This window comes from Fibrobacter sp. UWB13, from assembly GCF_900177805.1.
In the GTDB taxonomy this organism is placed as follows: domain Bacteria; phylum Fibrobacterota; class Fibrobacteria; order Fibrobacterales; family Fibrobacteraceae; genus Fibrobacter.
Map to the genome: position 1 here is coordinate 1 of NZ_FXAX01000001.1, position 57,267 is coordinate 57,267.

52 protein-coding genes (1 of these 52 only partly in view) are annotated in these 57,267 nt (G+C 48.3%); 25 read left to right on the forward strand and 27 right to left on the reverse strand.

All coding sequences use genetic code 11. From position 1 onward, the window contains the following. A partial coding sequence (locus B9Y77_RS00005; protein WP_085490002.1) for a glycoside hydrolase family 9 protein occupies positions 1 to 5,972 on the reverse strand: 5,972 nt, incomplete at its 3' end. Between the two features lie 212 nt (positions 5,973 to 6,184). Beyond that, positions 6,185 to 6,895: a hypothetical protein gene (locus B9Y77_RS00010; protein WP_073424651.1), complete on the reverse strand. Its 711-nt coding sequence runs from the start codon at positions 6,893 to 6,895 to the stop codon at positions 6,185 to 6,187. Positions 6,896 to 7,232: 337 nt separating this feature from the next. Here B9Y77_RS00010 and B9Y77_RS00015 point away from each other — a divergent pair, with 337 nt between their 5' ends. After that, positions 7,233 to 8,870: a fumarate hydratase gene (locus B9Y77_RS00015; RefSeq protein WP_085490003.1), complete on the forward strand. Its 1,638-nt coding sequence runs from the start codon at positions 7,233 to 7,235 to the stop codon at positions 8,868 to 8,870. Positions 8,871 to 9,165: 295 nt separating this feature from the next. On the opposite strand, the gene B9Y77_RS00020 is transcribed toward B9Y77_RS00015, so the two are convergent. Together B9Y77_RS00020 and B9Y77_RS00025 are read right to left on the reverse strand one after the other, a co-directional pair. Then, positions 9,166 to 10,896: an arabinofuranosidase catalytic domain-containing protein gene (locus B9Y77_RS00020; protein ID WP_085490004.1), complete on the reverse strand. Its 1,731-nt coding sequence runs from the start codon at positions 10,894 to 10,896 to the stop codon at positions 9,166 to 9,168. 113 nt (positions 10,897 to 11,009) lie between these two features. Beyond that, positions 11,010 to 11,561: a pseudouridine synthase gene (locus B9Y77_RS00025; RefSeq protein ID WP_085490005.1), complete on the reverse strand. Its 552-nt coding sequence runs from the start codon at positions 11,559 to 11,561 to the stop codon at positions 11,010 to 11,012. Positions 11,562 to 11,594: 33 nt separating this feature from the next. On the opposite strand from B9Y77_RS00025, the gene B9Y77_RS00030 reads away from it, so the two are divergent. Then, on the forward strand, positions 11,595 to 12,350 hold the full coding sequence (locus B9Y77_RS00030; RefSeq protein WP_085490006.1) for an acyl-[acyl-carrier-protein] thioesterase: 756 nt from the start codon (positions 11,595 to 11,597) through the stop codon (positions 12,348 to 12,350). A 39-nt stretch (positions 12,351 to 12,389) separates the two neighbouring features. Here B9Y77_RS00030 and B9Y77_RS00035 read toward each other — a convergent pair whose 3' ends face one another. After that, complete coding sequence (locus B9Y77_RS00035; protein WP_254899856.1) at positions 12,390 to 12,920, reverse strand: carbohydrate-binding family 9-like protein; 531 nt, start codon at positions 12,918 to 12,920, stop codon at positions 12,390 to 12,392. Positions 12,921 to 13,273: 353 nt separating this feature from the next. On the opposite strand from B9Y77_RS00035, the gene B9Y77_RS00040 reads away from it, so the two are divergent. From B9Y77_RS00040 to B9Y77_RS00050, 3 genes are all read left to right on the forward strand, one after another. Then, on the forward strand, positions 13,274 to 13,606 hold the full coding sequence (locus B9Y77_RS00040) for a SpoVG family protein (RefSeq protein ID WP_139829225.1): 333 nt from the start codon (positions 13,274 to 13,276) through the stop codon (positions 13,604 to 13,606). Between the two features lie 12 nt (positions 13,607 to 13,618). Continuing rightward, positions 13,619 to 15,148 (forward strand): YifB family Mg chelatase-like AAA ATPase, encoded by a 1,530-nt coding sequence (locus tag B9Y77_RS00045; RefSeq protein WP_073424645.1) that lies wholly within the window; start codon positions 13,619 to 13,621, stop codon positions 15,146 to 15,148. Between the two features lie 92 nt (positions 15,149 to 15,240). Continuing rightward, positions 15,241 to 15,531 (forward strand): GIY-YIG nuclease family protein, encoded by a 291-nt coding sequence (locus B9Y77_RS00050; RefSeq protein WP_073424715.1) that lies wholly within the window; start codon positions 15,241 to 15,243, stop codon positions 15,529 to 15,531. A gap of 55 nt (positions 15,532 to 15,586) precedes the next feature. Here B9Y77_RS00050 and folB read toward each other — a convergent pair whose 3' ends face one another. Together folB and B9Y77_RS00060 are read right to left on the reverse strand one after the other, a co-directional pair. Further along, positions 15,587 to 15,955, reverse strand: a complete 369-nt coding sequence (folB, locus tag B9Y77_RS00055; RefSeq protein ID WP_254899857.1) for a dihydroneopterin aldolase — start codon at positions 15,953 to 15,955, stop codon at positions 15,587 to 15,589. Further along, positions 15,949 to 16,998 (reverse strand): hypothetical protein, encoded by a 1,050-nt coding sequence (locus tag B9Y77_RS00060; protein ID WP_085490009.1) that lies wholly within the window; start codon positions 16,996 to 16,998, stop codon positions 15,949 to 15,951. Before B9Y77_RS00060 ends, folB begins: the two co-directional genes overlap by 7 nt. 518 nt (positions 16,999 to 17,516) lie before the next feature. Here B9Y77_RS00060 and pgk point away from each other — a divergent pair. Both pgk and B9Y77_RS00070 read left to right on the forward strand, forming a co-directional pair. Then, positions 17,517 to 18,773: a phosphoglycerate kinase gene (gene pgk, locus B9Y77_RS00065; protein WP_085490010.1), complete on the forward strand. Its 1,257-nt coding sequence runs from the start codon at positions 17,517 to 17,519 to the stop codon at positions 18,771 to 18,773. Positions 18,774 to 18,839: 66 nt separating this feature from the next. Next, entirely contained in the window at positions 18,840 to 19,316 is a 477-nt protein-coding gene (locus B9Y77_RS00070) for a hypothetical protein (RefSeq protein ID WP_085490011.1), read from the forward strand. Here the strand turns inward: B9Y77_RS00070 and B9Y77_RS00075 are convergent. Further along, the gene (locus B9Y77_RS00075) at positions 19,313 to 19,468 is read right to left on the reverse strand and encodes a hypothetical protein (RefSeq protein ID WP_173354134.1); all 156 of its coding nucleotides are present in this window, start codon (positions 19,466 to 19,468) and stop codon (positions 19,313 to 19,315) included. The genes B9Y77_RS00070 and B9Y77_RS00075 overlap by 4 nt on opposite strands. A gap of 128 nt (positions 19,469 to 19,596) precedes the next feature. Here B9Y77_RS00075 and B9Y77_RS00080 point away from each other — a divergent pair, with 128 nt between their 5' ends. After that, the gene (locus B9Y77_RS00080) at positions 19,597 to 19,944 is read left to right on the forward strand and encodes a hypothetical protein (RefSeq protein WP_254899858.1); all 348 of its coding nucleotides are present in this window, start codon (positions 19,597 to 19,599) and stop codon (positions 19,942 to 19,944) included. 98 nt (positions 19,945 to 20,042) lie between these two features. On the opposite strand, the gene B9Y77_RS00085 is transcribed toward B9Y77_RS00080, so the two are convergent. After that, positions 20,043 to 20,675 carry a hypothetical protein gene (locus B9Y77_RS00085; RefSeq protein ID WP_139829226.1) on the reverse strand — a complete coding sequence of 211 codons (633 nt, stop codon included), beginning with the start codon at positions 20,673 to 20,675 and terminating at the stop codon, positions 20,043 to 20,045. Between the two features lie 201 nt (positions 20,676 to 20,876). Here B9Y77_RS00085 and B9Y77_RS00090 point away from each other — a divergent pair, with 201 nt between their 5' ends. Next, entirely contained in the window at positions 20,877 to 23,576 is a 2,700-nt protein-coding gene (locus B9Y77_RS00090; RefSeq protein ID WP_254899859.1) for a fibro-slime domain-containing protein, read from the forward strand. Between the two features lie 117 nt (positions 23,577 to 23,693). Here the strand turns inward: B9Y77_RS00090 and B9Y77_RS00095 are convergent, their stop codons facing one another. The 10 genes from B9Y77_RS00095 to rpsP all read right to left on the reverse strand — a co-directional run bounded on the left by B9Y77_RS00095 (position 23,694) and on the right by rpsP (position 31,518). After that, entirely contained in the window at positions 23,694 to 25,106 is a 1,413-nt protein-coding gene (locus tag B9Y77_RS00095) for a radical SAM protein (protein ID WP_085490014.1), read from the reverse strand. After that, complete coding sequence (locus tag B9Y77_RS00100; protein WP_254899860.1) at positions 25,103 to 26,317, reverse strand: SpoIID/LytB domain-containing protein; 1,215 nt, start codon at positions 26,315 to 26,317, stop codon at positions 25,103 to 25,105. The genes B9Y77_RS00095 and B9Y77_RS00100 overlap by 4 nt, the downstream gene beginning before the upstream one ends. A 38-nt stretch (positions 26,318 to 26,355) precedes the next feature. Next, on the reverse strand, positions 26,356 to 26,895 hold the full coding sequence (gene def / locus B9Y77_RS00105) for a peptide deformylase (RefSeq protein WP_014547023.1): 540 nt from the start codon (positions 26,893 to 26,895) through the stop codon (positions 26,356 to 26,358). A gap of 2 nt (positions 26,896 to 26,897) precedes the next feature. Continuing rightward, positions 26,898 to 27,263 carry a preprotein translocase subunit YajC gene (gene yajC, locus B9Y77_RS00110; RefSeq protein WP_015732288.1) on the reverse strand — a complete coding sequence of 122 codons (366 nt, stop codon included), beginning with the start codon at positions 27,261 to 27,263 and terminating at the stop codon, positions 26,898 to 26,900. Positions 27,264 to 27,467: 204 nt separating this feature from the next. Next, a complete protein-coding gene (locus B9Y77_RS00115; RefSeq protein ID WP_085490016.1) occupies positions 27,468 to 28,367 on the reverse strand; it encodes a Crp/Fnr family transcriptional regulator in 900 nt (299 codons plus the stop codon). Beyond that, positions 28,364 to 29,272, reverse strand: a complete 909-nt coding sequence (locus tag B9Y77_RS00120; protein ID WP_085490017.1) for a Crp/Fnr family transcriptional regulator — start codon at positions 29,270 to 29,272, stop codon at positions 28,364 to 28,366. The genes B9Y77_RS00115 and B9Y77_RS00120 overlap by 4 nt, the downstream gene beginning before the upstream one ends. A 31-nt stretch (positions 29,273 to 29,303) precedes the next feature. Next, on the reverse strand, positions 29,304 to 29,651 hold the full coding sequence (gene rplS, locus B9Y77_RS00125) for a 50S ribosomal protein L19 (RefSeq protein ID WP_073424632.1): 348 nt from the start codon (positions 29,649 to 29,651) through the stop codon (positions 29,304 to 29,306). Positions 29,652 to 29,667: 16 nt separating this feature from the next. Continuing rightward, positions 29,668 to 30,372, reverse strand: a complete 705-nt coding sequence (trmD, locus tag B9Y77_RS00130; RefSeq protein WP_014547027.1) for a tRNA (guanosine(37)-N1)-methyltransferase TrmD — start codon at positions 30,370 to 30,372, stop codon at positions 29,668 to 29,670. Further along, a complete protein-coding gene (gene rimM, locus B9Y77_RS00135; protein WP_085490018.1) occupies positions 30,369 to 30,923 on the reverse strand; it encodes a ribosome maturation factor RimM in 555 nt (184 codons plus the stop codon). The genes trmD and rimM overlap by 4 nt, the downstream gene beginning before the upstream one ends. A gap of 181 nt (positions 30,924 to 31,104) precedes the next feature. Beyond that, the gene (gene rpsP, locus B9Y77_RS16280; protein WP_073424630.1) at positions 31,105 to 31,518 is read right to left on the reverse strand and encodes a 30S ribosomal protein S16; all 414 of its coding nucleotides are present in this window, start codon (positions 31,516 to 31,518) and stop codon (positions 31,105 to 31,107) included. A 323-nt stretch (positions 31,519 to 31,841) separates the two neighbouring features. Between rpsP and B9Y77_RS00145 the strand changes: the two genes are divergently transcribed. Further along, entirely contained in the window at positions 31,842 to 33,629 is a 1,788-nt protein-coding gene (locus B9Y77_RS00145; protein WP_254899861.1) for a GGDEF domain-containing protein, read from the forward strand. Positions 33,630 to 33,643: 14 nt separating this feature from the next. On the opposite strand, the gene ffh is transcribed toward B9Y77_RS00145, so the two are convergent. Next, on the reverse strand, positions 33,644 to 35,008 hold the full coding sequence (ffh, locus tag B9Y77_RS00150; RefSeq protein WP_014547033.1) for a signal recognition particle protein: 1,365 nt from the start codon (positions 35,006 to 35,008) through the stop codon (positions 33,644 to 33,646). Between the two features lie 728 nt (positions 35,009 to 35,736). Here ffh and B9Y77_RS00155 point away from each other — a divergent pair. From B9Y77_RS00155 to B9Y77_RS00175, 5 genes are all read left to right on the forward strand, one after another. Next, entirely contained in the window at positions 35,737 to 36,348 is a 612-nt protein-coding gene (locus tag B9Y77_RS00155) for a hypothetical protein (protein WP_014547035.1), read from the forward strand. Positions 36,349 to 36,416: 68 nt separating this feature from the next. Further along, a complete protein-coding gene (locus tag B9Y77_RS00160; protein WP_015732294.1) occupies positions 36,417 to 36,629 on the forward strand; it encodes a hypothetical protein in 213 nt (70 codons plus the stop codon). A gap of 101 nt (positions 36,630 to 36,730) precedes the next feature. Next, positions 36,731 to 36,925 (forward strand): hypothetical protein, encoded by a 195-nt coding sequence (locus B9Y77_RS00165; RefSeq protein ID WP_015732295.1) that lies wholly within the window; start codon positions 36,731 to 36,733, stop codon positions 36,923 to 36,925. A 261-nt stretch (positions 36,926 to 37,186) separates the two neighbouring features. Continuing rightward, a complete protein-coding gene (locus B9Y77_RS00170; protein ID WP_085490019.1) occupies positions 37,187 to 37,834 on the forward strand; it encodes a hypothetical protein in 648 nt (215 codons plus the stop codon). A gap of 585 nt (positions 37,835 to 38,419) precedes the next feature. Further along, positions 38,420 to 39,367 carry an Rpn family recombination-promoting nuclease/putative transposase gene (locus B9Y77_RS00175; protein WP_176221691.1) on the forward strand — a complete coding sequence of 316 codons (948 nt, stop codon included), beginning with the start codon at positions 38,420 to 38,422 and terminating at the stop codon, positions 39,365 to 39,367. Between the two features lie 71 nt (positions 39,368 to 39,438). On the opposite strand, the gene B9Y77_RS00180 is transcribed toward B9Y77_RS00175, so the two are convergent. Beyond that, positions 39,439 to 40,872: an alanine/glycine:cation symporter family protein gene (locus B9Y77_RS00180; RefSeq protein WP_085490021.1), complete on the reverse strand. Its 1,434-nt coding sequence runs from the start codon at positions 40,870 to 40,872 to the stop codon at positions 39,439 to 39,441. Between the two features lie 50 nt (positions 40,873 to 40,922). On the opposite strand from B9Y77_RS00180, the gene B9Y77_RS00185 reads away from it, so the two are divergent. From B9Y77_RS00185 to B9Y77_RS00210, 6 genes are all read left to right on the forward strand, one after another. Further along, positions 40,923 to 42,131, forward strand: a complete 1,209-nt coding sequence (locus tag B9Y77_RS00185; RefSeq protein ID WP_085490022.1) for a pyridoxal phosphate-dependent aminotransferase — start codon at positions 40,923 to 40,925, stop codon at positions 42,129 to 42,131. A gap of 163 nt (positions 42,132 to 42,294) precedes the next feature. After that, positions 42,295 to 43,623, forward strand: coding sequence for an alpha/beta fold hydrolase (locus B9Y77_RS00190; protein WP_085490023.1), 1,329 nt, complete (start codon positions 42,295 to 42,297; stop codon positions 43,621 to 43,623). 48 nt (positions 43,624 to 43,671) lie between these two features. Beyond that, positions 43,672 to 44,853, forward strand: a complete 1,182-nt coding sequence (locus tag B9Y77_RS00195; protein WP_254899862.1) for a hypothetical protein — start codon at positions 43,672 to 43,674, stop codon at positions 44,851 to 44,853. Positions 44,854 to 44,861: 8 nt separating this feature from the next. Beyond that, complete coding sequence (locus B9Y77_RS00200) at positions 44,862 to 45,206, forward strand: MetQ/NlpA family ABC transporter substrate-binding protein (RefSeq protein WP_014547040.1); 345 nt, start codon at positions 44,862 to 44,864, stop codon at positions 45,204 to 45,206. Between the two features lie 46 nt (positions 45,207 to 45,252). Further along, positions 45,253 to 46,668, forward strand: coding sequence for an MATE family efflux transporter (locus B9Y77_RS00205; protein ID WP_085490025.1), 1,416 nt, complete (start codon positions 45,253 to 45,255; stop codon positions 46,666 to 46,668). Between the two features lie 156 nt (positions 46,669 to 46,824). After that, entirely contained in the window at positions 46,825 to 48,246 is a 1,422-nt protein-coding gene (locus B9Y77_RS00210) for a glycoside hydrolase family 16 protein (protein WP_085490026.1), read from the forward strand. 3 nt (positions 48,247 to 48,249) lie between these two features. On the opposite strand, the gene B9Y77_RS00215 is transcribed toward B9Y77_RS00210, so the two are convergent. Then, a complete protein-coding gene (locus B9Y77_RS00215) occupies positions 48,250 to 49,020 on the reverse strand; it encodes a lysoplasmalogenase family protein (RefSeq protein WP_085490027.1) in 771 nt (256 codons plus the stop codon). 152 nt (positions 49,021 to 49,172) lie between these two features. On the opposite strand from B9Y77_RS00215, the gene B9Y77_RS00220 reads away from it, so the two are divergent. After that, positions 49,173 to 50,423: an alpha/beta hydrolase gene (locus B9Y77_RS00220; protein WP_254899863.1), complete on the forward strand. Its 1,251-nt coding sequence runs from the start codon at positions 49,173 to 49,175 to the stop codon at positions 50,421 to 50,423. A gap of 5 nt (positions 50,424 to 50,428) precedes the next feature. On the opposite strand, the gene B9Y77_RS00225 is transcribed toward B9Y77_RS00220, so the two are convergent. Next, on the reverse strand, positions 50,429 to 50,668 hold the full coding sequence (locus tag B9Y77_RS00225) for a DUF1653 domain-containing protein (protein ID WP_085490028.1): 240 nt from the start codon (positions 50,666 to 50,668) through the stop codon (positions 50,429 to 50,431). A 213-nt stretch (positions 50,669 to 50,881) separates the two neighbouring features. Here B9Y77_RS00225 and B9Y77_RS00230 point away from each other — a divergent pair, with 213 nt between their 5' ends. Further along, complete coding sequence (locus B9Y77_RS00230) at positions 50,882 to 51,868, forward strand: nucleotidyltransferase family protein (RefSeq protein ID WP_085490029.1); 987 nt, start codon at positions 50,882 to 50,884, stop codon at positions 51,866 to 51,868. 46 nt (positions 51,869 to 51,914) lie between these two features. Here B9Y77_RS00230 and B9Y77_RS00235 read toward each other — a convergent pair whose 3' ends face one another. The 4 genes from B9Y77_RS00235 to B9Y77_RS00250 form a co-directional block, all read right to left on the reverse strand. Continuing rightward, positions 51,915 to 53,849 carry a glycoside hydrolase family 44 protein gene (locus B9Y77_RS00235; RefSeq protein WP_085490030.1) on the reverse strand — a complete coding sequence of 645 codons (1,935 nt, stop codon included), beginning with the start codon at positions 53,847 to 53,849 and terminating at the stop codon, positions 51,915 to 51,917. Between the two features lie 136 nt (positions 53,850 to 53,985). Next, entirely contained in the window at positions 53,986 to 54,423 is a 438-nt protein-coding gene (locus B9Y77_RS00240; protein WP_085490031.1) for a DoxX family protein, read from the reverse strand. Between the two features lie 75 nt (positions 54,424 to 54,498). Beyond that, positions 54,499 to 54,945 carry a GNAT family N-acetyltransferase gene (locus tag B9Y77_RS00245; protein ID WP_085490032.1) on the reverse strand — a complete coding sequence of 149 codons (447 nt, stop codon included), beginning with the start codon at positions 54,943 to 54,945 and terminating at the stop codon, positions 54,499 to 54,501. A gap of 166 nt (positions 54,946 to 55,111) precedes the next feature. Continuing rightward, a complete protein-coding gene (locus B9Y77_RS00250; RefSeq protein WP_085490033.1) occupies positions 55,112 to 55,501 on the reverse strand; it encodes a hypothetical protein in 390 nt (129 codons plus the stop codon). 148 nt (positions 55,502 to 55,649) lie between these two features. Between B9Y77_RS00250 and B9Y77_RS16155 the strand changes: the two genes are divergently transcribed. Beyond that, the gene (locus B9Y77_RS16155; protein ID WP_254899864.1) at positions 55,650 to 55,772 is read left to right on the forward strand and encodes a hypothetical protein; all 123 of its coding nucleotides are present in this window, start codon (positions 55,650 to 55,652) and stop codon (positions 55,770 to 55,772) included. Between the two features lie 477 nt (positions 55,773 to 56,249). Beyond that, positions 56,250 to 57,267 carry the 5' portion of a PDDEXK nuclease domain-containing protein gene (locus B9Y77_RS00255; protein ID WP_085490034.1) on the forward strand. The gene runs 68 nt beyond the window's last position, so only the first 1,018 of its 1,086 coding nucleotides appear in the window; its start codon is at positions 56,250 to 56,252; the stop codon falls past the right edge of the window.

The window sequence follows — 57,267 nt, forward strand, 5'->3', positions numbered from 1 at the left end:
AATGCGTCGTTTGCGGTCGCTTCCGGCCTTCCGATGTAGGCGTTCTGCGAGGGTGTCGAGACCGGCTTGGAGAGCGTCACGTTGAAGCGGATGTTGTCATCGCCAGTGATACGGACGTAGGGATTGAACTTCGTCGGAGTGTTGTTGTTCTTGTCGACGTAGGCGGCGCCGAGTTCCTGCGGGACGAGGCGGATGCGGTCACCGGCATGGACGACATTGTCCTTCTCGTTGTAGATGAATGCTTGAGTTTTACCAGAACCTTGCGGTTCCTCGGACGGAATGTATTCGCCACGTTCACGCTGGATGTATTTGCCGTTGTGGTCCAGAATCGTCAAGGGTTCGGACATGTTGACGGTGAGCATGCCTTTGATCAATCGTGCCGTGGAAATGACCGGGGCGCACTTGTCATACAGTGTATAGGTCGTTTCGAAGAAACCGTTTGCAGCACCCTTGAGCGGGGAGACCGTTCCGTTACCGTCCTTTTCGCCGCTGGTAGCGCCATAGGGGTAAGCGTTGTCCGCCGGGATGGTAATTTCGACGATGCTATAGGTGTTGACGGAATCCTTCGTCGTGGAGTCGGGAAGCATGACTTTGAACGGTGCGGATACAGAGTCGCGGATGGTCCAGTAGGTTTCCTTCGGCTTGATGACTCCACCCGTGGTGTCTGCCGTTGTTTTGAATGTGCGCGTGATGCCTGGGTCACCCCAGACTGTCACGACGCTGTCGAACATGTCCTTCGTCTTGAGCTTTCTTTCGAACATCATGTAGACCACGTCCGGAATGCCGTCGCCTTCCTTGTCGATCATTTCGGCATGGTAGATAGGTACCGGGCGGGAAATGAGTGTTACAGGTACGGTCGGCTTGCAGCCAAACGGATCGATTGGGTTGAAACTTTGGTCGGTGATGGAATAGTTGTTGGTCGTTTTTACGGCAGCCTGTGCACCGATGGGTACGAGTGCACTGTTGGTATTCCCACTGATGATGAGCTGCCAGCTCTTGCCGTTGCTCGTGGTTGTTGCAGGTCCAACGAGAGTCGGAGAGCCTGTTGCTCCTGCGATGATAAGCGGCCATTCGTTCAAGGAAGAAAGGATGACTTCTTCCGAGAAGGCGACGAGGACTGTATCGTATTCGCTTTGGTCATCGTCTGCTTTCTCGAGAATTGAGACGCTTGTGAGCGTGGGGTGGATGCCGTCTGTTATTTTCGTGGTTTCTGCATTAGGCGTTCCTTGGTCGGTAATGTAAGTTGTGATTTTCCCGGAAGGGGAGGTGTTGGTCGGGATAAGACTTGTGTCGATGGGGATGATGACTTCGTTCATGTCCGCATATTTCGATGCTATGAGCGGGACTTTTACGGAATCAGCCATGCCCTCGATAAAGTACTTGATGCTGTCGAGCGTGTAACCTTCGGCAAGCTTGTTCGTGAAGATAATCTTCAGCTGGTCTGCCTTGTTGTCACAGTCGGTATCTTCGGCGAGAACCTTCTGTGGCGACGGAACCTTGGATATGGCGTAGAACGATTGCTTCGAAATATCGTCTTCGTCATTCGGGTCGGTGTAGACAACCTGGATGGTGTCGCCTGCGAAGAATGAAATCTCCGAAGTCTGGTTTCTTGTTTCCTTGGAATGGTTGACGGCGGTAATTGGACCTCCGATAAAGTGACCGGGGTTCGCTTCGTCTGCTTTCAAGGTTACAGCGAGCTTGTCGTTCTTCTTGTTGTTGATGATTTCGACATCGATAGTCTTTGTATTACTCTTGACTTTATCTTTGTCCATCACGTCAATGTAGAATGTCGTGCCTTCCGGATTGGCGGGACTTATAATTGGGTTGCCAGAGGCGTCCTTGATGACGAGCTGCGATTCTGTGGCATCGCCTTTGGAGAAGTTCACGTAGTAGGTTCTGTTCTCGAAGGCACAACCGCCGTTTTCTAAGCAGACATCGCACGTGGGGTCTGGTCCTGCGAACAGAGTAATGTCGACTTTCTTGCTCCCGATACTCATCTTGACTGGGATATCGAGCTCCCACATGTCTGTTGGAATATCATATTTGGCGATAATCTTCGTTCCGGATTCGTCCAAAAGCCACTTGTCAAGGCTTAAGCCGTCGTTGAATGCCATACCGCTAACTTTAACGCCATTTGCCCAAATTTTGGTTATGTATCCACCTTCGGAAACGTGCACCTTGCCGGTAACGTGGACGGTGCTGCTGGCTTGGTCAATATCGACATGGGAACCGTTGGAAACATTGAATGGTGGATCAAGTACCATGTTGATTTTGTAGTTCGCTCTTTTGGTCTGCATTTCCTTCTTGGACGGGCTGTAACCCCAGATAAATTCATCCTTGCGATAGACGGATACATACGGATTCACCGGAGCGGCATCAAAGTCTTTGTCTCCTTCGTCTTTTTCGATACACGGCATGCCGGGGTAATCCAGTTCTTCGCCGTTTGCGCGAGAGTGCGGCATCCAGCTCCAGTCTCCCGGATTTTCGTTCAAGGTGGGGGCGCCCGGAGTTTCGTTGGACGGGGCGTACCATTTGTTGCCGGAGTAGCAATAAAGTTTTTTATTCGGAGCTTCGTTCATCAAGTCCTTGTACGGAGGGTACGGACTGCGGTGATCAAATCTCACGTCAAAGCGCAGGCGGCTAGAACTCTTGATGACAGTGGAGCCAAGGTTTAGCGGGAAGTACCATTGCCAGGTTCCCGTAGCATCGTCGTAGGTGTCTTCGATTTTGACAGGATGGGCATCGCGCAGGAGTCTTGCGAGTTCCTCGATGGTTTCTTCAGGGCATGAGCCGCTGAAACCCGCTTCGTCGTAGTCGTTGCAAATGTCTGTGCCCATGCCGATATCGTTTTCGATTTCGTCGGTGCCGCGCATGTAGAGACGGATGGTTAAGCTATCAAATGCTCTTGATTCATTGTTGAAAATGTTGATGTTGACCATGGCCATATTGACTTGCCAAGGGTATTGATAAGTTTTTACGCTAAAGTCGTACCACGTGACGGGTGTCGTGAATTTTAGCGGCTTGCCGTCATCGTCAACATTGGCAAATGTGCCATTGCTTTCGACCATGAAATAGTAAGTCGTCTTTTCCTTGAGCCCGCCAATTTTTACGTAATGGAACTGGGTTGGAATGCCGGATACATCTGCGTTTCCTGCACCGGTATTGTAGGCGTATTCGGCTGCTGTGGAGTGCGGTTGGGTGTCCCAGTAAATTCTGGATTCGTATTCGCCGTTGGGAGTGTACCACATGATTTCGGCGCTGTCAGCAGAAACGTTACAGACGGTGACGTTGGTGATTTCTGCGCTTTCAACGGAACTTCGGGTCGTGAATGAATACGGCGTTTGTGTGCTGTCGACGAGATATTTAGTTTTTTCGTTTTCTGGCTTATAGGCGTTTGCTCCCGTAACGTAGAAGTAATAGGTGGTGCCAGGAGTCAAATTGCGGAGGATGATGTCGTGCTGGACGCTTTTGGTATCATCTGTTGCGGTAAGAGCGTATTCACCTTCTGTGGTGCCGTAATGAATTACAGCTGTACCGCGCACGGTGAGATTTACTGTTACGATGGCGGAGTCTGTGCTTTTGTGGCGAATTTCTACGCTTATGTCTGGCGCCTGGGTCATGTCGAATTTGTGGGCGACAAGGCTGACTGCGCCTAAGAACGTTGCCGAGGCGTCGATGCAAACTTCGGATTTTTCGTAGTCTTCCCAGCTCATTGTTTTGGGGACAAATGAGTTGGCTCCACCGGGTTTGATGCCTCCAAGGAAGGCGCCAGCGGGGACTTTATACGGGTAATGACTGCCGGGAACATTGGTTCCTTCGGGGTTTGATGCGCGGTGGTGCGGATGCGCGTCGTTCTTGTCTCCAACACCGTAGATAAACGAAATGTCCCATGGATTCACACCGAGCATGTAGTTCATTTGGTTGATGGCGAGCTGCTGCATTTCGTCGGTTTTCCAGTTGGGCGTGCCCATGTGCGGGAGCGTGATGCCCTGTGCTTCTATGCTTTTGGCGACATCGACGTATGCCATGACATCAAAAATGTTGCCTGCCTGGTAGCGGTTGTAAATCCATTCCCCCGAAGGAGATGCCATGTTGTACCAGTCGGCGTCATATATAACTTTGTTCGGTTTCCAGATGATGCTTCCCATGGGAAGTTCGATGGATGCATTTCCGGCACCTTCTGACATGTCGGAAACGTTGTAAATCAAGTTGGCGACGCAGTCTTCAACGGCGTTCAGCCATTCATCTTCGGTTAAACCGTATTGCGTAATAGCCTTGTTCTTGTCGGCGAGGATGAGCTTGTACAAAGCGTATAGGGCGAATGTGTAGCTGTTTGCCCAGCTAGTTGTCTTTACGTTTTTTAAAAAGCCCTTGTCGTTTGTGACGAACCAGCCACCTTCGAAACAGCCGGCGCAGTTTTCCATATATTCCTGAGTTGGAGCCGTTTCACCTTTGTCGCCAATTTTTACTCCTGACGGCACTAAGTTTCTGGTACGGATCATATCATCGGCGTATTGCTTGTCTCCGGTGGCGTAGAGAAGAGCTACTGAGGCGAGTGCCAGGTCGTCGTAAAATTCATTGTTGCCGTTATAGGCTTGACTGGACCAGCTTGCTGCAGATGTGTTGTTCTTAATAGGCTTGTCGCCGTCATAGGTGCTTTTGCCTTGAGCGATGGCTTTTGCCAGGCTGTACATCTTTTGGGCGACCATCAGGCAGCTGTCTGCAAATGCTTCGTATTCGGGATAATCCTTGAACATCTTGCCAAGAATGGCAAGGCCTGCGGCAGTTTCGCCGCCAATGTTCGAGCCTATTTCGCCTAAGCGGACCATTCTAGAACTTGGGCCACCACGGTCTGTTGCTGAAGGGGAGCCATCTACCGGAAGACCATCTTGGTTTTCCGGGCGTCCCCACCAGCCGTGATCAGATCCTTTCGCTCCAATGGAAAGAGCCATATCGTCGATAATGCCTTTTGCTCTTACGAAAGAACGGAGTACAAAATCGGCGCCGTGCTTAGCTTCGCGGAGCATGTCCGGGACACCGTCGTGTCCGCCTGCTCCGTGGTTGTATTTGTAATGGTCTACGTCCACATCTGGGTTTGTGGCTGCCATGACCGCTGCTACCATAAAGGCGTACATCTGGGTCTGGGATTCTTTCAGGTGGTCACCGCAGTCGTAGTAACCGCCTTCGAGAGTTCCTGCCATTGAGGCATCGTAATGGTTTCGAACTTCGGTTTTGTCGCCGACGGTTACTGCACCGGCGCCATCTTTAGTGTGGCTGGCGGGGTGAAACCAGGAATCTCCGTAACCGCTGCGGTTGATGCCGTAGAATTTGATGGTGGCGTCCTTGACCATGGTGTACACCTGGTCGGAAATGATGAACGTGCTAGAAATTTCGTTGCCGACTTTAATGCGGAGGCGGGTGTCGGTGGGGAGTCCCTGCGGAATGTTTCCGATCATGATGGTGCCGGATTGACCGGTAACATCCACTCTATAGCGCATCTGGTCGTTTGTGGCGGCGTTTGTGCCTGCGACAATGGTCCAGTCAGAGGAGGTTGTATGGCCTGATGACTTTAGCGTGCCGGTAATGGCAGGGCTAAAGGGCTTGCCGTTGACATCGACGATTTCAAAAGTCGATGCGGTTCCGATGTAGTAAAATTGGCGTTCCTTGTCGTTTTCGAGATAGCCCGCCTGGTTTACGCGGATGGGCGACATGTGGTAATTGATAGCATCGAGATAAGCCTGGTCTAGAGTATCAACGATAAAGGCGTTCGGTGCATAAAATGGAGTTGTCTTGATTTTGGGAATCGTGTTTCTTTTCTTGGTGACCGATGCATCATAATGATCAAAAACGGTCGTGTCCCATGTTAGCGGGAATGTTGGCCTGATCAGGTCATAAGGAGTGGGTTGCTCTTGTTGCGCGTTTGCAAATTGTACAACAACACACAGTATCAAAAGATACTTTATGATAGACATCTTTCCTCCCAAACATGTAAAAAGGCAAAAATGAATTTTGCTCTATTACTTTATCTACTTAAAAATGAAAATAAATTATTTGGGTGGAAATGACTTAAAATAAATTTATTTCTGTTCTCAAATTGTTCCTCGTTTTTGCAAAATTTGGGTACAAAAAAAGACCGCCTTTCGGGCGGTCTCTAAACTTTTGGGAAAGCGTTGAATCGCGCTTATTAGTCGTCCCCAGTGAAGATGATCACGAGAACAGATGCAATGAATGCTGCAGACACGGCGATGAATTCCCACGGATTGTCCATGACGGCGGACTTAGCGGTGCCGCTGGTTTCCTGAGCAACTTTCTGTTCTTCTTCAGCCTTTGCCTGAGCTTCTGCTTCAGCAGCCTTCTTTTCTTCTTCTGCCTTAGCGAGAGCGGCGGAGTCAACCGGAGCTTCTTCGGCCTTAGCTTCGAGAACTTCAGTAGCTTCAGCGGCCTGAGCCTTAGTGGTATCTACGACAGCCTGTGCCTGAGCCTGAGCGGAGTCGGCGGTTGCTGCTGCCTGAGCAGTTGCTGCCTGTGCGGCGTCAGCGGCCTGAGCCTGCGTTGCTGCGGCTGCTTCTGTTGCCTGTGCCTTAGCGGTGTCGGCTACTGCGGTTGCCTGAGCCTGAGCTGCGGCTGCAGTGTTTTCTGCAGTCTGGGCTGCTGCTGCCTTAGCGTCAGTTGCCTGAGCTTGAGCGGCTGTTGTTGCTTCTGCGGCCTGAGTCTGTGCAGCGGCTGTGGCTTCTGTAGCCTTAGCTTCTACTGCAGCAGGTGCTTCGGCTGCTTTTTCAACCTTAGCGGCGACGGCCTTCTTAGCCGTTGCTGCCTTGCTAACCTTCTTTGCTGCCGGAGCTGCAAAAACCATGGCTGCCGAAATCATCGTAGCAAGCAGAATCTTTTTCATCATTCAATCCTCTTATAAAATGAGTTTTTTTGTTTCGTTATCAAAAATAATACATCTTCTGTGATTTGGGTCATGGAAAAAGTAAAAAAGTTCAAAAAAAATGTGAAAAAGGGGGATGAATGGTCGGTTCTGGGGGATAAGTGGAACGAAATTGGGTGGCTTTTTCGACGGAAAGAATTATTTTTACAGCCGAAAGTAACGAAATATGGTTTTTAGTAGTTGGTCATTGGTTATTAGATATAATTGCGCCTTTGGCACCTAAATAAAACTAATGGCTATTGACCAATGACTGTGGACCTGTCCTTTAACTATCAACTGCGCCTCTGGCGCCCAAACTACTATGGCATTCAAATACGAAGCTACCGTCCAGCACGGTGAAGATACTACCGAATACGTAAGTCTCGGTAAAGATGGCGTTTCCGTCGCCGAATTCGAAGGCAAGAAGATCCTCAAGGTTTCTAAGGAAGCTTTGACAAAGATTGCTCAGGCTGCTTTCGAAGAAGTTGAATTCTGCCTCCGTCCGGCCCACACGGCTAAGGTCGCAAAGATCCTCCAGGATCCGGAAGCTTCGGATAACGACAAGTTTGTCGCTCTCACCATGCTCAAGAACGCATGCGTTGCCGCCAAGGGCATCCTCCCGTTCTGCCAGGATACCGGTACGGCTATTTGCGTTGCCCACAAGGGTCAGCAGGTTTGGACGGGCTTTGATGACGCCGAAGCTATTTCTGAAGGTGTCTACAACGCCTACACCACCAAGAACCTTCGTTACAGCCAGATTGCTCCCTTGACGATGTACGAAGAAAAGAACACCGGTTGCAACCTCCCGGCTCAGATTGATATCCACGCCGAAGAAGGTGCCGAAATGAAGTTCTTGTTCGTCGCCAAGGGCGGTGGTTCTGCTAACAAGACTTACTATTGGCCGATGACCAAGGCGCTCCTCAACCCGAAGTCCTTGGAAAAGTTCCTTGCCGAAAAGGTGAAAACTCTCGGTACTGCCGCTTGCCCTCCGTACCACCTTGCTATCGTGATTGGCGGTACCTCTGCCGAAATGAATACGCACATGGTGAAGCTCGCTAGCTGCGGCTACCTCGACGATATTCCGACTTCCGGTTCCGAAGGCGGCCGTATCTTCCGCGACCTCGAAATGGAAGAAAAGGTTCTGCACATTTGCCAAAAGACGGGCATTGGCGCCCAGTTCGGTGGCAAGTACCTCGTACACGATGTCCGTGTGATCCGCGCTCCGCGTCATGCTGCTAGCTGCCCGGTTTCTATCGGCGTGAGCTGCTCTGCTGACCGAAACATCAAGGCAAAGATTGACGAAAACGGCCTCTGGCTCGAAAAGATGGAACACCATCCGGAAAACTACATCCCGGCTGGCAACGCCGTGAACCTCGCTCCGGCAGTGGAAATCGACCTTGACCGCCCGATGAAGGAAGTGCTCGCCGACCTTACCAAGTATCCGGTGAAGACGCGCCTCAGCCTCAAGGGCACGATGATTGTGGCCCGCGACATGGCCCACGCAAAGATTGCCGAAATCTTCGACAAGCAGGAACGCGGCGAAGAACTCACCGACGAAGAAAAGACCGTGCTCAAGGTTGTGTCCGACCACCCGATTTACTACGCCGGCCCGGCCAAGACTCCGGCAGGCATGCCCACCGGTAGCTTCGGCCCGACGACGGCCAACCGCATGGACCCGTACGTGATGCGCTTCCAGAGCAAGGGTGCTTCGATGATCATGGTCGCTAAGGGCAACCGCAGCCAGGACGTGACTGACGCCTGCAAGAAGTACGGTGGATTCTTCCTCGGCTCTATCGGCGGCCCGGCAGCCATCCTCGCTGAACAGAACATTCTGTCCAACGACATCGTGGCATTCCCGGAACTCGGCATGGAAGCCATCCGCAAGATCACCATCAAGGACTTCCCGGCATTCATCCTCGTGGATGACAAGGGCAACAATTTCTTTGAAGGACTGATTTAAAAGATGTTGCCCTTGTGCCAAGCGGATGCGGCTCGTTTTGACGAGCCGTAGAAGCGCGGAGTATTTGGCGTCGTAAGTTCTTTAATGCGATAGCCAAATACGGAGTCTCATTGGGGCAACAACTTCTTCGAAGGCTTGATCTAGTCACCCATCGTGTCATCCTGAGCGAAGTCGATATACGAAACTTGGCAACTTGTTGCCTTAGTTGAGTTAGGTTCGAAGGAGCAGGATCTAAATAGAAACGCCCCGCAAGTTTGTGCTTGCGGGGTGCTTTTGTTTGGTTGTGAGGAGTGTGTTATTTCGTATTTGAAATTCGAATTGTTTTGCTATTGGTCTTGATGACGTAAATGCCACCTGGTAGATTTACACGAGCTTTATCCCAAATGTTTTGCATAGAGCTTTCGCTTGCTTGGAATGAGGTCACGCGGTTCCCAAGGACATCATAGACGGAGTAGGCTTGCGATGAATTTGTCCGAATGCTGAATTTAGGCAATGCCGTTTTTTCTTTGGCCGCAGCAATTTCAATCCAATCGAGATTAAAGTATGGCTTGTCGATTCTAATCTTGAGTACGTGTTCGCCCGCGGTAATTGCAGGTACGGTCGTTGTGACGGTTTCGAAGTTTTTCCAGTCACCGGTGTTGGGAACTGTGATTTTGGCGATATCTTTATCATCAACGAGTACGGAGAAGAATGTGCTATCGCTTGGCGACGAGACGCGTGCGGTAATGTCGAGCGAATCGTTCTTGGAAACTTTTACCGTATAACGCAACCAGTCGTTGGCGTAACCCCAACCGTAAATAATCGCATCGCCTGCACTGTCGAGACCTGCGTTGTCTTCGCGGTAGAGCGAGTTCTCGTTTTCAATGTCGGTGTCCAAGAATCCCTGACCGTTGCCGCCCTTGTCGTAGTTTTCCACTTCGATTTTTCCCGGGATGGTAAGCGTGTCTTTAAACGGTTCTATCGGCTCGGGCTTCTTGAGTTCAATTTTACTTCCATAACCGGCAGCGACAATGTTTGCTTGAACTTTATCGTCAATAGAATCTGGCGGGTTGCCGATTGTCATGCAGCCTTCGAAGAATGTTCCTGCACCGCCGTCGCTGCCGTCACCGCCGTTGCCGAGTACGATGGCGCCTTGCAATTTGCGCGGGCTGTAGCCTCTTTTGCGCGGGCCGTCCCACATGGTGTTGAGTTTTCCTTTTTGAGCACTGCCGCCTTTGAGCTTGAACGTCCCGTCGTTCGGGCCTTTGAGCATGGCGGTTACATAGTCTGCTTCAATAGAAAGTGCGTCCGGCCACGGTGTCGTATGGGTTTTACCCCATTGCCAACCAGCATCGTTTCCCTTGAATACGCCGTCTTCCAAGTCGGCGGCAACCCACGGACCGTTTCCTTGTCCTGGACCGCCCCAGTCCTTGTCGCTTCCGAAGTAGATGCATTCCATAGTTCCCGGGCCGTCATCGTTACCGGTCGTTTCTGCGTTTCCGTAGTTGAAACAGCACAAGTCGTTGTAATGCCTGCCATCAACCACCATGTACATGGATTCTTCTTCGTCTCCGGTGGCTACACCTTTGGTGTTGTTATTGCGGTAACCGGTAGCGGACCAAGCGTCGCGATAGAATCCGTAAGCCTTGCGCCCGCTGATGTATATCGGGGCTCTGTTGGCGTCCGCTTCCTTGGCGCCTTCTTTTAGCCAATAGACTGGTGGCGATTTTTTCAGGTCGTTCTTGTAGCTACTCTGGTCGTAAATGATTGAAATTGTGCATTTGGAACCTGCACAAAAGTCGTCTTGCACGGAGGATTTGACAAAGCCTCCCGGCTCTTCGACAGGAATGTCCTTGGTTTGCCCATCGGCTCTGCGGACTTGGTAGAGGTTCCCGCTGTAGCTGGAGTAGAGTGCACGTGTCAAGCTGTGTGCTGCGACGCATGGAGTTTTTGCCCTGGCGTAAATGTCGCACGGGCCTTCGTTAGCATAGACTGTTATGGCTGTAGCCGCTAACAAGGCTACAACCTTGATTGTTGTGTATCGCATCCAAATATCCCCCTTTGGTGATTACTATTAAGAAAATATCTCTTTGTAGGGGATAAATATTGGCTTTTAGAAATCTTCCATTGTCAATTTATCAAAGGCGAATAATCGGATGTTTAAATAACTTTGTCTGTGACGATGCGCCATTCGCCTGGCTTTAATTTGCCAAGCGGAATGTTTCCGATTTGCACGCGGACAAGGCGGAGCGTGGGGAAGCCTACGGCTGCAGTCATGTGACGGACTTGGCGGTTCTTGCCTTCAATGAGCGTGAGCTTTACCCAGCTAGTGGGAATGTTTGCGCGGAAACGTACCGGCGGATTGCGTTCCCAAATCCATTCCGGGGCTTCGACAATTTCAGCTTTGCAGGGCTTGGTGTGGTAGCCCTTGATGTCTACGCCTTTGGCGAGCTTACGGACGGCTTCTTCGGTGATTTGACCGTCCACTTGTGCTAAGTATGTGCGTGGGTGCTCGTATTTCGGGTCCAAAAGTTTTTTGATGAGCTTGCCGTTATCAGTCAGGAGCAAAGCGCCTTCGCTATCATGGTCGAGGCGACCTGCGGCGTACACTCCTGGCGGAAATCCGAAGCTATCGAGGGCGGGGTGGCCCGCTTCGGGGGTGAACTGGCTCAAAACACCAAAAGGCTTATTGAAAATAATAACGGTAGACATGCGCCCAAATGATAAAAAAATTATATTAAAACCATGATTGATATTTATACTTTGGCGAAAAATCCGCTCGTGTTCCAAAAGCCGAGAACAATAACTTCGGCTTATATTGATGTTTCTGGAAAGATGGGCCTTGCACAGACTGTGCTCATGGTCCAGGACAATATTACTGAAAATTTTGGCGCCATGAAAATGGATAATTTCGTGGTGAAAGAAAAGGGCGGCTTCTGGGTCGTTTACAAGGCAAAGTTCAAGTTCCTCAAGCGCCCGTATTGGCGCGATAAGGTTGTGACGACATCCTTCCCGGCAGATAACCAGTTGATTCGTTTGAACGAAAATACGGCGATTACCACGGTGGAAGGCGAACCGATTATTTTTGCAAAACAGGAAATGTGCTGCCTCAGTCTCGATCGCCATCGCCCGATGCGACTTTCTTCGGTGGACTTCCCGACGGAAGGTTTCCCGGAAGCGTTTATGACGGATGAATTCGACCGCTTTAACGTGAAGCCTGAAGAGTACGAAGAAGTTTATCAGCAAAAGGTGTTGCCGCAGCATATCGACATGTCGCACCACATGAACAATATCGAATATGTGAAGCTTGCATTGAACGTGTTTAGCGCTTCGGATTTGGAACTCTGCATTCCGTCAGAACTCGAGGTCCATTACTTGGGCGAATCCGAAGAAGGGCAGACGATGAGAGTCTTCCGTGCGGACCACAACGGTGCTACGTACATGCGAATTCTCGACGAAAATGATCGCGCCGTCTTCGAGATGAAACTCCGTATGATGTAATGGCGACTGTCATTCCGGCCTCTGTGCCGGAATCGCCTTTTATCCTAAAACTTGAAAGAACTCCGGACGGTGAAAGTCCGGTTTTTCTGTTTCTATGCGGAACGCGCTCAGGTAATGAGGCGTGTTTGCTTTGTCAGCGCACTTGTAGAGGTTTCCGCGGAGTGGCGCCTCAAATGCTTTGATTCCAAAAATTTCGGCAGGAATTTCAATCGACATTGTCCAGTAGACGGAATCGTCCTGGATGCTTGGCGCTGTTCCCGAACGCTTGATTTTTGCAATTGCTTCAAGCGAAAGCGTTTGTCTGTTATTGCGATCGGTGCCGCGGGCAGCAAGTACAAATCCTCGGCTTGTCGTTTCGAAGTTGAAATATTCGGCTGGGTTTGCTGGGTTCTGCAAAAAGATTTCCACGCAGGAATCTTCCCAGCTGCGTCCGTTGTCTTCCTGAACGGCGGCGCGGTAGCAGTCTACAGGTTCTTCAATGGTAAACTTGACGACGATGCAATTTGTCGTTTGCGAAAACTCGGCAGTGACCATCGGGTGGATGATACCCTGATTTGCCGTCCATTTCATATTCGGTTTTAATAGCATGGGTAGAAATTAGAAAAAGTTATTGGTAGTTAGTTATTGGTTATTAGTCAATAGTTGATTATTGAAACTAAAGATTTTCTAATGACTATTGACCTTATTTTATAGCTTTAATTTAATGTGGATAAAGTATTAAATTGATTAACTTATATGAATTAAAAAGACTGATTAATCAGTGATTAAATCGATTAATCACTTTTTTATTTGAATGAAAATGCCGAAATTTGCTTAAAAACGCCAATTTTGGTTTTGGCACGTCTTTTGCATAATGTGTTGTGTTCCGCAAAAATGCGAGTGCGTTCAATTGCGGTTTATCTTCAAAAAAATAGGAGGCCGATATGGCTGAAAAAACAGAAAAGAAAACCTCTGGTTTCCCTGCAATGTCCCCGGCATTTGATTGCCTTGCCGTGACGAATGTTCAAGTATTTCCGTTCAAGGAAGGTGCAAACCTTGGCCACATGAAGGGGCTTGCGACCATCGTGTTGAACGACCAAATCCAGATTCGCGGGCTCCGCGTGATGGATGGCGAAAATGGCATGTTTGTGGGCTACCCGATTGATACGTTCTACAAGGGCGAAGATTATCGTACTGTGTGTTTGCCGATTACGCGTCAGCTGCGTGAACACATTGAAAATTGCGTGCTTGAAAAGTATCAGGCTGCAGTAGCTTAAGGTAGGTGCAAGTTGTTTCGCAGAATCCGTTCTTATTGCTTGTTTGGAATAAAGGCTGTTCCTGTTAGTGTAGAAGTCGATGCCGCTCAAGGACTGCCTGGGTTTACTCTTGTTGGGCTTCCGGACAATGCGGTAAGGGAATCTCGAGAACGTGTTGTTTCGGCGATACGTTCCATCGGAAAAGTGGTGACCGGTTTTCGTACAACGGTAAACTTGTCACCTGCGGATCTGCGAAAGGAGGGGAGTGCGTTAGACCTTCCGCTGGCGATTGGCTTGCTTGTTTCAACGGGGGAGATTGAAGTCCCGCAGTTGGAACGTTATGTCTTTGTGGGCGAACTTTCATTGGATGGTTTGTTGAAGCCTGTCCGTGGTGTGTTATCCATTGCAATGAATTTGTCTACAGAACGTGGGTGTATTCTCGTTATTCCGCGCGGGAATGTGCAGGAGGCTTCGCTGGTGGAAGGTCTTCATTTTGTTTGTGCGGATTCACTTGGTGAATGTGTTGAAATCTTGGCGCGCAATTCCAGTCAGAATGTGAAAATTGCAAAAGGGATTGCCTCGTACCGAGTAGATGTTGATGATAAAGTCCCTGATTTTAAGAATGTGGTGGGGATGGAAGGCGTAAAGCGTGCGCTTGAAATTGCCGCTGCTGGTGCGCATAACTTTTTACTTGTTGGGTCTCCTGGTGCGGGCAAGACGCTTTGTGCGAAATGCTTGCCGGGAATTTTGCCCGAGATGACTGAACAGGAAATCTTGGAAACAACGCGAATTCATTCGTGTGCTCGTAGTGCAGGTGATTCTGATGAATTTAAACCTGTGCTTGCTAGACCGTTCCGTTCACCGCATCATTCAGCGTCGATGGTCTCGCTTGTGGGCGGCGGCACTAGGCTTTTGCCGGGCGAGGCGAGCTTGGCGCATAATGGGGTACTGTTTCTGGATGAACTGCCTGAGTTCAACCGGAGTGTCTTGGAAGCGTTACGCGAACCGATGGAAGAAGGAGAAATTTCGGTTAGCCGAGCAAGCGGTACTGTGGTGTGGCCTGCTCGATTTATGATGGGCGCTGCAATGAACCCGTGTCCGTGTGGCTATTCTATGGACCCGAAGCGTGAATGCACTTGCTTACCCGAGGCGCGCAAACGTTATCGCGAAAAAATTTCGGGTCCGCTATTGGACCGTATCGATATTCAAGTGAGCGTGCCGCCTGTAGATGCTGCGATGTTTGCGATAAAAGGGCGAGGGGAGTCTTCTGCTGATATTCGTAGGCGCGTATGTGCGGCACGTGCGATTCAGCGGGAACGCTTCCGTAATTTGACGTTTAAATCCAATGCCGAGATGTCATCGGAATACGCACGGAAATTTGCGGCGATGACGCCTGCTATAGAAAGTTTTGCGGTAAATGCAGCTGCTAAAATGGAATTGAGTGCGCGCGGATATTTTAGATTGTTAAAAGTCGCGCGCACGATTGCTGACTTGCGCGGCGCCTCCGCCGTTGATATTATGGATCTTTCCGAAGCCTTGCGCTACCGTGCCTTTAGAGGCTAGTGGCTAATTTGGAAATTTTTGTCATCCTCGACCCTTGAACGCGCAGCGCGAGAGGGGAGGGGATCCAAGAAGAATTTTATATGTCGATAAATATGCAAAAGAAAGGTTTTACATATATCTTATTCAATAAAAAGAATGGAACTCTTTATGTTGGAGTGACTTCTGATTTGAAAAAGCGGGTCTTAGAGCATAAGTCTAAAATCATTCCTGGATTCACGAAAAAATATAATGTGGATAAATTAGGTTATTTTGAAGAGCTAACATCAATTCGCTTTGCTATAGAAAGGGAGAAAAAATTAAAGCGATTGCATCGGTGCGATAAAATAAGATTAATTGAATCTGTTAATTCCGAATGGAAAGATCTTTTTGAATTGATGGCTTAGGAACACTGCTTTCTAGATCCCCTCCCTTCGGTCGAGGATGACGTATGACTTGAGTTTAATCCCTAATTATCTTCACGCTTGCTTCGGCGCCTAGACAGCCGGGGACGGCCTTAGGCTTTGCAACGGAGACTTCAACGGCGGTTGCTTTGGGGTAATGTTCCAAGACGTATTCTGCAGTCTTTACAACAAGCGTTTCTACTAGCTTGAAACAAGAAAGGCGGATGAACCCTTTAAGTTCTTCCGCCAGCTTTGCATAATCAATAGATTCGTTTAAATCTTCTGTTTCTGCAGCTTTGGCAAAGTCCAACCAAAGGGTCAGGTTCAAGATGATTGGTTGCTCATTTTCGCGTTCGTAGGGGAGTATGCCTACAATGCAATCAAATTGAACATCCTTGAGTCGGATTCGCCCTTGTTCCATTACCATGCGAACAATACGATAGCTGTTGTCAAGGTAAGTGCCGATACGCCAAACCAGATGTTACGAGCCATGGCGTAGGAATCCTTGGTGTCCTTGTTGGTCTGCATTCTCGTTTGGAGATTTGCATAGGTCCAGCCAGATTTCTGAGCAATGAATGCCGATGCGTCTGCTTTGTTCTTGTACCAGTCAACGCATTTTTCTTGGTTGGTTACACCGCTAATTGAGCTACAAGTTCTTTCGATCTTTTCACCGACAATGTTAGCGACACCTTCGAGATCCTTGTAAGCCTTGTCAGCTTCGCTAGACTTCATCTGCTTGAGGACACCGACAACAGCGCTTGTTGCTGCAACTGCAGAAAGTGCAACTGCACTCCAGAAGCGGACTTCGTCAGCAACACCGAAACGGTCGGTAACCTCCTGTGCGGCAGCGGATGCAGAGTAATCGCGAGCGTCTGCACGGGAGTTTGTGCGGCTCAGGTCGCCAGAAACATCGTAGCTGTTGTTGTTCTTTGCTGCAATGATGTCTTCGTCGCAAGAAACGTCGAATTCATCGCATTCCTGTTTGGGAGCAGAACTTGCGGAGGCGGACGGAGCTTCGCCCTTGAGTTCTGTTGCGATGCCGTTCACGAATGTGATTGCGGATGTGGCACCCGGAATGTAAACGTACTTGCCATCGAAGTAGACCTTTTCGGCGTCGTCACCCGGCTTCATGCCGCGGCGAACGTAAAGCTTGGACTTGATGACGTTCTTGTAAGAAACTGTGGAAGGAATGCTCAAAGCGGTCATGGAAGAAAGATCGCCGACTTGACCAATGTAAAGCTGATAAGCATTGAGTCCAGATTCCTGTGCGAACTTCTGACGGAGAACGACGTTTCCGGAAGGAACGGCGGCAGCTTCGTCAACAGAAGCGGTGCTCAGTTCGCCGCTAGAGGCAAAAACTTGATTGTCAGACATGACGGCATCTTTTGCCGTAAAATCAGCGATATCATAAACTCCAGCGAAAGCTGCTGCAGCGGAAAGGCATAGGGCCAATAAGAAAGAACGCTTCATCGTATCTACTCCGAATAATCCAATTTTTTTGGAAAAATATATAAAAAAAACACCGATAGTGAATTATATAATTTTTTTTCACGCGGAGAATCACAAATGCGATGAATAAATTATTGGTGTGATAAAATTATCAATTAATTGTACGGTTTAACGCTTTGTTTGTAAAAATCTGGTTACAAGAAATTCAATCGAAGAGATTGGACGGTTGTGGTCTTTAGTGTCGTTGTGACACTCCAAGAAGACTTTTCTAACAACTAATGTCTAGTAACTAGTGACTACTTTACTATATGGCGCTCCTTTGGAACGCATCTAGTACGGCTTGGTAATAAATTCGCGCAAGTACGATTTTGCTACTCTCGCCTTGTACACTTTTGCCGCTGCTCTCGCCTTTGACGCTCTTTGAGCGTCTTTTGCTGGGCTCAAAAATGAATCTGCAAGCAGCTTCGCTTTGTTCGCCCTACGCAAAAGTTACTATATTTTCCCCCGTAAATTTTTAACCCTAAAAAGAAGGTGCTATAATGGCAAAGCTTTCTATCGAAGATCTCGAACTCGCCGGCAAGCGCGTGTTCATCCGTGTTGACTTCAACGTTCCGCAGGACAAGGTGACTGGCGAAATCACCAACACCAAGCGTATCGAAGCCGCTCTCCCGACCATCCAGTACGCTCTCGATCATGGTGCAGCAGTCGTGCTCGCTTCCCACCTCGGCCGTCCGAATGGCGAAAAGAACATGAAGTACACGCTCGCTCCGGTTGCTAAGAAGCTCGAAGAACTCATCAAGAAGCCGGTGAAGTTCCTCTCCGACTGCGTGGGTCCGGAAGTTGAAGCTGCCTGCGCTGCTATCAAGCCGGGTGAAATCATCCTCCTCGAAAACCTCCGCTTCCACATCGAAGAAGAAGGCAAGCGCAAGATCAAGAACGCCGATGGCACCGAAACTAAGGAAAAGGCCGACAAGGAAGCCGTCAAGGCATTCCGCGCAAGCCTCACCAAGCTCGCTGACGTTTATGTGAACGACGCTTTCGGTACCGCTCACCGCGACCACTCTTCCATGACTGGTGTTGAACTCCCGCAGCGTGCCGCTGGTTTCCTCATGAACAAGGAACTCAAGGCTTTCGACCAGGTCCTCAACAATCCTCCGCGTCCGTTCCTCGCCATCCTCGGCGGTGCAAAGGTCGCTGACAAGATCCAGCTCATCAACAACCTCCTCGACAAGGCCGACAAGATCATCATCGGCGGTGGCATGGCTTTCACTTTCAAGAAGGTTCTCAACAACATCGAAATCGGTTCTTCTTTGTTTGACGAAGAAGGTGCCAAGCTCGTTCCGGATCTGATGGCTAAGGCTAAGGCTGCTGGCAAGGAAATCATCCTCCCGGTTGACTACATCGCTGCTGACAAGTTCGCTGCCGACGCTGCTACCAAGGCTGTCTCTGACGCAGAAGGCATTCCGGCTGGCTGGATGGGCCTCGATGTGGGCGCTGAATCCACCAAGCTCTTCGTTGACGCTATCAAGTCTGCAAAGACCATCGTTTGGAACGGTCCTGCAGGCGTGTTCGAATTCGAAGCCTTCGAAAAGGCTACCAAGGCTATGGCTGACGCTATCGTCGAAGCTACCGCTGCTGGTGCAATCACCGTGATCGGTGGTGGCGATACCGCTACGGCTGCCAAGAAGTACGGCGCTGACAAGAAGGTGACCCACACCTCTACGGGTGGTGGCGCATCTTTGGAACTCTTGGAAGGTAAAGTCCTCCCGGGTGTTGCAGTGCTTACTGACAAGTAATTCAAAATAAAATTTTGGATTTTAAAAGCTCCGCATTTTTGTGCGGAGTTTTTTATATTAATTCGCATGAAAATTATTTTGTTGTGTGTCGCGTTGTTGATGATGCCATGCTTGGCTGATGAACCGGCTACTGTTACGCCAGTTGATTCAGCGGCGTATTATCAGAAAATGTACGAGTACAACTTGGAAAAATATCACACCGATGTTTTTGTGAAAGATGTGATGTTTTGGACTTATATTGGGGGCATGATCGCGTCTGGTTGTATCTCTTTACCTGTGGCTTTGGGTGCGGGATCTCGCGGTGGAAAAATGTCTACCATGGAAATGGTTGGTATTATCGCTCCCTTAGCTATTATGGGAACGGCTGGGATTGGATATATAACCTTTGAAATCGCGACTTTAGTCCGTCGCAGTAAGTATGAAAAATACTACCAAAAGTGGGAAAATTCTAAAAATTCAAGCAATTCCATGCAGGTTGGGATTACTCCTCTGCTGAATTCTCTGGATGGGCGCTACGGCGCTGTTTTGGCGTTTTCGTTCTAGCCTTGTTCGCCTTGCTTGGGCTCGGCGGTTTCGTCGTGTTCCTCGATTTTACTGACTTTGGTGAACCAGTAGTCTTCGCTGTTGATGGAGCTCATGTTGCCGATGAGCTGGTCGAGGTCAAGATTTTGAATGTCGTTGTTTTCGTTAGGCATGTCTAGAATATATATATTTATAAGAAATGGTGATGCCGTCCCCATTCGCGGATCATGACCACATAAGCGCTAAAGCGCAAGTGGTCAAAGAACACGGAGGCCGGCATGACAATGTAAAAGGAGCTTTTATGTCGATTGCTGAATTTTCGAAGAAATTCCATGCGGATAAGCGCGGTAACTGTGCCATGGCTGTTGCTTATGGCTATGCGCGAGCAACGGGCAAGTCCGAAGAAGAGGCGGTGAAGGCTGCCGAAATGTTCCGTGCATTTGGTGGCGGAAAGGCTCCGGACGGTTTGTGCGGGGCGCTCTATGCTGCAAAAATGATGCAACCCGACCATGCCGAATCGATTGAAGATGTCTTTAAGCGCGGCGCTCAGGGCTTTACTAAGTGTAAGGAAATTCGCCCGAACAAGATTATTCCGTGCAATCTTTGCGTGGAACTGGCGGGCGAGGCGTTGGATTTTTTAGAAAAGTAACTGGATGCTTCGGGCGTTTGCCCTCAGCATGACGAGTTGTACATTGTGGGCGTTTGCCCTCTGCATGACGTTAAGGATTGTAGTCCACTTCCTACTGTCTACTTCCTACTGTCTACTAATCTCACGTTCAAGAGGTCTTCTTCCCAAGCGTCTTTGAGCTTGCGGAGGGCTTCGAGGGACTTGTCGTCGGCACCGCTTTCGTCTCGCTTTTGCATGAGCTGCTTGTAGCTTTCGGCGAGTTCGCTTGCATGCGGATAATTCGGGGCGAGTTTTGCGAGTTCGTCTAGTATGGTATTGTCAGAATACAGGCGGGCAATGCCTTCTAGGCTGCTTTCGATATATTTTTGCGTATTGTTTTCGCTTTTGAATGTATCGGCTTCTTGAAATTCGAGAGGTCTGATTTTGTCCATCCAGGCAGATTCTGCAATATAAAGCTCGTTGTCTTCGGCGATGGCGTCTTTACGACCGAAAATGGCTAACTGCGACTTGAGGAACGGACGGTAGCTTTCGATGTCGATTTCTATCGATGCGCGTTCGGCAAAATCGGCAAGATTTTTGAGGTTTGTTTCCGAAGGATTATTCAGGAGGCATTCCTTGAGCACCGCTAGCTGATCTTTGGCTGGGAGTCGCTTGAATGACTCAGAATGGCTTGTATTGGCGCGGATTCTCAAGCGCAAAATGCGCAAGAGCAAAAGCATCATGGCGATAAAAAAAATAATGGACCAATTCACGCGCGAAAAAATAGATAATCTGTTCAAAAAGAGCTTGTGAACGCTGTGTTTTTTTCGATATAATACGGTAATTGTTGAAATTTCTCAAGATTTTATGTTTTTACATATATTTTGCAATATTGCAAGACCTCTTTTCATTTTATTTGGTTTATATTTAGGTGGAATTGTTGTAACCTATCTTTAGGTGGAGATTGGAATATTATGAAATTTTATAGATGGATAACCCTCGGTGCTCTGTTTGGTTGTTCCGTTGTTGCTTTTGCCCAGACCCAGGATGTCCGTACGTTGGATATTGTGATTCGCGATTTTCAGCCGAATCACCCTGACTTTGAAAATTTCTCGGAAGAATCAGTTAATCATATTAACGAAATCTATAATTACAGGACCGCTACCGGCGCAGCCATGAATATGTTTGGCTACGACAATGCATGGTATGCCAATGCTCCTTATCACACTACTTGTGGTAACATGAATACATTCCGGGAGGGGATCGTGGGTGCCCAGATTGGTACCGATGGTCTTCCGATTCAGGCGAACTTGCTCTTGCCGGGTTATTTGCAAGGGACTTCTACTACTAGAACCGTGTTGGAATACGGTGAATGCTCCCAGAAAAACGGCAATATTACACTTCGTGGTTACAAGAATGCTGAAGAAAATGTCAGTGGCTACAAGTGCCCAGGTGGCGGTATGAACTGGAATAACCCGGTTATTTACACGCCGGGGATGGTAAAGCCGTATTTGATGTTTGTTCCTAAGGAAGAAGGCAAAATCGATATGCTTAACGATGTTGTCATCCTTAAGCAGAATGACCTTTGTGATAACTCCCTTTTTGACCAGTGGTTCCTTGATGTTCCTGGTCAGAATAAACGTGTCAATACGACGATGGATATCCCGAAGGATACGCAATCCAAGTATTACATTTATGACTATAACTACAATAATGGTGGTTATTCTCCGCTCGACAGTATTAACCCGCTTACGAGAGAATGGGTTGGTCCGAAGTCCTGTAATGCCTCTATTCAGCCGAATGGTGTGTGCGATCAGTTTGGTCCACAGACGCTCTCCATTTTCTGCCCGCCGTACAATTATCAGTATGCTAAAGATCAGGCAGACTTCTTGGGACAGAATACGGCTAAGCTCTGCACGGACTGGTTGAATCAGGGTGGTCCGCGTGCTGTGAACCCGACTGGAAATGGTTATAGTGCTGCATGGAATGCCGCTGCTATGAATGGTAGCCTCGGTATGCAGCATCTCCGTAACTACGCTTTCACTATGATGGGTTATGCAAGTTTCAAGTATAAGTCTTCTAACCAGCTCCCGACTCCGGAAGTGTTTGAATTCGCCGGTGACGATGACATGTGGATCTTTGTGGACGGTGTGCTTGTTGTGGACTTAGGTGGTACGCACTTGGCTGCTCCGGGTAAGGTCAATATCCAGACTTTGGCTATGAACAACCATGGTTGCCATGCTGGTGAACCGCTTGCCACTTATACCAACTGCTTGAATTCTAGTGACGTGTCTGGCTGGGCTGATGATACTTGGCATCATTTGCACTTCTTCTATGCTGACCGCCAGTCCGATGGTTCTAACATTTACATCCGTACGTCTCTTGCTGAACTCGCTCCGTCTCGCTATGGTCAGCCTTCTGTGAGCGATGTCGTTGTGAAGGTGGACGAAAACGGTGTGTCTCATAACAGCATGTATATGAACGTCCCGCTTGCTGACTCCAGCCTTGCCGCTATCCAGAACTCGGGTAATATGGGCATCCCGGCGATGGTGGTTTTGCGTGAAGTGACTGATGCAAATGGTGTGAAGCAGACTGTTGTCTATGGTTTCTATGTAACTTCGATGACGGGACCGATTGACAAGGGTGCTGATGGTCAGATGTACCAGTTTGAAGGTGTTGTGAAGGATGCTGCTGGCAATATTGTCGATGGCGGACTTTTGGGCGATGACCGCATTGCTTTCAACGTACCGTTTAGTCAGGGACTTAATGACGATGGCAACGGTGGTAACTATACGGATATCGAATGGTCTCAGTTGATGTTCTGGTCTCAGAAGGTGAATTTCTATGTGGCTTCTAGTTCTGGCAAGCACGTGGAAGGCTTTGATGAACGTGAAAAGTGGGGTAAGATTTCTTATACCGCTGTGGCTACGACGCCTGTGATTCCTGATGATCCGGCATATGACCGTCCGGACTTTACGGAAGAAGCTCAGAAGCTTTCGGATCTTGCAGAAAGCAATGATGGTACGATTCCGACAGACATGACTGCAGACCTCGTTTTGACTCCGATTCCGGCTGTCAGTGGTACCGACCCGCTGAAGTGGGCTAAGGATCATGCCGATGAAACTATGGCTTCTGGTGGCAAGGGCAATACAGTTGTTGCTAATGGCGTTGTTTATGGCGCTGGTCAGGCTACGAATTCGACTCTCTGCTATAATGATGGTTCTTCTAAGATTCCGGGCAAGAAGAGTAATGAATCTTGTTCTGAATGGCATTTCTCGACAACTCAGCCGTTCCAGGTAAATATTCGCGTGTTTGACCACTTGGGTCACTTTGTGAACCAGTACAACAAGCGCGTGACTAAGGAAGAATATGAAAAGGCTCTGGGTACAGGTAATCCGTCTGCTCCGAATGGCATGGAAGTTCCTGGTTGCTCCAATACAAAGCTCTATGGTGCATCGGGTGCCATGACTGCTACGATCAAGATGTATCCGGTGACGGATAAGGGGCGCTTGCTTGCAACGGGTCCGTACATTTACCAGATGACCGTTGTTAAGGAAGCCTACGAATACTGCTATCTGAGTAACGGTAATAACGCAACGGTGATGACGATGCCGTTCCAGCGTACTACTGAAACGACGAGACGTGGTTACCGTAGAACCGCTAAGAAGAAATAAGATGTCTTAGAGATTTTCAAGACTCCCTGTGGTGAATGCCACGGGGAGTTTTTTGTATAGTCAATGGTCAATAGTCTTTGGTTGTTAGAAAAACGCGCGAGAATTGCGCAGGAATGGCTAGAGAGGCTTCGCAATTAATGCGAAGGGTTCGGCATCGGTGATGCGGACGCGGAGCGTTTGCCCGGCAGGGAATGAGCCTTGTAATGCGACGGGGCGGTACGCCTCGTTGCGGGCAATAGTAGTCCCGGAACGGTAGCCTTGCTTTTCGGTAACGACGGTGCACTCGTCGCCAATCCATTCGCTGTTGTTCTCGATGGCGATTTGCTGGAACGCTTCGGCGAGAATCGCGGAACGCTCGTGCTTGACGGTGTCGGGGACTGCAAGGGGGGCGGGGGCGAGACGTTCTGAATTGCTAGCTTCGAGATGCGCGCTGTTTATTGTTGACTCAAGATGCGCGGCGACAGTGCCTGGGCGCGCGACAAAACGCGTGATGTTGCAGACGGTCGGGCGAGTTTCTTTCAAAAGCTTTAACGTGTCGTTGAAATCTGCGGTGGTTTCGCCGGGATAGCCGACGATAAGGTCGGTGCTGAGCGTGAACTTGCTGAATCGCTCGGTAAAGGCGTGGGCGAGGGTCGCGTAGTCGCGTGCGGTGTGACGTCGGTTCATCGCCTTGAGCACGTTTTCGCTGCCGCTCTGGACGGGAATGTGGATGAACTTGTAAATGCGATCATCCGTAAAGCAATCTAGTAGCGCCTCCTGATAGCTGAGGACATGGCGCGGATTGCCCATGCCGAGGCGGATGCGGTAATTGCCGTTCACGTGCGTGAGGATTCTCTGCGTGAGTTCGGCGAGATTCGTGCCGATGTCAAAACCGTAGCAGGCGCAATCTTGGCCGGTGAGCTGGATTTCTAGGCAACCGTCATCGACGAGCGCTTGGACTTGATCCACGATGGTTTGGGGTGCAAAGCTGTGGAGACGTCCTTTGACGAGATGCGTGCTGCAAAAGGCGCACGCGTCGAGACAGCCTTCTTCGATGTTTACTATGCCGACGAACGGGGATTCGCGAAGGACGTTGCGAGAGACTTTATTGCTGTCGGGAGTGCGCGCGTTTATCAGGCTTGAGGGGGATTGCGCGGGTTGGGGTGGTAATGCAGCCGAATCTTCAAGTTCTTTCAGGCTTGTAAATTGCACGTTCGGAACGGCGCGGAGAGCTTCTTCGCGGAAGTCCTTGGGGGCGCAACCCGTGATGTATATGGGAACGCCCGGAAATGTGCTCGCTGCTTTGCGCAGAAGTTTCATGGCGCCTGCATTGCCTTTAACCGTACAAACGTTCAGGTAGAATGCTTCGGGTTTTTCAGTGCTGAAGTCCGCGGGATTCGCGGCGCTTGTGGAATTCTCGGCTTTTGTGGAATGCGCCGGCTTCGCTTCCGGAAACTCGAACGTGACTTCGGATTTTTGGGAGAGAATGCGTGCAATCTTTTCACCGTCACCGAAATTTGCAGCACAGCCCTGGCTTAAAATGACTATCATCTCTTGAATTTTTCCAGCGTGATGCCGGGGTAATAGTGCGTTAAAATTTGGATGTAGCTTTGACCTGCCTGTGCGCGTGCGCGAGCGCCCATTTGGCAAAGTCCAACTCCATGCCCGAATCCCTTGCCTTTGAGAATCCAGTCATTACCGTTCTTGTGGATGCGGAAAAAGCTGGAGGGGAGGATTGTGCCTCCGCGCTTGAATAGCCAGCGGATTTTGTCTGCTTTTGCTGTGAATGAGCCGTTGTTCGTTTCGATGACGAGTGTGTGAATGCGACCGCTCTTGAGCGTGTCTTGAATGTGCATCGACTTGATGCTCGAAAAACTTGGGACGTTTGCTTTTGCTTCTTTTGCGTTTATCTGGAATAAATCGCGAAGTTCGTCTTCGGTAAATTCACGAGTCCATTCGGTGTAGTTGGATTCGCGGCACCACGGCGTTCCGTCGGGGCGGAGGTCGGGCTTGTTTTTGAGGTAGGGGTGGTCAGGGCGACCCCAGGTGGCAACGCCTTCGGTTTCGCCACCGCAAGTGGAATGGTAATAGGCGGTGATGAATTCTCCGTTGTATGTCATCACGACGCCATCGGTTTCGCGGACGGCTTTGTCTGTAAGTGCCGTGGCGCTGTGGAGACCTTTGTAGACTTGGTCGCGCGTGTCGGCGTAAACGTCAAAGCCTTGTGCGACTCGGCTGCCGTAGTGCTTGTACGCGTAGGTGCGTGCGGCAACGGCTTGGGCCTTGAGCGCTTCGAACTTGGATTCGTCGAGTTTGCCGATTTCGTAAGGAACGACGCCTCGCAAGTAATCTTCAATATCGATGACGTTGATGGCGTTTAGCTTGTTGCCATTGGCGGTGACGATAAATTCACCGTTGTAGCAGGCTTTATTGAGGCCTGCCTTGTCTGTTGCAATGGCGATGCAATCGCTTGCGGAAGATCCTGTGGCCTTGAAAACGCGTCGGTCAGCGGTCTGCTGGCGCTTTGATTTTGTCTTGATTTTGAGTTTGCCTTTAGAGGCCGTGATGTGCAGTTCTTCGTTCTTTTGACGGACGAAGATATTTGGCACACCGACAAAGACACCCACCTGGATAGGGCGGTTGAGTTCTTTGGCGATTTTTTGAGGAACGATGGTCTGCTCGGATACGCTATTTGCTTCGATTGGGCTATACTCAGAATTGCCGGCCGCAAGAGATGGGGTCGCCAAAGAGAGTGTCGTCAAAGCAACTGCTGAAAATATCCGGAGCAGGCCCATGGACCTTATTTCTTTTTGAGCTTCGCCTGGGTTTCTTTTGCCATCTTGCGGAGCTTGGACTGATTCATCGTGCGGTCCGACGTCGAGATCTTATCGACAAAGAGGTCGCCGTTGAGGTGGTCGCATTCGTGCTGGATACAGCGGGCGAACAGACCTTCGCAGTTATGAATTTCCTGGGCTTCGCCATTGATGTCAAAGAAACGAACTGTCACGCGGTCCGGACGGACAACGTTGCAGAAAATTTCCGGGAGGGAGAGGCAGCCTTCGTCATAATCGACGTTCTTGGCATCCGGTTCAGCTTCCCATTCAGGGTTGAACATGATGTACGGACGCGGTTCCTCTTCGTCTGGAATGGCGGTGTCGATGACCACGAGACGGATGTTCTTGCCAATCTGCGGAGCGGCAAGGCCGCAGCCCGGAGCATCGTACATGGTTTCGAGCATATCTTTTGCGAGCTGGCGGAGTTCCGGCGTGATTTCGGTGATGGGTTCGCACTTTTTGCGAAGCACCGGGTCACCGTAAATTCTGATGGGGAGAATGGCCATGATTACTTCTTTTCTTCGACCTTAGCGGAAGTGTCGTTGTTGATGACGCGGAGGATGGCTGCCTTTTCGAATTCGATGGTGGAGGTGCCAGTGCGGAGCGTGATGATGTTTTCTTCCATGCTAGCGATGGTGCCGATGATGCCTGCGGCGGTCATGACCTTGTCGCCCTTCTTGAGCTGCTTGCGCATTTCGTCCATCTGCTTCATTTCCTTCTGCTTCGGGCGGATGAAGAAGAGCCACATCACCACAAAGAGGAGGATGAGCGGGAGGAAGCTAGCGAGAGCGCCCGGCTGTTCCGGCTGAGCTGCTGCGTCCTGAGCGAAAGCGGCGATGGAGGAAAGAGTCACGAGAAGTGCAGAGAGTTTCATAATAAACCTTGTAAAAGGGTGAATGTGTTACGTAACAAAGATAGTAATTTGGATTTTAGAACTTAGAACTTAGAGCTTAGAATTGCTGGCAATAATCGATACTTGAATTTTTTTTTCGTTTTACAAGAAGGCGATTCTCGACTGTCATCCCGGACTTGTTCCGGGACGGGAATGACATACAGTCTATTGACTAATGACCGATGACTACTGACCAGTAATTAATTTCTTATCGAGCAATGGATAAATGCGGTTGAGTTCGAGCAGGTTTAGGAGCCTGTCGAAGTTGGCGCAATATTTTTCTTTGGGTAGCTCTTTGAGGAGCTGCTTTTGCAAAAGCGTTTCGAGGTTGCGCGGGGTGAGGCTCATCCCGTGCATAGTGCGCTTGGTCTGCGCAATCAAATCGCTGGTATTTACGGCAACGAGACCGTCGGACTGGAGCTCGCCTTTGTCGCAGGCAGCTTTCACGAATGCGGTGAGGATTGCCTGGTCGGTAAGCGAAAGAATGTTCGGCGATGTGCTCTTGTAAATGGCGCGATGGCGGAGCGTTTCGTAGAGAATCTTGATCAGCGGCTTGTTCTCTACCGATACGGATTCCGATTGCAGACGGACTAGCTTGAAGTCCTGTAAAATGATTAATAGTTTGTATGTACCGAACGCAGAAAGCTTTGAAAAATGAGCAATCTCGTGTTGTAGTGCATCTAAACTAATATTTTTTGCGGGCACCCTCGAAAGTACAAACAACAGCGACGGGAACGTTGTAATCAAGTCGCTCTTACGCTTGTTCTCTTGCGCAATGTGGTTGCGTTGCGTGAGGAATGCGAGGATGGACTTGAGCCAGATGGGCTGTTCCTTCATCGTGTCGTGCAAGGCGCTTTGCGGAATGACTTCGAGTTCGCAGTCTTCTTCGGCGCAGACCGTGTAATCCATGGGTTCGCCTGCGATGAGACTGAGTTCACCAAACGTGGATCCGGGACCCAAATTCAGAACTTGCGTGCCGTTTTGCTCGTCTTTAGAAGTCGCGGTAAGCGTACCGCTTTTGACGATGTAAAAGGAATGGGTGAGGTCGCCTTGCTGGCAGAGTTTTTCGCCTTCTCTCAAAATCATTTGACCGTCCCCTTGAGATTTGGCTCGTACTGCAATGATAATAAATAGTAATTTACTTTATCTGTATTAAGCGCAAAAAGATTGTTCTCTTTTTCGCTGAACCATTCAAATTGCTGCATCTGGAGCCAGTCTGCAACGCTGACTTCAAGGTGGTGTTCCTTGAATAAATTTATCCATGCAGAGCCGTCCATGGTCGTTTCGGGGGCGAGTGTCGATAGCCAGACGAGGCTTCTCTTTTGCTGGAGTGTGAGCTTGAACGGAAGCCACGGAAGTTCAAGTTCTTGCGTCTTGAGGTAATCCGCAAAAATTTCGAGAAGGCGCGGGTCCGGGACGGTAAGCGTTGAGCCGTTGGCTTGCTGGATAAGCATCTTGCGGCGGATCAGCGTCTTTAGAGCTTCGTTTGCTGCGGGGAACGGCGTCTTGGTAAGCCACGAGAATTCTTGCAACAGCAACTGCTTTTGCAAAATTTCGTCTTTGCTGTAGAATTTGCAGAAAGAGGCGAGGCTTTCGAGCGGATTTTCCGTCTTTGCTGCGCGGATGGACTCGTTGATGCGGCGCGTTTTGGCCGAAATCGCCTTGATAGCGGCCAAAAGCCAGACGGGGAGCGCCTTTAGCTCGGATTCCATGCACTCGTCATTGATAATGGTGATGGTGGAATCGGTGGTCGCCTGGAAAATATAGCGTACGGGTTCGCGTTCAAGCAGGGCGCCTACGCCTACGAGATTTCCGGGATGGATCTTGAAAACGACCTTGTTGTTCGCTTTAGGGTCGAGTGCGACAAGCTCACCTTCGTTCAAAAGGATGATTTTCTTGTCTTCGTCCTCTGGTGAGGATACAACAAAACCCGCCTTCACGCGGAGTCGCGTGGGCGGGATAAGTCTTGGTTGCGAATTCCCCGTAATCATCGGGAAATAACCGCCTTCGAAGTCCGGCTAATTAAGCCTGGCGTTCTTCGATACGTGCAGCCTTACCGCGGAGGTCGCGCATGTAGTAAATGCGAGCCTGGTGAACCTTACCGGAGCGTTCGACAACGATGGAGTCGATGCGCGGGGAGTTGACCGGGAAGATACGTTCGACAGCGACTGCACCGGACATCTTGCGGACCGTGATGGACTTGCCGATGCCAGAGTTCTTCTGCTGAATAACGACGCCCTTGAACGGCTGGATACGTTCCTTGGTACCTTCGATAACCTTGACGTTAACGGTAACGGTATCGCCAGCACGGAATTCCGGAAGGTCGGTCTTCAAATTTTCGTTTTGGATTGCTTCAATGTTCAGGGACATAATGTGTACCTCGTTATTATTTGTCGCCAAATGTAGTATTTATTTCAAGATTTTTAAAGATGTCGGGGCGTCTTTCTTGCGTTCTTTTTAACGATTCTTGACGTCTCCACTCTGAAATGTTCTTGTGATGACCGGAAAGTAGCACCTCAGGCACCTTTTTTCCTTCGAATTCTTCGGGGCGGGTGTAGACAGGCCAGCCCAAAACGCCTTGTGCGAAGGAGTCCGTTTCACCGGATTCCTTGTGGCCCAGAGCCCCGTCCAGCAGTCGCACTACGGCGTCCGTGACGAGCATCGCCGGAAGTTCGCCTCCGCTCACGACGAAGTCCCCGATGGAAATTTCCATGTCGACCTCGGTCTGGCGGATGCGGTCATCGATTCCCTTGTAGTGTCCGCAGACAAGTACAAGGTGGTTTTCTTGAGAGAGTTCTTTGGCAATCTTGTGTGTGAAGGGGACGCCATCTGCCGTGAGGTAGATGACTTTTCCGCCATCTTCCTTGACTCCCGTGCTGCGAATGGCCTTCGCAAGCGGTTCGGGACGGAGTACCATGCCCGGTTCGCCACCGTACGGAACATCGTCCACCTGCCCGTAGGCGTTGATGGCGAAGTCTCGCAGATAGACTGTATTGAACTCAAACAAGCCTTTTGCCTGTGCGCGGCCCATGATTGAACTTTTCATCGGCGCGAACATTTCGGGGAAGATGGTGATGCAGTCGATCTTCATCGTTCCTCCGGGCAAACGGATTTTAAATAGTCGCTATCACAAACAATGAACTTTTCTTCGTCGTTGATTTCCTTGACGCAATCGTCAATCCAAGGGGCGAGGATGGACTTGCTGCTGAATTCGGATTGTGCGGCAAGGTCGAACTTGATGAGGAACGCATCGACCGTCATCAGTTCTTGCACTTCGATGACTTCGCCGACGTCGCGACCGTCTTCGGTGTGGACGCGGAAACCTTCCAGGTCGTCAAGATAGTATTCGCCTTCGGGGAGCGGGAGACGTTCGGATTCGGGAATCATGACGTCGCCATTGACGAGCGGGGAGAGTGCTTCTGGAGTGTCGAAACCCTTGAATTTCAAAAGCCAGAGGTTGTTTGCCTGCTTGGCATCTTCGAGGGTGAGTTCCAAAACTTCGCCATTCCTCTTTTGAACGCGCACGTCTTTAAGGCTCTTGCAGCGAGTCAGGTCGTGGGTCAGGGGCATCGCTTTGATGTAGCCTTTGACGCCATGCGCACGCATGAGCTGGCAGACGGTGATGAATTCTTGAGAGTCCATTTTAGAAGAAAGACGAGAGGTATTGTTTGTGCTTGGTTATTAGTTGTTAGTCATTGGTCATTAGTTGAAGTTTGACACCTGCGGTGCGTTTTATAACTAAAAGCTAATGACTGTTGACTGCTGACTAGCAAGAAAAAAAAGTCCCGTGCATGCGGCACGAGACTCTTTATTAAAGGCGTAATTAAGCCTGTGCTTCTTCAGCGGCCGGAGCTTCAGCAGCTGCCTTGGCAGCCTTTTCAGCTTCGAGGCGAGCCTGAGCCTTCGGGCTCAACTTGCGCTGCTTGGACTTGATTTCGCGAGCGACCGGAGCCTTGCCTTCGATAGAGCGGTTGGCCTTGAGGTCGTGGAACAAGTCAGAAATGCCTGTCTTCTTGAGGAGAGACTTGACAGTGTCAGACGGCTGTGCACCGACGGAGAGCCACTTGAGGACCTTTTCCTGTTCGAAGCGGATTTCCGGCTGCTTGAGGTTCGGGTTGAAGAAACCGACCTGTTCGATAAAGCTATCGTCGCGAGCCTTGCGGTTGTCGATGACGACGATGCGGTAGATCGGGTTGTGACGCTTGCCGAAGCGGGCGAGACGAATAACAGTTGCCATTTTATACCTCTTTATGGGGTTTTTCCCGAAATTTCGGGGTTTTAGTTCTTTTGATGCCAAATATAGCAAACTTGCTTTTGTGTGTAAAGGACGGCAATGAAAAAAAATCCGTCCTTTTCTTATAAATTAATTTGTTGGGCGGTGCAAAAATCTATAAAAATGCCGAAATTCATTCAAAAACGCCAAATTTGAGCCGGCGGATTACCTATGTGTGATATACTTCAAACTTCTTACAATCTGTGGCTGAATTCCAGTTGTTTTTCGATTTTCTCCCCAAATAAAGAGTTATATTAAGTATGTATAGTGATTTGAGGGGCCATTCTATGGATATGCAATTGACTTTTGAAGATGTTGCATCTGCACTTTCACTTGATTACGAGTGCGTATTCTTTGTCGATAACGAGACTAATCAGTATGCTTTGTTTGCATTTCGAGGCAAGCATACCAAGCTAGAACTAACCGATACGCGAGATTTTTGGGCGGATACGAAGGTCAATATGGAAGCCGTCGTCTATCCCGAAGACAAACAGTCGTTCTCGGAGCATATCAACCGCGAAACGCTCTTGAAAGCGATTCAAGACGATAACGTTTTTAATTTCAAGTACCGTCTGCTGGTGGAAGGGGAACCCGTCTGGTTCCAGATGAAGGCTGTCCTTGGCCGTTCGCAGGGGCGGGAATATTTGATTATCGGTGTGAACAACATTGACAAGCAAGAACGTGAACGATTGGAACTAGAGCAGAAGGCGTCTAAGAGCAAGACTTATGGTCAGATTGTGATGGCGCTTGCCGAGCGCTTCGATGCTTTGTACATGGTGGACCTCACTACGGAACACTTTGTGCAGTACAGGAGCGAACGCGTGTTCGAGGAATTGAGCATTGCGCTTGAAGGCGATGATTTCTTCATCCAGTTGAAGAAGGATGCAAAACAAGTTATCTATAAGGATGATTTTGCGTTGCTCACGGAATCTCTCACGAGAGATAATTTGTTGAAAGAATTGGACGAGTATGGCGTCTTTACGCTGACGTATCGCCTGAATACGCCGAAAGGACCTGTGTATGTAAAGCTCATGGCGGTATATGCCGACAAACAGCATATTATTATCAGCGTTACCAATGTCGATGCGATGGTGCGTCGCGAGCAGGAACTCAAGAAACAGGCGACCAAGAGCGAACTCTACGGGCAAATTGTGATGGCGCTTGCTGAGCGCTATGATGCCTTGTACATGGTGGATTTGGTGACAGACCATTTTGCACAGTACAAGAGTGAACGCTTGTTCTGCGAGTTGAGCATTACGGTTGAAGGCGATGACTTCTTCAATCAGCTGAAGAAGGATGCCATGCAGGTCATCTATAGTGAAGATATTCCTTTGATTACTGCCGCTTTAGAGCGAGAAGCTTTCTTGCGTGAACTCGATGAACATGGTGTGTTCTCGATGACGTACCGACTGAATAGCCCCAATGGTCCGATGTACGTGAATTTGGTGGCTGTCTATGCCGACAAGAATCATGTCGTTATCAGCGTGACCAACGTGGATGCGCAGGTGCGCCGTGAACAGAAAATCAGGGAAGAGGCGAGTGCCAATTATGAAAAGGCTCGCCACGATGATTTGACCGGCATCAGGAACAAGAACGCTTACGGTGAATTTGAAAAGAAATTGGATCAGCAAATCAAGTGCGGTAAGGATATTGAATTTGCGATTGCTCTCTGTGACGTGAACGGTCTCAAGACTGTAAACGACACGCAGGGACACAAGACGGGTGATATATACATTAGGGATGCTGCTAAGCTTATTTGCGAAACCTTTAAGCATAGCCCCGTATTCCGCGTGGGCGGTGATGAATTTGTTGTAGTTTTGCGTGGGTCTGATTTCACTAACCGCGAAGAGCTTTCACAGCAATTTTATGAAACCGTAAAGCGCAATGCCGAAGAAGACAAGGTTATTGTGGCTTGCGGCATTTCCGTGTACGACAAGGCTCACGACAAAAATACAGCCGCAGTCTTTGAACGCGCCGACGCCATGATGTACAGGAACAAGATGTCCCTCAAGGGCGGGCGCGACGAAATCATCAACACGATTATCAGAACCATCGGCGCGAGAATGAATATCTAGCGCCGAGCGTTCGATTATCTCTTCTTTTTCTTGTTCTTGTCTTTGGGCGGGGTGTAGTTCGAACCGATTGTACCGCCGTTGTTCTGGCGCTTGGCGAAATCGCCGACCTTCTTGAACATTTCCTTCATGCTTTCGTACTGCTTGAGGACTGCGTTCACGCGGGCGGCATCCGTGCCAGAACCCTTTGCGATACGGGCCTTGCGGCTACCGTCAATAATCTGCGGCTTCTTGCGTTCCTTCGGCGTCATGGAACTGAGCACTGCTTCCACATAGACCAACTGCTTTTCGTCAATCTGGTCGAGCGGGAGCTTGTTGAGTCCCGGGATGAGGCTCAAAATGTCCTTGATGCGGCCGAGCTTCTTGATCGTGCGGAGCTGCTTCAAGAAGTCGTTCAAGTCGAACGTGTTGTTGAGAATCTTTTTCTTGAGGTCCTTCGCGTCCTTTTCATCGATGACCTGCTGTGCTTTTTCCACGAGGGATACCACGTCGCCCATGCCGAGGATTCGGCTTGCCATGCGGTCCGGGTGGAAAAGGTCGATTTCGTTCAGCTTTTCGCCAACACCGATAAAGCATATAGGCACGCCCGTCATCTTCTTGATGCTGAGCGCTGCACCGCCGCGGGTGTCGCCATCCATCTTCGAGAGGCAGACGCCCGTGAAGTTCAGACGGTTCCAGAAAGTCTCGGCGACATTCACTGCTTCCTGACCGATCATGGCGTCAGCGACGAACAAAATTTCGTCCGGATGAACCGCGTCGCGTGCCTTTTCGAGTTCCTGCATCAACTCTTCGTCAATCTGCAAACGGCCTGCGGTATCGTAAATCACGAGGTCAAAACCGTTGTCCTTAGCATACTGGTAGCCGTGCTTGATGATTTCGACCGGATTGCCCTGGCCTTCGTCGTAAACCGGAACGCCGATGGACTTGCCGAGCACCTGCAACTGCTTGATTGCGGCCGGACGGTAAACGTCAGCGGCAACGAGGAGCGGCTTCCTCTTCTTCTTGCTGCGCATCCAGAGAGCAATCTTGCCTGCGAAAGTCGTCTTACCCGAACCCTGCAGACCAACCATCATGATGCCCACCGGAGATGGTGCGGAAAGGTTGATTTCCTTAGTTTCGCCACCCATGACGGCCACAAGCTCGTCGTGGATAATCTTCACAATCTGCTGACCCGGGGTCACGGAATTGAGCACTTCGGCGCCCATGGACTTTTCCTTGACAGACTTCACAAAGTCGCGGGTCACGTTGAAGTTCACGTCGGCAGCGAGGAACGCGCGACGCACCTCACGCAGCGATTCCGCCACATTTTCTTCGGTAAGTTTGCCCTGCCCACGCAGGTTCTTGAGAGTATTTTCTAGAGAATCAGTCAGCTGTGAAAACATAGTGGGTCAAAGATAGTAATTAGAACTTAGAACTTAGAGCTTAGAACTTAGAAAAGTGTGTGAAAAAGCTTGTAATGGTGTCATTCTGAGCGGAGCCAGTAAGGCGAAGTCGAAGAATCTATAAAATTTAGGAATGTTGGTGAAAATGCTTGTAATGACGTCATCCTGAACGCGAAGCGTGAAGGATCCAGTAAATTTTATATGGGGAGGGAGAAGTCTCTCCCTCGCTTCAGCCTTGGCTTCCGCTACCTTCTCGAGCGGGCTTCAGACGCCAGCCCGCAACGCCTGGCTTACCCCGCCCACCCACCCTAAAATTCTTTTGAAAAATCCCACTTTAGAAGAAAAAATCACTCTTTTGTAAACTTTTTGTGCGTTTCGCTCTTTTTTAAGTTATCTTTTTAACGAAATAGAGTTTTTGCTCTTGTTCTCTAGTCGAAATCTGCAAATTTCAAAAGAACGAGGACAAGGCGAACGCTCACGCAGGCATGCCGCTTTAGCGGTATGTTTCAGTTTGCTATGCCGACTTATGAGTCGGTCTTTGGTCGTATGGCCAAGGGCAACAGCCCTTTGGGGGCGTGGGTCGTTTGCGTTTATCGTTCTTAGGCTTTGCAGAGCCCCGGCTAGATAAATGCAACGATCTGCGCCTTTTTTGTATTCTTGCATAAATAGACGAAGTTCTTTGTTGAACAGGGGCGAAACCCGAATGTTTAAAGGAAGGGGTTCAGCTAATGGAAAACGAAGAACTTGCCAAACGTCGCAATTTAGTCAAAAAAATCGGACGTTTTTTCGGTTGGTGTGATAGCAAAATTTTCAACATTCACTTACGTCTTGTAAAGGGTTTGTTGGACAAGGAAACGCAGGCTAGGGCCCAGGGCCTTATCGATGACAAGCTTCACTTCAAGACAATCGGAGCCTTTATCACGTGGCTTGTGGTATTTCCTTGTCATGCATCGAAATATTCCACACGCAAATTTAAGCAAGCGATTGTCCGAATAGCCATTTCTGCAATACTTGCTTTTTTGCCGATGATACTACTGTTAGCTTTTATTGATCAGGTCTGTCCATCTTACAAGGATTCATTTAAAGAAAATCTTCTCATCCTTCATGTCGTGATGACCGCCGTGATGTTTTTTTTCTTTGTGAAATTCGGGACAGTCTTGATAAGGATTGTCACAAGTTTGCTGATACTCGCGATTCTAATGGCTTCGTTCGCTTTCCTTTTAAGTGATGCGGCTCCCGAAACGAAATCAGTTATATTCATTGCATTTGAAGTGGTGATTGCGATATTCTTCCTGCTATGGAACTTTTGGCCGAAGAAAAAAACAAACGAGGATTCGTAACTTGTGCAACACTAAATGTATTTCGTTCAGTTATTAAAACTTCTCTTTTTACAAGGAACTTAGAATCTATGGATTACAATAACGAGGCTAAAGAAAATAGGCTAGAAGAGTTAAAAATTAACATTATCGCATATCAAGGAAAAATTGAAGAAGCTGAAAGAACTCATGCTGTGAACGAGTATACTCTTAGTGCATGGAAAAAAGAATTAAAGGCTTTTGAATCAGAAATGGATTCGTTGAAAAATTCTCCCGAAAACGAAATTACCCTTAATTTTGATTAATAAGGAATTTGATAAAACCATTTGCAAACGCAAAACGCACTGTGCCGGAACCCGCACGACATGGTGTGTAATAGAATGCGGGATGAAATAAGAGGTAAATTATGATAGCCACTGTTACTGAAGATGATGCAGATATCACAATTTGGGACGAAACTGGAAATTGGGTCGCGCACATTCATAAATATTCAGGTTACAAACTTGCTGGTTATACGTCAGCGACTGTATCTGTCAATATTCCTGGTGGTCAAACTTTAGTTTTCAATGAGAAGGGACAACACATAAAAACGATTGGATGACTTAAGAAAAAATAATGGTATTTTATACATCTGCGATTAGCGGCATATGAATATAAAATGGGTGTTCATATGTCGCTTTTAAGTTGATTTTCTTTTGGCAATTCCGTAGCCAAATGCGATATATGGATGGAGACTATCCATGACTCTAGAAGAACTTGAAAAGATAATTTTGCCACATACCACAAAAGAGATCGAATACGGCCAGTAGCAATACTTGTTCAATATCGATGCAAAACGGCATTATTCGTCAATGAGGACTACATGAAAAGAATACTTCTGTTATTACTCACACTTTCTGTCTTGACTTTTGCTGCCAAGCCTTCGGGCGTATGGCGCTTTGCCCGCACAAATTCTATGCAATCTACGGCTTGGAATCATCCGGGCGAACTTATTGACCTTGGCGATAGGCTGGTGTGCCATTATGTTGGGCAAATTAATTTTCCGCCTAACAGATATGGCAACTGTGATGATATACTCATATTGCATCTTGCCAAAGCTCAAGCTATGGAAGAAAACGGAAAAATTATTGGGCTATACTGTGCATACGATTGGTCATTCCCTGATATGGGAGGAAACTACCTGACCAATGATGTGTATCGTGATAATTGTCCAGATATCTTGGCTGCGGTGAATGGTGGATTCGACGTGATAGGTGAATACTGGTTCAAACCCATGGAAAACCAGACTATCTATTATGAGGACGGCAAACCGATCAAGCAGACTCTATCGAATACGCGGGAAACCTTGGACCGATTCGACAAACGCTATGAAAACCAAATTCGGTATCGCGATACATACGACTGGATTCAGTTGAAGCCCGGCTATGGGTGGGATCAGTGGGAGCGACCGGGGAGCGTGTATGAATCGGGACGAAAAACGAATGGAAAAGGTAAGGCGAAAAAGCGTTAGGGATTGTGACCCCTTGGGGCGAAGACTTGCGTGCTGTTCTCTTTGATGTTTACGGAAGCAAGGCTTCGTTTTAGGAGATTGGCAACGAGCGAAGCGAAGGTGACAAACCCTAAAATATAGCCCGACCCGCATGTATGCGGGGAACGCCCAAAAGAAAATTATGAATATAGCAGGCCGCGTGAACGACCTGCTTTTTCTATGGAAAGTGCGGCCCCTTGCACGCATAGTTTTGAAATGGTATATTCATGGTATAGATAGCACTTCGTCCTGCTGACAGCGTATTCGATCCGGGCAGGTTGTTTCACTATCTGCTTGACGCCGACCTCCCTTTGTTTCGCTTGGCAGGCGAAAATATTCGAGGCAGCATACACCCTATGGGGAAACTGGCCCCCTGGCGATCAACGTAGAGCACCGTCTGTCATAAGAAAAATATGGTAGACGTAAAGCCTTGTTGTTTAAGGTTTGCGAACGATTGCGTTGTGGCGATCGCTGTGTTCTACTGTCGTTGTTCTGGTTCTCGTTTGCAGATCACAACTGTTTAACCATTCAAAAAAGGACATCCCGTTTGGCGGGATGAATCAAAATATGGATTGTTCTCAGCACTATAAAATGCTCAAGGATATGGAAAAGGATCCGAAGAATCTTGCCAAGTATCAAAAAATGTACAAGTACGCTTATCTTTTAAGTGATGGCGTTTTCAAGATTGTATTCACGGAGGAAAAGTCGCATTCGCTTCTTATTTCGCTGTTGAATGCGATGCTTGACTTGCATGGTGGCGATGCCATCGGAGAAATCTCGCTGGAAATGCAGGAATTTCCGGGTATTTTCAATAAGAAAAACTGTATTGTCGATATCATTGGCACGACCAATGCTGGCGAAAAAGTTCTTGTTGAAATTCAACAGCAGAAGGACAAGTTTTTCAAGGATCGCGTGGAATACTATGTATCACGTGTTATTGAAAATCAGGTCCATAAAAGCGAAAAATTTGAATTGCCGCATATCTATTTTCTTGGGCTTTTGGATTTTGAACTTTTTCCGGAAGAAGAACATGAATACATCCATCATGTCGATGAAATGTGTCATGGCAAGAAGTTCTTCCCAAAGATTCAGAAGGTTTTCGTGGAGATCGAAAAGTTTTTTAAGCTCGAAAAGTTGGGATTTACCAAGGATGACGAATCTGATGCCGCTCAGTGGCTACGTGCTATCAGGGTTGTTATCAAGGAAGAACCTGCTCCTGAAAAAATTATGCAGAATGAAACGTTTAGGCGGTTGCTTGAATCGGTGAAATTGATTAATTTTGCAGAAGAGCTTTTCAACTGCGAGGTAAAGAAAATGACGGATGTGATGGCTGAACGCGAAAACGCTTTTGCCGAAGGCAAGGAAGTGGGCCGTGCTGAAGGGGCTTCTGCCGAGCGGACGAAAGCGAATCAGGAAAAGCGTCAAATGGCGAAAAGTCTCAAGGAACAGAATGTCGATGTTTCTATAATCGCTAAATCGACAGGTTTTTCTGAAGAGGAAATTCTCAGTTTATAGCTGAAATTCAGTTTTTAAGAATGCAAAACAGCAGGCCGTGCGAACGACCTGCTGTTTCTTGTATTGCTTTTTTACAGCCTTTGTCCTTCGTTCCAGTAATCGGTGGGCTGCTCGACGCCGCATTCTTTTGCGATGTAGACGGGTTCGAGGCCTTTCTTCTTTTGGTCGGTGTAGTTTTTGAGTGCCTTAATGGCGATTGGCGAGAGAATCAAGATGACGGGGATGTTCACGAGGACCATGAGGCCTTGGCAAAGGTCTGCGCTGTCCCAGGCAAACGATGCGCTGGAGGTGGCGCCTAAGAAGACGATGGCGGTTGCGATGGTCTTGAATACGTTGCGGATTTTCTTGGAGGGGCGCCTGTTCAAGATGAAACGGAGGCAGCCTTCGGTGTAGTAGTAGTTCCCGATGAGCGTGGTGTAGCCAAAGAGGCACATGGAGAATGTGATGAAGACGGCGCCGTTGCTGCCGAGAACGGAGGCGAGAGACTTTTGTACGTAAATGATTCCCGAGATGTCCTTGCTGGGCTCGATGTTGGTCGAGAGGCACATGAGGGCTGTGGCGGAGCAGATGAGGAGCGTGTCGATGAATACGGAGAGTGATTGCACGAGGCCTTGCTTGACGGGGTGCGAGACGCTTGCGCTTGCACTCGCGTTCGGGGCGGAACCCATACCTGCTTCGTTGGAGTAGAGGCCGCGCTTGATGCCGTACATGATGCAGCTTCCGGCGAAGCCGCCGAATCCAGCGTCAAACGAAAATGCGTTTTGGAAAATTGTGCCGAACATGGCAGGAACATTCGAGATGTTGTAGATGATAATGCCGAAGGCGACGATGACGTAGATAGTTCCCATGAAGGGGACTAGGTAACTTGTGATGGTGGAGATTTTCTTTGCGCCTTCCCAGATGCAAAGAGCGAAGAGGGCGGCTAAAATGAATCCGACGATGAACGGTGTGGATGCCTGATCGTAGAATTTGTATCCGGTGAGGGAGTCCTGAATGTTGTACGAGGCGAGCAGGTTGTAGCCCACGATGTAGGTGAGGAGCACAAAGCCCGAGAAGAGAACGCCTAGCCAACGTTTGCCGAGTGCTGTCTGGATGTAATAGGACGGTCCGCCGTAAGAGTGTCCTGTGACATCGTCATGGCGCTTGTAAATCTGGGCGAGGGTGGATTCTACGAATGCAGATGCTGCGCCGAGGATGGCAATGACCCACATCCAGAAAATGGCGCCGGGGCCACCGAGGCAAACGGCCGAAGATACGCCGACGATGTTTCCGGTGCCGACGCGGGAGGCTGTCGAGACCATCAATGCCGCAAATGACGAAATTCCGTGCTTGTGCAATGGCTTTTCGCGAGTGACGCGGAATGTTTCAATCAGATAGCGGACTTGTGGAAATCCCAAGCGAACGGAAAGAAATACCCCGGCTACAATCAAAAATAGCGGGACTATGTAGAAATCATACAGGGCGGTGTTAAGCGCCGAAACAATGGGATGTAAGGGGTTTGACATAGAAATCTCCTATTGGATAAATAGTAGAAAAATTTTTAAATTTCTCCGCCATGCAACCGTTAAGTAAACGCACTGAAACTTTTACCGATTCCGTTATCCGCCGAATGACCCGCATTGCAAATGCTTGCGGGGCTATTAACTTGTCGCAGGGGTTCCCTGATTTTGACCCGCCTGAGGCGCTCACGAAGCGTCTTTCGGAAGTGGCTTTGACGGGGCCGCACCAGTATGCGATTACTTTTGGCGCACAGAATTTCCGCGAGGCGCTGAGCGATAAGCAGTTCCATTTTAGCGGGTTGCGTTACGATCCGCAAAAAGAAATTGTGATTACTTGCGGCAGTACTGAAGCGATGATGGCTTCGATGATGTCGGTCTGCAATCCGGGCGATAAGGTGGTGCTGTTCTCGCCGTTTTACGAGAACTATTCTGCGGATACGATTCTTTGCGGGGCGACTCCGGTTTATGTGCCGCTTTCGCCGGTGGACTTGAGCTTTGATGCGAATGTCTTGGAAAGTGCGATGGCGCAACCTGGCGTGAAGGCGCTGGTGCTTTGCAATCCGGCAAATCCGAGTGGTAAAGTCTTTACGCACGAAGAACTTTCGATTATTGCATCGCTTGCTGTCAAGTACGATTTATATGTGATTACAGACGAGGTTTACGAGCATATTGTTTTTGCTCCGCATCGCCACACGTACATAGCGACGCTCCCGGGAATGTTCGAACGCACGATTGAATGTAGCAGCTTGAGCAAGACTTACTCGATTACGGGCTGGCGTTTGGGCTATGTGCTTGCAGCGGAACCGGTTATGGAACGCATCAAGAAGGTGCATGACTTCTTGACGGTGGGTGCTGCGGCTCCGTTGATGGAAGCGGCTGTGACGGCGCTCCGTTTTGACGACTCGTACTATACGGGTTTGCAGGCGCATTACACGCACATGAAGGATGTATTTACAAACGGACTCCGCAATCTCGGTTTGCGTTTTACCGAACCGCAAGGGGCTTACTTTGTGCTGATTGATATTTCGGAATTCGGATACGGTCGCCGCGAATCTTGTAGCGCTTCGAAATGCGCGGCCGGCACATTGCCCGATGAACAATTCTGCATTGATATGGCGCAGAAGGTGGGCGTTGCAGCTGTTCCTGGCTCAAGCTTCTTCCGCGAACCGGTGGACCATCTTGTTCGTTTGCACTTCGCGAAGAAAGATGAAACGCTCTACGAAGCGCTCAACCGCTTGGAAAATTTGAAAAAGTTGAAACGATAGCTTGTGTGAATTAATTTGTAATTGAAAGGTGTAGCGGAATGCTGCTCCTTTTTTAGTTATAAAAAAATTGTATTATCAGTAATGAAATAATAGTATTGGACAAAAGCCTCCGCAGAATCTAATATTGTGCCAACAAAAAAACAACTTAACAACGGAGGAATCAATGAATATCTTTAAAAAAAATACGAAACTTTCGACTATTATTTTAGCATCACTCCTTTCACTTTCTGCATGTTCTGATGACGATTCAAATTCTGTCGCTCCTTCAAGCTCTGAAGAACATGAACATCATGCTACGGAATCTGGTGACCACAAATCTGCATCAAGCGGCTTGACGCTTGGCGATGAAAATATTAAAGATGGCATCATTTTCTTGCAGGATACGACAATTAATGGCGTGTTGACGGTGAATACTTCAACGCCGGGCGCAACTGTTTTGAAAAATGTCAAGGTCACGGGAAATCTGTTGATCAAACGCGCTGGCCGTGTTGATTTTTCGGGTAGTGCCGATGTGGTTCACGTGGGTAGCAGCAATACAGATGTCTATGCCTTTGATGATGTTGCTCTGGTAAATGGTCATCATTTTATGGGCAAGAACAATACCTTTACGACCAAGAGATTCTCGGATTATCAGGAAGTGGATTGGACCGAAAAGGCTGCGCATTTGTCTACAGGAATCCACTTGGCTTATACGGTCACGGGTGACGAAAAGGGCACTCCTGTCATTTTGATCCACGGCCTTACGGATGGTCGCGTTTCTTGGTCGCAGGTGGCTCCACAGCTTGCCAAGAAGGGCTATCGCGTTTATGTTCCGGAACTCCGCGGTAACGGAAAGACGGATAAACCTATTGAAGAATCGGCTTATGCGCTCAAGGAATTGACGAATGATATCGCAGCCTTTATTGATAAACTTGAACTGAAGAAGCCGCATATTGTTGGTCATTCTCTAGGCGCGTTTGTGGCGCAGGAACTCTCTATTTTGCATGCCGATAAAATTGCATCCATTACATTGATTGGCTCGGGCGCTGCGGTCGATGAAACGAATGCCACGATAGATTGGCTTGTGAATGGCACAGGTGATAAAAATTTTGATGGAATTTTTGCTTACGATTCCACGCAGAAACTTCCTGAATCCTTCATTGAAAAGTGGGGCGAAAATACGAATTCCGATGAAGAATTCCAAGCGGCGAACTTGGAACATTTAAAACAAGTTCCTTACTATACATGGAAATTCCTCGTCAGGAATTTGTTGAAGATTGATAATTCGAATCGTCTTTCTTCGATTAAATCGGATGTCCAGATTATCTGGGGTACAAAGGACGCTATATTCGATAAAAAGTCGCAGGAAGCGTTGCAGGATGGCCTTTCTAAGGCAAAGAAAGTCGTGTTCCGTGAAGTCAAAGATGCGGACCATAATACACATTGGGGCTCCAAAGCCGCTGTAGAAACGGTAACGGACTACATCGATAACTTTATCAAGGGCGACAAGTAATTATTAATTATGGGGAGGAGTATCTGTAAAATGATACTCCTTTGTGTTATGAATAAAATAATTTTATCATGCGTTTTATTGTTTGCTGGTGTCGCTTTTTCTGAAATTCGCCCGAAGTTGGACCTTTCTGGGATGGTGATGGTCCACGCTTATGCCGATTGGAATACGGATGAGCCTAAGGTTACGCACCGTTTTGAATCTATGCTAGATTTGGACTTTGACCTTCGTTTTAACGATCGCTGGTCTGCATGGCTTGAACTCGAAGCGATGGGGATGGCGATGAACGGAATGGAGAATATGGAAGGGATGGACATGGGCGATGAATCGTCTATGGATCCCGTAAATCCTGCTGTTGTCTTTAATGGCGCGTATATTCAATACACTCGTTCGGAACGCACTTTCTTTCGCGTTGGTGACTTGAAATTTTTTGAAGGTATTTTCAAGAATTATTATGATTTCGGGGATCCGCGCGATGACGCTGCAGGCATTTCGCAAAAGACGATTCGCGGTTTAGAATTCCAGTGGAACGGATTGCGATTTGATATAGGTTTTGGCACTGCGGGCAATGACCAAAGTTGCCATTACCATTTCATGTTTGGCGAGTACATGGGAATGGATTGTCTGGAAGGTTATACGTATGAAGTTCATGCGGCGTACGACCTAGAAATTGCAAATCAAGTTTTCCGTCCTTATTTTGATTACAAAAGCTATCAGCGTAAAGACTACAATGAACTTTATGCGGGGTTAGATTTATCGCTATCTTTGGGAAACTTTGCTTTCCACGGGTTGTACGGATTTCATTCGGTATTCCTCGCAAGTGACGATGCTGTCTCGAACCACGTCTTGCTTGTAGAACCGTCATTTGATATTTCGAGATTTTGCATAGTGGGCTCTTTGTTCTATGCGTTCATCGATGACCCTATTCGTACAAGTCTAGAAATCACGACGCGACCGGAATACTTCTTTGCTTTCATTGAACCGAGTGTTGCCGTGAATGAATATCTGAGTATCGGCGTTCCTTTGGAATTGCATACGAACAGCTTAGATAAAAAGGATGACTTGGGCTCTGTGCGCATCGGCGGAAGATTCTACTTTAATGTTCCTGACTTTAAAATAGATATTATTTCGATGGTGCTTGTCGATATCCCGTATGGCGATGATTGGCCGTCCGAAGGGAATAAGAATGATCCTTCCTTTATTTTTGGTGTAGAAGCGATGTTTGACTTCTAGGAGCTCATATGAAAAAGATTGTATTACTTTGTATTTTGCTGAGTTCCCTTGCGATGGCTCGTTTTGATTGCTGTGCCCGCAAACGCGCAACTGTCAAAAAAGAGGAAACGTCATTGACGTTTTCGGTGGGTGTAGTTCGCGCAGAAGATGAGTCCCTGCTGAAGAAGGCTTCATCTTCGCTTGCCAAGGAATCTATCACGTTACAGATAAAAAAGTGGGATACTCAGGAGCATGCCAACGAGGCGCTTGCCAAAGGCTTTGTCGATGGCTTGTATATCGATAGCCTTTGGTTTAACTCGGATTCAGATAAGAAAGAAGTTCTCTTGAGGCTGAAAAAAGAAATAGGAAAGTAAAATCGGCTGTCGCGCGGTCTTTGATTTTTTCTATCTTTGCCAAGCTATGGTTGATGCTATTTTAAATAGGTTCTATAAACCTTCGAAATTCAAGAAGAACGGGGACGTGAAGGATGTGCTCGTGGTGGCACTCCCGATGCTTCTGTCTATGTCGTTTGACACGTTCATGACGTTCATCGACCGTTTGTTCCTCTCGAAGCTTGGCCCTGCCGAAATGAATGCGGCGCTTGGGGCGGGGGCGGTGCAGCTTGCACTCACGATGTTTTTTACGGGCGCGATTAGCTATACGACGGCAATGGTGGCTCAGCGCTTGGGTGGTAAAAAACGCTGGGATTGTGCCCGCGTGTTCATGCAGTCGGTGTACTTGTCGCTGATTTCTGTGCCGCTTTTGTACCTCACGATTCCACTGGGGCATTTTGCGTTTGGACTGGAACATTTGCCGGCCGACCAGCTTGAATACCAGAAGACGTATTTCAACATTTTGATGTTCGGCGGCGTAATCAACTTGTTGCGTAATGCGGCGCCGTGTTTCTTTAGCGGTATTGGCGAAACCAAGGTCGTGATGAAGGCTGCTTTCGTTGGCATGATTGTGAACGTGGCCTGCAACTTTGTATTGGTTTATGGCTACGGTCCGATTCCCGCGATGGGCGTTGCGGGCGCTGCTTATGGCACGCTCATTGGCAATGTGGTTTCTACGGTGATTCTGTTTGCGAAGTTCTTTAGCAATAGCTGCCACCGCCGTTTCCGCACGCGTTTTGCGTTTGCGTTTAGCTGGCCGTTGACTCGCGAACTTTTGAAAAAGGGCATCCCGTCTGGCGTTGAGATGTTCTTGAACATGGCGGCGTTCCAGTCGTTGATTTTGATGTTCCATGCGCTTGGGCCTGAGGCGGCGACCGCGTCTTCGATCATGTTCAACTGGGACTTGGTGGCGTATGTGCCGCTGATGGGGTTGGAGGTCGCGTCGACGAGTTTGGTGGGGCGCTATGTGGGCGCCAAGAATGCCGCTGCGGCAACGCGTTCGACTTATTCCGGGCTTAAGCTCGGCTGGGGCTATTCCCTGGTAATGGGGATTTTCTTCATCTTCTTGCCGGGAGTGCTGACGGATATTTTCAAGCCGGATGTTGCCGAGGCGACGGAAAGCGCGCTTGCGATTTTTAATGCGGCTCGCCCGATGAGCATGTTCATGCTTCGGATTGCGACGTTCTACATTTTTGTTGAAGTCTTGCTCGTGATTTATGCGGGTGCGCTTCGCGGTGCGGGCGATACGGTCTGGGTGATGTTCGCTTGCGGTATCATGAACTGGTTCGTGGCAATTGCCTTGTACATCGTGGCTTACGTCTTCTATCTGCCGGCCCATTACGCTTGGATTGTGGTGGTTGCCGTTTATAGCACGGCTCCGCTGATTTTCTGGCGTCGCTGGAAGAGCGGAAAATGGCGCAGACACGTGATGAACGCTAAATAAAGCTCGAAAATCGTAGATTCGGGGCTTTTTTACAACTTTTAACTAGGCTTATTGAAGTGCCGTAGGTATATTTATATTGCCTGCGGCTTTTTTGTTTTGCTTTTTGGTGGTGGCTAATTTTTTAGCAGAAGTCGTGGGAGAGGATTGGAATTGGATATGAAAAAAAATCACGTCATTGCGGGCTTCGTTGCGCTCGCATCTATCGCTTTTGCTGCCCCGCCGTCTAACTTTAGCGGCTGGAATCTCGTTTTTGAAGATAACTTTGACGGCACTTCGCTTGACACGAAAAAGTGGAATTCGACGTACAACTGGGGCCCGACGCATAACCATCGCGCCTACTGCGCCAAAGAAAACGTGATTGTCTCCGATGGAACGCTCAAGCTCAAGGGCGAAAAGAAAACACACCCGGATGCCAAGGGCAGAACGGCAAAGTTCAACAACAAGGAAATCCCTGTCGATTACACTTCGGGTGCAATTGACACAAAGGGAAAATTTGAAGTCAAGTACGGCTATATCGAAGGCCGATTCAAGGCGCCCTCACAAAAGGGAACTTGGCCTGCGTTTTGGACGTTGCAAGACGGCTGGCCTCCAGAAATTGACATCTTGGAAATCCCAGCATCACGCAAGCAACACCATTACTATTTGCATTACACCGACCCGAGCTGGTACAACAGCCATGGTTCGGCGTGGGATCACGAAGCCTCTTTTGGCGGCCATAAGGACGACAATGTGGACCGTTCGGCGGACTTCCACACGTATGCGGTGGAATGGGACGAGTCGACGCTTAGCTTTTATTTTGACGACAAAAAGTTTGCAAGTTACAACCGCCCGACTGAAATCAAGCAGCTTTCGGCGCAGTACATTATCGTGAATTTGGCGATTGGCGGCTGGGCGGGCGATGATATTGAAATCACGTCGGACAAGCCTGCGTATTTCGAAGCAGACTGGGTGCGTGTATGGCAGGCGAAACCAGCAAAGCCCGATACCGTGCGCATTATGTCGATGAATTTTGGTACATGCATGACGCGAACTGCCGAGGACAAGCTTGCGCTTGGCGATTGCAACGGCGATAATGCGATTGCGACGATTACTCCGCTATCTTCGACGACTTACCGCATCAATTTTGGCGATATCTCGCTAGATACGCCGAATGAGTCAACCGATGCGGGTGTGACGATGGGCCTTTACAAGTGGAACGGCGGCGGTCATCAAAAGGTGGTCATGGAAAAGCAATCCGGCTACGAGGGCTCCGTGGTGCGCATGAAAATGCAGCACAGCAATATGTACCTGCGTGCAACGACGGATGGCGAACGCGTGGTGCAAAGTTGGGCTGATGACTGGGAATGGAATCAGATGTGGCGCTTGCTCAAATCCAATGATGAAATTCCGACGAAGGACCCGTCTGTTGGAATCCACGAGACTGCGCGGACGATTGCCCCTGCTTATGGCGCTAGAGTTTTCCGCAAGAATGGAATGCTTTATGTGCAGTTCGGCGATCGTAACGGGGGCGTGCCTAACAATAATGGCACGAAGCTTGAGCCTCGTGCCTACGATTTCAAAGGTCGTTTGCAAAAGTAAGAACTATTCTTTTCTCTTGTATCCGCTGAGCCCGAGTAAAATCAGGGCCGGCGTGTAGAAATACCATACAAAGTTGTTGGCGACTGTGGCCACGATTTCTTGAACGCTGTGGTCTTCGCCTGTCGCAAGTGAAATGCCTACGCACACGTCGCAGCAGACAAAAAGAATCATTCCGCGCTTGATGTTGCGTGCGTTTTTAGCAGGGAAGTATCCCTTTTTTGGAGCCTGGAGGGCTACTGCGAGCGAACAGAACAGGAATGAAGCGTAAGTCGCGATAATCGGGACGGTCGGTCCTTCGAAAATGCGGAACAGGTGCAGCGCATTCGTGATGAACATGACTGTAAACGGAATAATCAAAATCCAAGGGGAACTCTTGTCCGTATCGCTTGTACGCGTGTGGCGGTAAATGAAAAATGCCTGCACAACCATAAAGAAGCAAATGCCAAGCAACGTGTAATCGCTACGGTGCTCCAGAACATGAGCGTAGTTGTGCATGATTTTCAAACAGAAATCCGCGCACAAAGCCATAGCGAAACCCGCCTGCAAAAAGTTGCGGTCGCGCTTGCACAGGCAATTTTCGCCAATGAAAAATACGACAATCGTCATGATGGCGGTAACAGCGAACTTAGCGATGTTCTGGTAGTTGCTGCTTTCAACGAGACACTGCTCGACGGCACCGCAGTTGTAAAATACAAGCCAGTCTCTCACGAAGAATGTAATCATGAGAATCCCGACGATAATAATAAGCGAAGTTATAAGTGTTTTCTTGTTCATAACGTATAATATAAGTAATGAAAATACATTCAATCGTTAGTTGTAAAATAAAACAATGGAAATATTTGCCCTAATTGCTTGTTTGTCTATTTTGTGTATAAATTTTAATTGGATGGGTCCGTGTGTTAGGACCGATGTTGATTGGAGTGTATATGAAAAAATGGCCTATAGCGGTTTACTTTACCGCTATTGTTTCTGCGTTCGCTCAGTGGGGCGGCGGTGGATTCGGAGGTGGTGGATTTGGCGGTCCGCAATCTGGCAACAGTAGGATGGAGTACTCTGAAAAGTTTGCCGATGTAAATTATGTGGGCGATGGCAAAGTCTACCATACGCTGGATATTTACTTGCCCAAGGAGAGCAAGGATTCTTATCCGGTTGTTATCCATACATACGGTAGCGCTTGGAGCCAGAACAATTCCAAGGGCTCTGCGGATTTAAATACAATCTGTGCGGCGCTTCTTAAGGCTGGCTATGCTGTGGTTACTCCGAATCACCGTTCCGCAAGCGATGCGATTTATCCGGCGCAACTTCATGACCTCAAAGCTGTTGTGCGTTTTATGCGTGGCAACGCTTCAAAGTATAAAATCGATACGAATTTTATTGCCATGTCAGGGTTCTCGTCGGGTGGTCACCTTTCTAGTTTGGTCGCAACAACCTGTGGCTTGAAAGAAGGCAAGTCTGGGTCTGAGACTGTAGATTTAGTGGGCTCGCTCGGTGAATTTACTTCGTTCAGTAGCTGCATTGATGCTGCAACGCTGTGGTCTCCGCCGACAGATATTTATACAATGAATCCAATCAATAATTTCATGGGTTCGGGAACATACGAGGGCGCTTTTATCGGTGCTGAACGTGAGGGTAATAAAGACAAGTGGATGGTGGCGAGTTCACCGTATTACGCAAGTGACGATGATCCGCCTATAATCCTTTTTCATGGGACGTCCGACCAAATTGTGAACAAGGAACAGAGTCAGGAACTTTACGATTCCCTCAAGGCGCATAATGTCGTGGCGGAACTTGTTTCTGTGCAGGGCGGTTCCCATGGAGGGAATGAAATGTATGTCGAGGCGAATCTCGATAAAATGGTCAAGTTCTTTAATGATGCTCGCGAGGCTAAAGTTGCGAAAGCTCTAGATGTACCGGATTCGTTGAATAGAGATTCGGATGTTGTTGCCTTACCGTATTTTTCAAAATCGTATGGAGTGGAAATTTGCGGAAATCGTTTGCTTGTTCGCGGAGGTATGGACTCGTTCCGCTATACAATTATGTCCGTGAATGGATCTCACAAAGTTCATGGATATTTCCGCAAGGATCTTGACTTGTCTTCGTTGCCGCCTGGCGTTTACGGAATTGTTGTGAAATCGCCTGCGGGTTCAACAGATATTGTAAGGTTTGTTAAAAATTAAATAGTTTATCCTAACTCAACTTCTTCAAAACGGTATTTCTGTTTAACGTCCGGATACTTTTCGTGATCGACTTCGCTTAGGAACATGGATTTCTCGCGAAGCCAGACTGTATTGTCTCCGTAAAGGGCGCGGTAGATGACGTATTCATCTTCGGTTTCGGAATGTTTCGCTACTCCCTCAACAATGTAGTAGCGGTTTTTAAAGTGCCTGTAAATGCCGTGAATTTTAAGCTCTCTGTTTTCCATAAATATTATCCCAAATATTCAAGATTGAATTTTTTTTTCAATTTTTTGTAACTTATTACAATTCGTGAAACCTCTTTTACATCGTACGTAATATGTTGAATTGCAAAAAAAATATTTGTTTTGCAATTTACCTTATTTCGTGCGAATTCGCAAGAGCTTTTGTTATATTTTGACACGTAAAAACCGCAAGAATTCTTGCTCGGGAGGCGTAAGATGATTTCTTTGAATGACTATCTGTTTTCTGGAAATACGGTGCTGAAAATTTTGCATCAATATTCAAATGATCTCAGAAACAGTGCTAAGGAAACGCATAATAGCATTGATCTTGCGCATTCGAATTTTTTAATTCAGATTATTGAACTGCTAGAACACAATGACTTTTTGACTTCGCAATCTCAACGAATAAAAGAATTCTACAAGTACATGACGAGGGAATATCCTTTCTTGGCGTTTACGTTCAAGGGACGCATCAAGTCTTTGATTCGCGCCGAAGAAAAATTCAATGGCTATATCCTTGAATTTGTTTACAACTATTACAAGAAAAATGGGAAATTCCCGTCTGAAGCTGAAATTAAAAGCACGCTAAATTTTCGCGACTTGATTGCGTACCGCATTGTGATTTCGATGCCAACCTGCCACATCAAGAAAGGCGAAGATCGCACTGAAGTTGAACGGAAGTATCTTTACGAGATTGCGAACGTGATGCCTGAATTTTTGGAGGAACGAGGTTTTACTCCAGAAATTTCAAGACATAAGGATGGCGGCCATTGCGACTTGCTAAAAGATGCGGTTCAGCCGTATTACCATGACTCGGTGGTGACTCCGCGAAGCTCCGGGTACCAATCGTTGCACATAACGATGTATGATAATCTTGCGCGTTGCTATACGGAAGTACAACTTAGAACAAAAGATATGGATGACTTTGCCGAAATCGGTGATGCAAACCACTTCGGGTATGAAAAGACTCAAGAAACGCGTCGTTCCAAGCATGACCAAATTCCAAGCGGCGAGTGCGTTTACTTTGATGATGCTTATGAGCGCCTGACGAAATTGCAGGAACTTGAACTTTCGAAGCTGGATGTGAACATGTTCAAGGCCATCAATAATCAATTGATTAACGATGGTTGCGGACTTTTCAGAGGACGCCAAATTTTGCCGTTCGAACACCTGTCGAGATTCCAAAACGACTTGATTGATTAGCGTTCTGGTATGATAGGCTTTCATTAGTTGTTGCTATAGATAAATTCTACTTCACTGTTATTTTTTGCATTTGCGTTCCGCTTGCAGTTCCTATGCGCACAATGAAATTGCCTTTGCTGAGCACTTCGCTTGCAATGCGGATGTTTCCGCGGGCGATGGCGTGCATTCGCAGTACGCTTTGCCCGAGACTGTTGAACACGTTTATACGGCGCACTTTCCCTGAACCGTTGTCGATAAACCAGTTGCCGTTTTCATGGTGCAGCGGGTTCCCTGTGAGTGCGCTTCTCGTGGGGGCTATGGCGTCGATTTGTTTTGGCGTAGTCGTAGTGAGTAGCACCGCGGTGATGGATTTTGCAGGGAGCGTCATCTTGAATCTGTTTATGCTGTAGCCCGTCGCAGTGGTCGTTCCGCCCTGCGCATTTGCTTCAACTGCGTTCTCTTTCAAGGCGTTGCTTGTGTGCGAAACGAATGTCTCGCCCTTGAGATTCTGCAAGGTGAGCGTTTTAACCGTTCCGTCGGAGGCAAAGTTCGCAAGATTGAGGTCTATATCTTGTGCGTCTTTTTCGGCTCGGTTTACAAAAATCACTGTGAGCGAATCGCCCTTGTTGCTGATAGAACTGTAGGCGGATACCAGCGAATCATTACTTGATGTAGATTGCACTCGGTTTGGATGACCGTAGCGGCTGAAAAGGTGCACCGTTTCGTACATGCCGTCGCCCCAAGTCCACGGGGTGAAAATCTCCACACCGTTATCTTGCATGGTGCCAAGGAATGACGCGTAAATGAGTGCTGTCACCATGGGGTCGTTGTCGATGATGCTTGTTTCGGTGATGCCGAACGTGATGCCGTGATCCTTGCCGAAGTATTTTTCGAGCCACTGGTTGATGCGCACGAAAATGTATTCCTTGGTAATTTTATTGTCCCAGTTGCCACCGACCATCTTTATGCCGTTTGCGCCTGGATAGTTATAGGTCGTGTCAAACAAGACTCGATGCCAGTTCACGCGTGATTCGTAATCCTTTTCTGTCGGGTACCAGTGAATGTCGAAAACATCGAGTAGGCGAACACCAGATTTTTTCTGTTCTTCGGCAACTTTCATGATAAAGTATTCTAGCCAACAGTAGTTGCGGTCTTCGCCTTTAGGGCGGTCTTCCTTGTTGTACGAAGATACGGAACACCATTGCCATTCATTTGCGGCAACAGGACCGGTAAGCTTGATGTCTTTCCACTGGGCGCGCGCCTTCTTGGCAACGTCAATGTAACGCTCAACGAGAAAGTCTCCCGTGACGGGCAAATCCAGGTCGGAATGCGTGCCGCGCCAGATTTCCATTTCGTTATCCATGCTCCAGTACTTGAATCGGCTAATGTCGAACTTAAGTTCGTCTTTCCAGTGCGGGATAATCGCGACGGTCGAGTCGGCTGGCCATTCCATGTTGTAAAGCGAGGCGTCGCCCGCTTTGATGAGTGTCTTGCCGTCTTCTGAAACTTCGCCGCCGCCCGCAAGGTCGAACGTTTGCGTTGCGTACGTGCCGTGTTCTTGTTTCCAGTTCCAGTCGGGAAAGTTGTAGTCAGTGCTGCTAGCTGCATAGCCTGTGAGCTGGAAGGCGTACATGGCGTCAACACCCGGCATTTTGTCGAGTACCTTTTGTGCGGTAATCGCCCAATCGTGCGAGTACACGTTGTTATACCAGTCGGGGTGAACTGTCATTTTGTGACGCCAATTGTAGCGCGTGGCGTTGTTGCCGTTGTTCGCTCGCAACATGTGGATGCCTGCTTCGAGCATCTGGTTGATGAAGGCAGACTCTTCTTCGGTCACCTCAGCGTCGCCATCGCTGATTTTGTCGATGTTTCGCCCGTAAAGGTACGGCGAAATTTTCTTGATGCCCGCATTTGCATCTACGGTAATGTCGATGGCCAATGTGGGGGAGACAGCAAATAGCGTGCCGAATGCAGCCACTGTGAAAAAATTTGAATATCCCATAAACAACGCCTTTTAAATGGTCCCTGCGGAACGGTTTTCCTGTAAATATATACTCAAAATATAGTTTGGCAAAAATTAAATAAACGCCTGTGGACATTTGTGACTACAGGCGCATTTTTAGGGATGGGCGTTTTTTTTACGGAGATTCCGCCTTTTTAGGACTTTTGCGCCATTCCTTGAGCTTCTGCACGCCGTCAGTGGACCAGAGCGCCCAGGCAATCAGCACAGGCTGGAAGAACAGGCGGATAAAACGAGCCTGGTCAGTGTCAAGTCCGAATGCGTTGATACCGTTCACGTACTGGCTGATGTTGCCCGGGAAAATAGCAACGTAGAACAGCGCAAGCAGTACGCCAACCGTACCCTTGTGCTTGTACAAGAATATCATGCTGAGGCCGAGCAAAATCTCGACGACGCCCGAGGCCAATACCACGAAATCCAGGAATCCCGGATTCTGCGGAAACCACGATGGGACCTGCGCCAGGAATTCCTGCCTAGCGATGGTCAAGTGACTGATACCTGCGTAGGTCATAAAAATGCCCAGCAGAACCCTCAAAACCATTTTTACGTATTTCATACATTTAATATAGGATAAAAAGGGCGGAAAAGTCAAAAAATTTTTTTGCCACGAATGAGTGCTAAAAGGCTAACGTTAAACTGAAATTTCTATTTCAAACAGTTGGTTCGCAAGCCCGACCGTTGGTTCGAAATCAGCAATCTTCTTGAACCCGTATTTTTCGTATAGGCCGTGGTGCTCGCTTTTGAGATAAACTTTTTTGTAGCCGAGCCTTTGGGCGTAATCAAGCGCTGCGTCAATTAAGCTTTTGGATAGCCGCTGTCCCCGGAATTCTTCGCTAACGTAAACGAGATTTATAAAAGGGCTGCAATTGAATTTCGCAGGAATGTTCCCGTTCTCCTCGAGAACGCAAAAGCCGACAACATCTTCACCGTGTACAGCAACGAAAACTTTTTCCCAGTCTAGGAAATCGTTTTTTGACATTCGCTCGGCTAAACGACGCCCCGGCTGCCATGGGCAATCTTTCGCGAAAGCGCGGGTCTTTTCCCACCACGGATCATCTTTGTTGATTGCGATTATCATTGCTTGCCTCGGCTTTTAAAGAATCCCTATAGGACTTAACTAAACAAGATAAATCTCTTTTAGGACAATATACCACTTTTTCAAAGGGATAGTTTTACCTCAGCTCATAAAGAGCCCTTATAAGATAAAAGGTCGCCTGAGGCGACCTTTGTAGTTTTCGTGGGGATTATACACGTCTAATTTTTTTCTGTGTTTTTTTACTCTCCATCATTTTTTTCATATATTCGTCAAATAGGTCGTCTTCAGGATTATGAGCGAAATCATGATTTAAATACTTATCCATTAGAATATATTTCTCTTCGCGAGGTTTATTCATCAAAATTCTATCAAACTCATCATCTCGTTCGTAATCAAATAACGTTCCACTTTTCATTTGTGCCGACATAATGTCTGCGTTTGTTTTCCAACCATGAAAATGCATCAATACAAATATCAGCCAAAAGAAAATAGGCGGAACAAAAGACAAAATACAAATCTTTGAACATGGATCAAAAATAAGAATGTACGTTACTGCAAAAAAGGCAAATGCCAATATATATAAGATGCATCTTTTCATATCAAATCACTCATTCTCAACGGTGATGTCCCCAATATCAAGTTTTACCTCTGCCCCAAAAGAGCCCCTATAAGACCTGCTTTCTGAATATACCTTTATTTATGCGGGTTCGCAAGCGGTTTGACGCTGAAAAAATCAGAAGAATTGGATGGATTCCTGGGATTTGGGCCATTTTTTTTGGAGCCCTGGTGCTGCCGAAATGACTGTAGATTTCCAGGAATTCCCTGTCGGAGACGCTCAGCAGGCAGACTGTGGAGCGGGGGTCGATTAAATTGGCGATTCGTCGTCGGACGGCATTGTGCCTTTATTGCGCCGTGGATTCCGTAATCCCCGATGCTTCAGGGTGACCACTGGATGCGGATTTCTTGAAGAAGATGAAACTCTGGTGGTTTGAAACTAGCTGCGTGCCCCTTGGCCGGGAATACACATTTACTTATATTACAATCGTAATTCGATAATCCTCGCGACAGTCGACATAGACCATTTGGTCCGTACGTGCATTCGCGGCGGGGCCCATCAACCTTCTTGACGGTCCTGTTGGATAGCTGGTAGGAACACGACCTACTCGAGTTCACTCGAAAGAGTGGCAAGTAACGCCGGGGAAAGCCCCCGCCAACAGAATTGCAAGATTATCCCATTCCACGCAAATCGTGGAAACTCCATTACAAAACAAAAAAGAACGGGCGTATAGTGCATTGTTTATACGGTGTATTCGCACCGTTGTGCAACCATTTTTAAGAGGATATCTATGTCGAAAAAATCTATCAACATCTTGGACAAGGATTACATTCACTGGGTCAAGGAACTTTCTTCCCGTTATCGCAAGAGCCAGATCAAGGCTGCGGTAAAGGTAAATAGTGAAATGCTGCGCTACTACTGGGAATTGGGGCGCGATATTGTAACCAAGCAGGCTGAAAATAAATATGGGAGCAACTTTTATGGTACGCTTAGTACTGATTTAAAGAAAGCAATCCCTAACGCCGAAGGGCTGTCTCCATCGAATATTCGCTATTCTAAAAGATTTTTCCAACTATATAGTCCTGTCTTGGAAAATCTTCAGCAGGTTGCTGAAAAATCTCAAAGTCCTTTAGAACGACTTGAATCTACATTATTCTCTGTTCCGTGGGGGCACCACATGCTGCTCATCGATAAGTGCTCAGACGCCCCACAAAAGGCCCTGTTTTTTGCCCGCCAGACGATAGAAAATGGCTGGAGCCGTTCGTCCCTTCTGAATGCGCTTTCTACCGATCTTTACGAGCGCCAGGGAAAGGCTTTGACGAATTTTGAACGGACTCTCCCTGCCGAAACAAGCGATTTGGCTCAAGAACTGACGAAAGATCCTTACAATTTCGCGTTTACGGGTATTACGGGTCGCTACAACGAAAAACTGCTGAAAGATAGCCTGCTGAACAACATTACCCGTTTTCTTGTGGAATTGGGCACGGGCTTTGCCTATGTCGGCAGAGAATATGGCATTATGGTGGGCGAAAGGGAGAAGTTCATGGATTTGCTTTTTTACAACCTGAATCTCTCTTGCTATGTCGTTGTCGAGGTGAAAATCGGGCGCTTTGAATTTGCCGATATCGGGCAACTGGGCGGATACATGGTGGCATGCAATCACATCCTTAAAAAGGAAGGGCGCGACAACCCGACAATCGGTCTGCTGATTTGCAAGGAAAAGGACAAGGTGCAGGCACAGTACGCACTGGAATCAAGTACGCAACCTATCAGCATTTCGGAATATGAATTGGAAAAATTCTACCCTG

Excerpts from the sequence above, each read along its gene's own strand:
- B9Y77_RS00010 (WP_073424651.1), bottom strand. The coding sequence starts at position 6,895 with ATGATGAAAAAGATTCTGCTTGCTACGATGATTTCGGCAGCCATGGTT.
- B9Y77_RS00015 (WP_085490003.1), top strand. The coding sequence starts at position 7,233 with ATGGCATTCAAATACGAAGCTACCGTCCAGCACGGTGAAGATACTACC.
- B9Y77_RS00020 (WP_085490004.1), bottom strand. The coding sequence starts at position 10,896 with ATGCGATACACAACAATCAAGGTTGTAGCCTTGTTAGCGGCTACAGCC.
- B9Y77_RS00025 (WP_085490005.1), bottom strand. The coding sequence starts at position 11,561 with ATGTCTACCGTTATTATTTTCAATAAGCCTTTTGGTGTTTTGAGCCAG.
- B9Y77_RS00030 (WP_085490006.1), top strand. The coding sequence starts at position 11,595 with ATGATTGATATTTATACTTTGGCGAAAAATCCGCTCGTGTTCCAAAAG.
- B9Y77_RS00035 (WP_254899856.1), bottom strand. The coding sequence starts at position 12,920 with ATGAAATGGACGGCAAATCAGGGTATCATCCACCCGATGGTCACTGCC.
- B9Y77_RS00040 (WP_139829225.1), top strand. The coding sequence starts at position 13,274 with ATGGCTGAAAAAACAGAAAAGAAAACCTCTGGTTTCCCTGCAATGTCC.
- B9Y77_RS00050 (WP_073424715.1), top strand. The coding sequence starts at position 15,241 with ATGCAAAAGAAAGGTTTTACATATATCTTATTCAATAAAAAGAATGGA.
- folB (WP_254899857.1), bottom strand. The coding sequence starts at position 15,955 with ATGGTAATGGAACAAGGGCGAATCCGACTCAAGGATGTTCAATTTGAT.
- B9Y77_RS00060 (WP_085490009.1), bottom strand. The coding sequence starts at position 16,998 with ATGAAGCGTTCTTTCTTATTGGCCCTATGCCTTTCCGCTGCAGCAGCT.
- pgk (WP_085490010.1), top strand. The coding sequence starts at position 17,517 with ATGGCAAAGCTTTCTATCGAAGATCTCGAACTCGCCGGCAAGCGCGTG.
- B9Y77_RS00070 (WP_085490011.1), top strand. The coding sequence starts at position 18,840 with ATGAAAATTATTTTGTTGTGTGTCGCGTTGTTGATGATGCCATGCTTG.
- B9Y77_RS00075 (WP_173354134.1), bottom strand. The coding sequence starts at position 19,468 with ATGCCTAACGAAAACAACGACATTCAAAATCTTGACCTCGACCAGCTC.
- B9Y77_RS00080 (WP_254899858.1), top strand. The coding sequence starts at position 19,597 with ATGTCGATTGCTGAATTTTCGAAGAAATTCCATGCGGATAAGCGCGGT.
- B9Y77_RS00090 (WP_254899859.1), top strand. The coding sequence starts at position 20,877 with ATGAAATTTTATAGATGGATAACCCTCGGTGCTCTGTTTGGTTGTTCC.
- B9Y77_RS00095 (WP_085490014.1), bottom strand. The coding sequence starts at position 25,106 with ATGATAGTCATTTTAAGCCAGGGCTGTGCTGCAAATTTCGGTGACGGT.
- def (WP_014547023.1), bottom strand. The coding sequence starts at position 26,895 with ATGGCCATTCTCCCCATCAGAATTTACGGTGACCCGGTGCTTCGCAAA.
- yajC (WP_015732288.1), bottom strand. The coding sequence starts at position 27,263 with ATGAAACTCTCTGCACTTCTCGTGACTCTTTCCTCCATCGCCGCTTTC.
- B9Y77_RS00115 (WP_085490016.1), bottom strand. The coding sequence starts at position 28,367 with ATGATTTTGAGAGAAGGCGAAAAACTCTGCCAGCAAGGCGACCTCACC.
- B9Y77_RS00120 (WP_085490017.1), bottom strand. The coding sequence starts at position 29,272 with ATGATTACGGGGAATTCGCAACCAAGACTTATCCCGCCCACGCGACTC.
- rplS (WP_073424632.1), bottom strand. The coding sequence starts at position 29,651 with ATGTCCCTGAACATTGAAGCAATCCAAAACGAAAATTTGAAGACCGAC.
- trmD (WP_014547027.1), bottom strand. The coding sequence starts at position 30,372 with ATGAAGATCGACTGCATCACCATCTTCCCCGAAATGTTCGCGCCGATG.
- rimM (WP_085490018.1), bottom strand. The coding sequence starts at position 30,923 with ATGGACTCTCAAGAATTCATCACCGTCTGCCAGCTCATGCGTGCGCAT.
- rpsP (WP_073424630.1), bottom strand. The coding sequence starts at position 31,518 with ATGGCAACTGTTATTCGTCTCGCCCGCTTCGGCAAGCGTCACAACCCG.
- B9Y77_RS00145 (WP_254899861.1), top strand. The coding sequence starts at position 31,842 with ATGGATATGCAATTGACTTTTGAAGATGTTGCATCTGCACTTTCACTT.
- ffh (WP_014547033.1), bottom strand. The coding sequence starts at position 35,008 with ATGTTTTCACAGCTGACTGATTCTCTAGAAAATACTCTCAAGAACCTG.
- B9Y77_RS00155 (WP_014547035.1), top strand. The coding sequence starts at position 35,737 with ATGGAAAACGAAGAACTTGCCAAACGTCGCAATTTAGTCAAAAAAATC.
- B9Y77_RS00160 (WP_015732294.1), top strand. The coding sequence starts at position 36,417 with ATGGATTACAATAACGAGGCTAAAGAAAATAGGCTAGAAGAGTTAAAA.
- B9Y77_RS00165 (WP_015732295.1), top strand. The coding sequence starts at position 36,731 with ATGATAGCCACTGTTACTGAAGATGATGCAGATATCACAATTTGGGAC.
- B9Y77_RS00170 (WP_085490019.1), top strand. The coding sequence starts at position 37,187 with ATGAAAAGAATACTTCTGTTATTACTCACACTTTCTGTCTTGACTTTT.
- B9Y77_RS00175 (WP_176221691.1), top strand. The coding sequence starts at position 38,420 with ATGGATTGTTCTCAGCACTATAAAATGCTCAAGGATATGGAAAAGGAT.
- B9Y77_RS00180 (WP_085490021.1), bottom strand. The coding sequence starts at position 40,872 with ATGTCAAACCCCTTACATCCCATTGTTTCGGCGCTTAACACCGCCCTG.
- B9Y77_RS00185 (WP_085490022.1), top strand. The coding sequence starts at position 40,923 with ATGCAACCGTTAAGTAAACGCACTGAAACTTTTACCGATTCCGTTATC.
- B9Y77_RS00190 (WP_085490023.1), top strand. The coding sequence starts at position 42,295 with ATGAATATCTTTAAAAAAAATACGAAACTTTCGACTATTATTTTAGCA.
- B9Y77_RS00195 (WP_254899862.1), top strand. The coding sequence starts at position 43,672 with ATGAATAAAATAATTTTATCATGCGTTTTATTGTTTGCTGGTGTCGCT.
- B9Y77_RS00200 (WP_014547040.1), top strand. The coding sequence starts at position 44,862 with ATGAAAAAGATTGTATTACTTTGTATTTTGCTGAGTTCCCTTGCGATG.
- B9Y77_RS00205 (WP_085490025.1), top strand. The coding sequence starts at position 45,253 with ATGGTTGATGCTATTTTAAATAGGTTCTATAAACCTTCGAAATTCAAG.
- B9Y77_RS00210 (WP_085490026.1), top strand. The coding sequence starts at position 46,825 with ATGAAAAAAAATCACGTCATTGCGGGCTTCGTTGCGCTCGCATCTATC.
- B9Y77_RS00215 (WP_085490027.1), bottom strand. The coding sequence starts at position 49,020 with ATGAACAAGAAAACACTTATAACTTCGCTTATTATTATCGTCGGGATT.
- B9Y77_RS00220 (WP_254899863.1), top strand. The coding sequence starts at position 49,173 with ATGAAAAAATGGCCTATAGCGGTTTACTTTACCGCTATTGTTTCTGCG.
- B9Y77_RS00225 (WP_085490028.1), bottom strand. The coding sequence starts at position 50,668 with ATGGAAAACAGAGAGCTTAAAATTCACGGCATTTACAGGCACTTTAAA.
- B9Y77_RS00230 (WP_085490029.1), top strand. The coding sequence starts at position 50,882 with ATGATTTCTTTGAATGACTATCTGTTTTCTGGAAATACGGTGCTGAAA.
- B9Y77_RS00235 (WP_085490030.1), bottom strand. The coding sequence starts at position 53,849 with ATGGGATATTCAAATTTTTTCACAGTGGCTGCATTCGGCACGCTATTT.
- B9Y77_RS00240 (WP_085490031.1), bottom strand. The coding sequence starts at position 54,423 with ATGAAATACGTAAAAATGGTTTTGAGGGTTCTGCTGGGCATTTTTATG.
- B9Y77_RS00245 (WP_085490032.1), bottom strand. The coding sequence starts at position 54,945 with ATGATAATCGCAATCAACAAAGATGATCCGTGGTGGGAAAAGACCCGC.
- B9Y77_RS00250 (WP_085490033.1), bottom strand. The coding sequence starts at position 55,501 with ATGAAAAGATGCATCTTATATATATTGGCATTTGCCTTTTTTGCAGTA.
- B9Y77_RS16155 (WP_254899864.1), top strand. The coding sequence starts at position 55,650 with ATGGATTCCTGGGATTTGGGCCATTTTTTTTGGAGCCCTGGTGCTGCC.